The following is a 43400-nucleotide window of genomic DNA, read 5'->3' as shown; positions in this document are numbered from 1 at the left end:
ACTCGCCGGCAGATGGCTACCATCGACAATGCGCAGCCGATAACCCGGCACCATGGGCGGTTCGTTCTTCATCATCGGCGCCAGTACATCGCTTAGGCGCGCTGCACTACCGCTCACCAATGCACGCGCCAGGCCCGGTTCGGTGTGCTTGACCTTGTCATAGAGTGCCTGGACCGATACTGACAACTCCGGGCATGCCCGCGCAGCAGCATGAAGCGATGGACTTGATCCAACCGCCACCAATGACATCAGCTCTACTGTCGTCGAAAACAACAGTTCCCTTTGATACTGGGTACCGCGCTCGCGCTCGAATAACTCATCGATCCAGGCCGGTTCCAATGCATGCTGTAGCGCTAGCCGCGCCATTACCGTCAAAGGACTATTCCGCGCGCAATGCGCTATCAATGCATTCATCACCATGGCACATTCCTCCTGTACCACTTGGATGTCGTCCAGGGACGATAGTGCCGCTCAGCTGTAATTGCTCTACAGAGACACCTTTAAAGAACTGGCTCGAGAGCCCACCCTACGTTGTTAGTGCGGCCATAAAAAAAGGCAGCCGCCCGGCTGCCCAAAACCCGCCCCCCGCACCGCCCGGTGCGGGACTCAGGGAGACACTGTCCCGTTGAAGAGCTTCCCGCCGATTTTCACGTTCTTCAGCACCAGCCCCTTCACGTTGTACAGGTAGACCGGCTGCGCCGCGTTGACGGGCGTGCCGAAGTCGCAGTCGCTGATCGTGACATTGCTGACCGGGAGTACCCGCGGCTTGTCTTCGCCGTTGTAGTTGGCGGCGACCGGCCCCATGATGACAATCGGCTGGTAGCACGAGAAGCGGCCGTTCGGCGTCTGCACATCGCCGACGGTGACGCGCGAGATGTGGACGTTGCTGACCTCCGGAGGGCGCGTACGCACCGCGTCGTTGGCCGCGTCGTAATCGCAGTCGAAGGTGATGATGCCGCCGGCGCCGGTGGCGATCGAACCGGCCGGCATGCCCGGACCCGGCTGGGCCTTGTAGAAGGCCGGGGTGGTGCGGATCCCGTTAGGGATATGGATGTCGCGCACGTAGAAATTACGCAGGAAGCCGCCGCGGTTCATGTTCGTCTTGAGCCGGATCGCGATGTTCAGCGGGTCGGTCTTCCAGTTGGCGTTCTCGAACACCAGCTTCTGGGCGTACACGTTCTGGATCCCGCCCGACATGATGCTGCCCAGGGTCAGGGCGCCGTGGCCGCTCTGCATGCGGCAGTTCTGGATCACGACGTTCTGGCAGGGCCCGAACTGGGTGTCGGTGCCCTTGCCGGAGTCGATCGCGATGCAGTCGTCGCCGGTGTTGAACTGGCAGCCCTCGACCAGCACCCCGTCGCAGGATTCGGGATCGAAGCCGTCGTTGTTCGGCCCCATGCTGTTCGCATAAATGCCCCTGGCATGCAGGTTGTGGCAGTTGACGGGGTTATGCTGCCAGAACGGCGTATTGGTGGTCTGGTAGCCCGCCACCAGCACGTTGGTGCAGCTGATGAACTGCACCATGTTCGGGCGCAGGAAGTGGCCGATCCCGAAGATGCGTTTGGTCGCCGGCACCCGCGCCTCGGACAGCGAGCGCAGGAAGTGCGGGTCGCGCTGCAGCCAGCCCTCCGGCCCCTGCAGCTTCTTCGCCTCGGCGGCCGACAGGTGGGGCGCGATGGCGGCCAGCGTGGGCGGGTTGAAAGGATTGACGGCGCGCTCGCTTTGCCCGAGGGCCGGGTCGTGCGGCACGCCGTCCGCATTCGCCGGCGCGCGGCCCTTCCAGGACCACCAGCAGTCGGTGCTGCCCTCGAAAGGCACGCCGGCCTGGCCGTCGAGGATGGAGGTCCAGTCTTCGCCGGTCAGGGCGATGTTGTCCTGGCCGTAGGCGTAGACCATCGACGAATAGTTCAGGCAGTCGTTGCCCTCCCAGCGGGTCAGGGACAGCTTGCCGTTCCTGCCGCAGTCGTAGTCGCCGTATTTCGCATAGTCGAGCGGGTTGTTGCTGAAGTAGAGATGGGCGCCCGCCGCCAGGTGCACGTTCACGTTCGAGCGCAGCACGATCGGGCCGGCGCACAGCCAGTTCCCGGCCGGGATCAGCACCCGCCCGCCGCCGGCCCGGTGGCAGGCCGCGATGGCGGCGGCGATCGCCGGGTAGCAGTCGGGCGCGCCCTGGACCGGGGTCCGGTAGTGTGCCCTGGCCTTCAGCGAGACCCAGCCGTGGACCGGCCTCAGTTCGCATCGCCTGGCGCCGAAGGCCGTGACGACGAAGTCTTCCTTGCGAAACCGCAGCGGCCGGGCGAAGCGGTCGACGATGGCCCGGGCCTGGTCCCATGGATCGGCCGGCGCCGCCAGCAGCTGCGCCGGATGGGCCGCGGCCAGCGCCAGGCTGCCTCCTCCGACGGTCTTCATGAAGCGGCGCCGGTCGTGGGTGTCTCGTGTGGTGTTCGTGTGCCTGACAGGCATGTCGTCTCCTTGTGGTGTGTTGGTCGCTGCCGCGCCGGGCGCGCTATCCGGCCAGCGTCGCCGTGACGGTTTTCCCGCCGGCCCGCACCCGCGTCAGGGTGACGCGCCGGGCGTTGTGGACGGACCAGGGCGTGGCGCTGCGCGGCGTGCCGAAGTCGCAGTCGGTGAGCGTGATATCGGCCAGGGGCAGGACAGGCGTGCCGGGCTTGCCGTTGAAGCTCGACGCCACCGGCCCCAGCAAGGCCAGCGCCTGGTAGCAGGAGAATTCCCCGTCCGCCGTCTTCACGTTCCCCACGCGCAGGCGCGAGATGTGCACGTCCGACACCGCGGGCGGCCGCGTGCGCACGCTGTCGTACCTGGCCGCGTAGTCGCAGTCGAAGGTGATGACGGCGCCGCCGCCGACCGAGAGCGTGTCCGGCGCCACCGGGGAACCCGGCAAGGGCTTGTAGAAGCCGGGACGGGTCTGCACCCCGTTCGGGATCGTGACGTCGCGCACATGGAAATGGCGGAGAAAACCGCCGCGGTTCATGTTGGTCTTCAGGCGGATCGCGGTGCTCAGCGGATCGGTGGCCCAGTGGCTGTTGCGGAACTCGATGTGCTCGGCATAGACATGCTCGATGCCGGCCGACATTTCGCTGCCCAGGGTGATCCCGCCATGGCCGCTGTTCATGATGCAGTTCCGGATCAGCACGTCGCGCGTCGGCCCCCCGTCGGTGTCGCGCGCCTTGCCGGCCTTGATCGCGATGCAGTCGTCGCCGGTGTTGAAGACGCAGTCCTCGACCAGCACGGTGTCGCAGCATTCCGGGTCGAAGCCGTCGCTGTTCGGGCCGAGGCTGTCCATGTTGACCCTGCTGATGCGGACCTTGCGACAGTTGTAGGGGTTGTGCTGCCAGAACGGCGAATCGTTCAGCTGGTAGCCCTGCATCAGCACATCGGTGCAGCCGATGAACTGGATCATGCAGGGCCGCAGGTAATGGCCGATGCCGAACACGCGGCGCGCCACCGGCACGCCCGCTTCCGACAGGGTCGGCGGATAGCGGTGGTCGGCGCGCCAGCCGGCGTCCTCGCCTTCGACCAGCGCACGTTCGGCGTTCGACAGGTGGGGCGCGACCGCTGCCAGCGAGGACGGGTTGGCGGGATTGATCATGCCCGCGGTCGGGCCGGGCCGCTTGCTCTTGCCGGCCCAGTCGTGCCAGCACTGGCCGCCCGGCTCGAAGGGGATGCTGCCCTGGCCATTGAGGATGCTGGTCCAGTCGGCGCCGGTGAGGGCGATGTGGGTCTGGTTGCGGGCATACACCATGGGCGAGTAGTTCAGGACGTCGTTGCCCTGCCAGCGCGACAGCACCAGCTTGCCGTGCCTGCCGCAATCGACGTCGCCATACTGCGCGAAGTGGGCCGGGTTGGGGCTGAAGAAGAGCTGGGCGCCCGCGGCCAGGTGGACGTGGACGTTCGACAGCAGCACCATCGGCCCGGCGCAGTACCAGTGGCCGGCCGGGATCAGCACGCGCCCGCCGCCCGCCTTGTTGCAGGCGGCGATGGCGGCGGCGATGGCCGGGTAGCAGTCGGCCGACCCGGGCGCGGGCGTCATGCGCGCCTGCGGCCCTGCGCCGTGGGCGCCCGCCACGGTCAGCGCGACCAGCCGGCAGGGGCGGGCCCCGAATGCCGTGATGGGGAAGTCTTCGTCGCGGAACGCCAGAGGCGTGGCGAAGCGTTCGCCGATCTTGCGTGCGCGTTCCCAGGGATCGCCTGGCGTGCGGGCGGCAGGGAGGGTGCATGCGCTGCCCGCCAGCAGGGCGGCGGTGGCGGAGGCGCCGCGCAGCAGGGTACGGCGTTGGTGGTCGATCGTGGTCATGCGGTCTCGGCGTGTCGGCGTGGGGCTGGAATGCTGGGATTGTGTCCGCCTTGCGATCACGCGGCAATTGCGAAATTCACCAAGCGGGCATGCGTTTTCGCGTAGGGCCGGCCGCCGCGCGCCGTTCAGAGAATCACCACCCTGGTTTATGAAATTGCCGAACGGCGGAGAATCGCTTTACTTCGGCGAAGCGGCTCGCTTAGCATCGGCGGCACACAACGAGGAGGCGGCATGTCGAAGAAGATGGCGGCGGTATTCATAGCGGCATTGGCAGTGGAATGCGCAGTGGTAGTCGGCGGCGGCCAGCCGGCGGCGGCGTTCGCGGCCGCGGCCGTCGGCGCGGCGCCCATGCTGGCGCAGGACGGCAACCCGGTCAACGGCGAACTGGCGGGCTACAAGCGCTGGCTCGCCAGGGACGCCGACCCGGCCGCGGCACTCGCCGCCGACCGCCGGCTGGCCGACAACATCGTGAGCTGGCAAATGCCGCACGGCGGCTTCTACAAGACCCCAGCCTGGTACGCGTCCCCCTGGAACGGCAGTGCGCCCCGCAGCGGCTGGTTCGGCGCCAATGGCGTCGAACTCGGCACCATCGACAACGGCGGCACGGTGTCCGAGATCCTGGTATTGGCCGACGTCTACGGGCGCAGCGGGAACCCGGCCTACCGCGACAGCGCGCGCAAGGCCATGGATTTTCTGCTGAACATGCAGTATCCCTCTGGCGGCTTCCCCCAGGTGTATCCGTCGCGCGGCCCGGCGAGCTATTCGAACCACGTCACCTTCAACGACAACGCCATGGTGCGCGTGCTCCTGCTGCTCGACCAGGCGCTGCGCGGGCAGGCGCCGCTCGCGGGCGACCTGTTCACGCCGCAGCAGCGCGCGCGCATGGAGCCGGCGCTGGCCGGCGCGGTCGGGTTCATCCTGAAGGCGCAGATCGAGCAGGACGGCGTCAAGACCGTGTGGTGCGCCCAGCACGACCCGGTCAGCCACGCGCCCGTCACCGGCCGCTCCTACGAGCTGCCGTCAAAGAGCGGCGCCGAATCGGCCATGGTCGCCGGCTTCCTGATGACCCGCCCGCAAACCCCGGAGGTGGCGGTGGCGGTGAAGGCGGCGCTCGCCTGGTACCGGCGCAGCGCGGTGCAGCTGAAGGACACGGCCTTCGACGTCTCCGAAGCCCGGAAGACGAAAACCTCGCCCTTCGTGCACAGGCCCGGGGTCACGACCTGGTACCGCTTCTACGACCTCGCGACCGACACCGGCTTCTTCAGCGGCCGCCTGCCGACCGACAACCCGCCCGGCGTGGGCAAGCAGTACGACATCATGAAGATCGGCGCTGAAAGCCGTTATACCTACCAGTGGGGAGGCTCGTACGGGACGCCGTTGCTGGCGTATGCGCAGAAGGTCGGCTATTGAGGCCCACCGGGATGACACGCGCGGACTTGGGCCGACCGTGAAAATAGTCCCACCGCGACCCGGCAATGCAGTGACCAACCGGGATTGCCGCTTTCTCGATGCGTGAGCGCTGGACGGGCGCACGGAGCGTGTAATGTAGATGCCTGGACAAACTCGGAGCAGAACACCGGAAGATGATCAGCTTATACCACTGCGTTGCCGCCCGTTCCTTCCGCCCCTTGTGGGCGCTGGAGGAACTGGGTCTGCCCTACGAACTGAAGATGCTGCCTTTCCCGCCGCGGGCCCTGGACCGCGCCTATCTGGAAGTGAACCCGCTCGGCACGGTGCCGGCCTTCTTCGATGGCGAACTCAGGATGACGGAATCGGCCGCCATCTGCCATTACCTCGGAGAGAAGTACGGCCGGGGCGAGTTCACGGTCGCGCCGGGCGAGGCGGACTTCGGCGCCTTCCTGAACTGGCTGCATTTCGGTGAAGCGACCCTGACCTTCCCGCAGACGCTGGTGCTGCGCTACGAGCGCTTCGAGCCGCCCGGGCGCCGCCAGCCCGAGGTGGCGGCGGCCTACCGGCGCTGGTTCCTGGGCAGGCTGCGCACGCTGGCGCCGGTGCTCGAAGGCAGGGCCAGCCTCTGCGCTGGACGCTTCACCATGGCCGACATCTCGGTCGGGTATGCCTTGCTGCTGGCCGAGTACCTCGGCATGGCGCCCGATTTTCCGCCGCCGGTCGCGCGCTATCTCGCCGGGCTGAAGGAGCGTCCCGCGTTCCGCAAAGCGCAGGAGGCGGAGACGGCCGCCGCGCTGGCGAAGGGCGTCAGCCCGGTCCCCGCGCCGCTGACGGTGCAGGAATAGCCCGCCGTGTCAAGCGCCCGCCGCTGCCTGGGACAGCACATCGGCCCAGATCTGCCGGGCCCACGCATCGGCATCCTGGCCCTCCCGCGCCGACGGGTGATCCGACAGGATGCCGCTGCCGTCGGCTTCCATGCTCCTTTTCGCCGGATCGTAGCGATACAGGGTCGAGATGTGCATGGCCTGACTGTCGTCGACAAAGCTGTAGCAGGTATTGGCAAAGGCCGGTTCCGGGTCGGGCGCCTGCCCCTGCATCAGCGCTACGACGGCGCGCGCACAGACCTTCGCCTGGGCATTGGCCATGTGGGCCGACTTGGGCAGGCTTGAATCGATCGCATCGCCGATGACGTGCACCCGGGGCAGGACGCTTGACGCATACGTGGTGAAATCGACTTCGCACCAGCGCCGCTCCACATTGGCGAGACCCGCGTCCTGGGCGATGCGCCCGGCCCGCTGGGGCGGGATGATGTTCAGCACATCGGACCTGACCGTGTCGAAGCTGGTCCTGACGGTCTTCCTCCCCGCGTCGACCTGCTGCAACTCGCTGCCCGGCACGTACTCGATCATGCCCGGGTAGAGCTCGCGCCATGCCCGTTCGAACAGGACGCGCTTCGAGGTGATCACGGGATTGGCGTCAAGGACGATGACTTTCGAGCGGGGCTTGTGCGTTTTCAGGTAGAACGCGGCCTGGCAGGCGCGTTCGTAGGGCGCGGGCGGGCAGCGATAGGGCTGGGGCGGCACCGCGATCGTGAAGACGCCGCCATCGCGCATCGCCAGCAGCTGCCGGTGCAGGGTGCGCGTCTGCGGGCCCGCTTTCCAGGCATGCGGAATCTGCTGCTGGGCGCCGGTCAGCATCGGCAAGTCGTCGTAGATGAAGTCGATGCCGGGGGCGACGATCAGGCGGTCGTAGGACAGCCTTTGACCGCTCAGCACGAGCTGCGACCTGTCGGCATCGATGGCCGTCACGCTGCCCTGCATGAAGCGGACGCCATGCCGGCGCTGCAGCGCGTCGTAGGCGAAGGTGAGTTGCGCCAGCGTTTTCTGGCCGGCCAGCACGCGGTTGCTGACCGGGCAGGAAATGAAATGCGGCTGCTGGTCGACGAGGACGACCTCGATGCGCCCGCCGCTCAGCATGCGCACGTGCCTGGCCGCGGTTGCGCCGCCATAGCCGGCGCCCACGACGATCACACGTCCCGGGGACGTCTTGCTTTTTCGCCCAGCCGCCAGGGCCGGCCAGGTCGCGCCGGCCAGGGACAGGCCGAGGAAGTCGCGCCTGCGCATGTTCACTCCCATTCCAGGGCCGGATACAGCAGGTTAACGTTGCGCCGGTTGACGACCTCGAACAGTTGCCAGCGCGCCCGCTCGGAGGCGGCCGCCGTGTCCATCGCCTCCGTCATGCCGCTGCCTTGCCGGATGGCGGTGCGCACGTCCCGCAGCAGGGTCGTCAGGTAGGCGCGCTGCCGGGCCAGCGCTGCCTTCTTGTCGCGCGTGACGGGGCCGTGGCCGGGGACGGTCGCGCTGGCCGGCATCCTGTCGAGGGCATCCATGGCGGCGAGCCAGCCCTGGAGATGGCCATCGAGGCTGGGCGTGCGCTCGATGAAGAGCAGGTCGCCCGTCCACAGCGTGCCGCTGGCGTCGTCGAACACGGTGACATCGTTGTCCGTATGCGCCTTCGGCCAGGCCCGCAATGCCAGCTTTCGCCCGCCGAGGTCGAGGATCAGGCGATCCTGCACGGCCTTGTCGGGCGCGATGATCGTGCTTTTTCCGGCTGCCGGCCCCAACTGCTTTTGCAAGTTGCGCAGGTAGGCGTCGCCGCGCAGGGCCAGCGCTTGGGGCAGCAGGGCATGGCCGACGATCTGCGGCGGCGTCCCGGGCTGATTGGCATCGAGGAAGGCGGCGTTGCCGAAGACATGGTCCGGATGCCCATGCGTATTGATCACGTAGCGTATGGGCAGCTGCGTGCGTGCGCGGACCGCTTCCTTCAGGGCCATGCCGACGGCATACGAGCCGCCGGTATCGATGACGGCCACCGCCTCGCTCCCGACCACGAAACCGGTATTGCAGATATCGCCGTCGTAGCCTTCCTCGAAATCCTTGTGCTGACCGATGTGCACGTACACGCCCGGCGCGACCTGGTCCACATGCAGCGGCGCCGCGACAGCCTGCGCCGTCGCGCTTGCCAGGAGAAGCATCCCCTGCAGCAGGCGACGCACCTAGCCTCCGACGTCCAGAGCCTGGCGGAATGTCGCCCCCTTGTTATCGTGCAGGACGACCTGCAGGGCGCCCGGCTTGTCGGCGAAGAAGCCGAACTGGAGGGACGGATTTTCGCTGATCCCGATCGATGTATCCGCCGTCATCACGGGCTTGCCGTTGTAGCTAACGTCGACCTTGCTGATGAAAAAGGCCGGCCGGAATCCGTGCGTGGAGAGGTCGCGCTGCAACCCCGTGTACATCGGATGCCGGATCAGGAGCCTGGCCTGGTTGACGTCGCCGCGTTTGAAGGGCCCGGCCAGCGCCATCTTCATTTTCCCTGCGTCGGCCAGCGCGGCGGTTTCCCCCGTGGCTGCCGGGCCGCTGCAGCCGCCCGAGGCCTTCACGGTCACCGCGTTCACGTACAGCTTGCCGTCGTTCGATTCTGCGACCACGTGCACCGGCGAATCGGATTCGAGCCGGATCCTGGTGGAGATCTCGGCCTTTCCGTGGTCCGGCTGGAAGTGGAAGACGGCCGTCAGGGGCACCGGATTGTCGTCGACGAAGACGGTGACCGACTTGATGTACTGCCTGGCCGTCATCGGGTGGTCGATGCTGAACGCGAAGGGCACCTGGTCGCCGCTTGCCGCGCGGCTGGGCGCGCTCAGGCGGATGAAGGGGGCTTCTTCCAGGGTCTTGCCGGCGTAGTAAGACTGTTGCAGTGTCGCCCAGGGCGTATCGGCGGCCTGGGCCGCCAGCGGGAAAGCGAGGGCGGCCAGAGCCATCAGGCACTGCGCACACTGGGAACGATGTTTCATCGAATCACCTCCATCCATGCAAAGCGACGAACCGATTTTGAGCAGCTTAGATGTCGATATCACTATAACTCACGATATCTCTCAGGTGGGCGGATTGCAGGACCGCCGAGCGAAGGATCTGCTCGGGAAATGCTTGCCCTGGTGGATACTTTAGGCTTAAAGTATGTTCGCTGCAAACGACGGGCATCGAGCCCTCCCTGGACTGGCCGGAGACACCATGAGCGGAACCGCGTACCTGGACACCTTTGCGATGGACAACCTGCCGCCGCGCGAGCAGTGGCCTGAACTGGTGTTCGAACTGGACGAGCTCCGCTATCCCGAGCGCATCAACTGCGCGGCCGAGCTGCTCGACCGCATGGTGGCGCAGGGCCATGGCGCGTCGAAGGCGATCCGCGGCGCCGGCCTCAGCTGGACCTATGCCGAGCTGCTGGAAAAGGTCGACCGCATCGCCGGCGTGCTGCGCGACGACCTGAAGCTGGTCACCGGCAACCGGGTGCTGCTGCGGGGCGCCAACCATCCGATGATGGCGGCCTGCATCCTGGCGGTGTGGAAGGCCGGGATGGTCGCGGTGCCGACCATGCCGCTGCTGCGCGCCAGGGAGATCGGCACGATCATGGACTTGGCGCGGGTGGACGCGGTGCTGTGCGCCGCCAGCCTGCGCGCGGAGCTGGATCTGGCCTGCCGCGAACTCACGAACCTGCCGCCGATAGTCGACTTCAACGATGGCGGTCCCGCGTCCCTCGAGCAGCGCATGGCCGCGATGCCGCCGCGCTTCGACAGCGTCGACACCTGGGCGCAGGACGTCTGCCTGCTCAGCTTCACCTCCGGCACCACCGGCCGGCCGAAGGGCACGATGCACTTCCACCGCGACGTGCTGGCGATCTGCGACTGTTTCCCGCGCTCGATGCTGGCGACCACCGCGGACGATGTCTTCATCGGCACGCCGCCGCTGGCCTTTACCTTCGGCCTGGGCGGGCTGCTGCTCTTCCCGCTGCGCTATGGGGCGTCCACCGTGCTGCTCGAAAAGCCCACGCCCGAGCTGCTGCTGGCCGCCATCGCCGAACACCGCGCCACCGTGTGCTTCACCGCGCCGACCTTCTACCGCCAGATGGCGCAGCTCGCCGGCCAGCACGACCTGTCCAGCCTGACCCGGTCCGTCTCCGCCGGCGAGGCGCTGCCGCGGCAGACGCGCCAGGCCTGGCAGGACGCAACAGGCCTGGCCATGATCGACGGCATCGGCGCCACCGAAATGCTGCACATCTTTATTTCCGCGGCCGGCGACGACATCCGGCCCGGTGCCACCGGCCGCCCGATTCCCGGCTACCATGCCTGCATCCTGGACGACGACGGGCATCCGGTCGGCCCGGGCGTCACCGGGCGGCTGGCGGTGAAAGGCCCGACCGGCTGCCGCTACCTGGCCGACCCGCGCCAGCTCGATTATGTCTGCAATGGCTGGAACCTCACGGGCGACGCCTACCAGGTCGACGCCGACGGCTATTACTGGTACCAGGCGCGCACCGACGACATGATCATCTCGGCCGGCTACAACATCGCCGGGCCGGAGGTCGAGGACGTGCTGCTGCAGCACCCGGCGGTGGCCGAATGCGGGGTGGTGGGGGCGCCCGACCCGGAACGGGGGCAGGTGGTGCTGGCCTATGTCGTGCTGCGCCCCGGCGAGCAGTGCGGGCTGGAGATGGCGAAAGCGCTGCAGGACCATGTGAAGGCGGCGATCGCGCCCTACAAATACCCGCGCCGGATCGAGTTCCGCACCGCCTTGCCGCGCACCGAGACCGGCAAGCTGCAGCGCTTCAAGCTGCGCCAGGAAGCCAGGCAAAACATGGAACAGGCATGAACATCGTTTGCATAGGGGGCGGCCCGGCCGGCCTGTACTTCGCCCTCCTGATGAAGAAGCAGAACCCGGCCCACGAGATCACCGTGGTCGAGCGCAACCGGCCCTACGACACCTTCGGCTGGGGCGTGGTGTTCTCCGACCAGACCCTGGGCAACCTGGTCGCGGCCGACGATGAGACGGCGCGCACCATCCTGCAATCCTTCAACCACTGGGACGACATCGACGTCCACTTCAAGGGACGCACGGTGACATCGGGCGGGCACGGCTTCTGCGGCATCGGCCGCAAGCGCCTGCTGAACATCCTGCAGGCGCGCTGCGAGGCATTGAACGTGCGGCTGGTGTTCGAGCAGGACGTGGCCGACGACCAGGCGCTGGCACGCCGCTACGGCGCCGACCTCGTGATCGCCGCCGATGGCCTCAACAGCCGCGTGCGCACCCGTTACGCGGCCACCTACCAGCCCGACATCGACACCCGCCGCTGCCGCTTCGTCTGGCTCGGCACGAAGAAGAAATTCGACGCCTTCACCTTCGCCTTCGAAGAGACCGAGCACGGCTGGTTCCAGGCCCACTGCTACCAGTACGACGGCGATACCTCGACCTTCATCGTCGAAACGCCGGAAGAGGTGTGGAGGAAGTCCGGCCTGGCCGACATGAGCCAGGAAGAGGGCATCGCCTTCTGCGAAAAGCTGTTCGCCAACTACCTCGACGGCCACGCGCTGATGAGCAATGCCTCGCACCTGCGCGGATCAAGCATGTGGATCACCTTCCCGCGCATCGTCTGCCGCCAGTGGGTGCACTGGAACGACATTGACGGGCGGCGCGTGCCGGTGGTGCTGATGGGCGACGCCGCGCATACGGCCCACTTCTCGATCGGCTCCGGCACCAAGCTCGCGCTGGAGGATGCGATCGAACTGGCGCGCTGCTTCCGCGAGCATGGAAGCGAGGGCATCGAACAGGTGCTGGGAGCCTACCAGGAGCTGCGGGCGGTGGAAGTGCTCAAGATCCAGAGCGCCGCGCGCAATTCGATGGAATGGTTCGAGAACGTCGAACGCTACACGAGCATGGAGGCCGAGCAGTTCGCCTATTCGATGCTGACGCGCAGCCAGCGCCTGTCGCACGAAAACCTGCGGGTGCGGGACGCCGATTACGTGGGCCGCTTCGAGGAGTGGATCGCCAGCCGCGCCTTCGAGCAGGCGGGTGTGCCGGTGCCGCCGGGCGCGGCAAGCATTCCGCCGATGTTCACGCCGTTCCGCCTGCGCGGCACCCTGCTGAAGAACCGCATCGTGGTGTCGCCGATGGCCCAGTATTCTGCCGTCGACGGCGTGGCGGGCGACTTCCACCTGGTGCACCTGGGCAGCCGCGCACTGGGCGGCGCCGGCCTGGTGTTCGCGGAGATGACGTGCGTCTCGAGCGACGCCCGCATCACGCCCGGCTGTCCCGGCCTGTACGCGCCGGAGCACACGGCGGCCTGGAAGCGCATCGTCGACTTCGTCCACGCCAACAGCGACGCGAAAATCGCCATCCAGCTCGGCCACGCCGGCGCCAAGGGTTCCACCCGGCGCGCCTGGGACGGCACCGACCTGCCGCTCGACGAGGGCAACTGGCCGCTGGTGTCGGCCTCCAGCCAGCAGTACCTGGAAGGGGTGTCGCAGGTGGCGCGCGCGGCCAGCCTCGAGGACCTGGAACGGATCAAGGGCGACTTCGTGCGCGCCGCCGTGCAGGCCGCCGAGGCCGGCTTCGACTGGCTGGAGCTGCACTGCGCCCACGGCTACTTCCTGTCGAGTTTTATTTCGCCGCTCACCAACCGCCGCGAGGACGCCTACGGCGGCAGCCTGGAAAACCGCTGCCGCTATCCGCTCGAGGTATTTGCCGCGATTCGCGCGGTCTGGCCCCGCGACCTGCCGATCAGCGTGCGCCTGTCGGCCCACGACTGGGTCGAGGGCGGGCTGACCCCGGATGACGCGGTGGGGGTGGCGCGCCTGTTCAAGGCGGCGGGCGCGGACATGATCGACGTCTCCTCGGGCCAGGTCAGCAAGCGCGAAAAGCCGGTGTACGGGCGCATGTTCCAGACCCCGTTCTCGGACCGCATCCGCAACGAGGTCGGGATCCCGACCATCGCGGTCGGCGCCATCTTCGAAGCCGACCACGCGAACAGCATCATCGCCTCCGGCCGCGCCGACCTGTGCGCCATCGCGCGCCCGCACCTGGCCGACCCGGCCTGGACCCTGCACGAAGCGGCGAAGCTCGGCTACACGGGAGTCGCCTGGCCGAAGCAGTACTACGCCGGCAAGCTGCAGCTCGAGCGCAACCTGGAACGCGAACGCCAGATGGCGGCGGCCAGCAGCGGCCTCACGCCGCAGCAGGTGGCGGCCAGATTGCTCGAGGGCTGAGATGGCGGGCCATATCGCCAAAGCGGAACGCGGCCTGGATGGCGTCGATGAAGCCGTCGACCTCGAGAGCCGCCTCACCGGGGACAACCACCAGTCGCTCAAGCTGTGGCTGCGCATGCTCTCGTGCACCACGCTGATCGAAGCCGAGATCCGCACCCGCCTGCGGGTCGAATTCGGCATCACGCTGCCGCGCTTCGACCTGATGGCGCAGCTCGACCGCCATCCGGAAGGCCTGCGCATGGGCGAACTGTCGAAGCGCATGATGGTCACCAATGCCAACGTCACCGGCATCGTCAACCTGCTCGAGCAGGAGGGGCTGGTGGCGCGCGACGCCGTGCCGGGCGACGGCCGCGCCTACCGCGTGCGGCTGACCCCCGCCGGGCGGCGCGCCTTCAAGGGCATGGCGTCGAAGCACGAAAGCTGGATCATCGAGCTGATGCGCGGCCTGGGCGAACAGGAACGCGCAACGCTGATGGCGCTGCTCTCGAACATGAAGCGGGGCCTCGGCGCCCCCGAATAATCAACACGTAAGCGAAACACCAGGAGAACCCATGCGTTACCTTGCAGGCGAACCGCAGCAGCTGGCGGGCAACCGCAACGACCTGTCCGGCTATCAGCCGCAGCACTTCTTGTTCCGCGTGGACGGCGGCGTGGCCACGATCACGCTCGACCGGCCCGAGCGCAAGAACCCGCTCACCTTCGATTCCTACGCCGAGCTGCGCGACCTGTTCCGGGCGCTAAGCTATGCCGGCGACGTCAAGGCGGTGGTCCTCACCGGGTCCGGCGAGAACTTCTGCTCGGGCGGCGACGTGCACGACATTATCGGCCCGCTGACGAAACTCGACATGCCGGGCTTGCTCACCTTCACCCGCATGACGGGCGACCTGGTGAAGGCGATGCGCGCCTGCCCGCAGCCGGTCGTGGCGGCCATCGACGGCATCTGCGCCGGCGCCGGCGCGATCCTGGCGCTGGCTTCCGACATCCGCTACGGTACCGCGCGCAGCAAGACCGCCTTCCTGTTCACCCGCGTCGGCCTGGCCGGCTGCGACATGGGCGCCTGCGCGCTGCTGCCGCGCGTGATCGGCCAGGGCCGGGCGGCCGAGCTGCTCTACACCGGGCGCAGCATGGACGGCGAGACCGCGGAACGCTGGGGCTTCTTCAACCGCCTGTGCGCGCCCGAAAACGTGCTGCTTGAGGCCCAGGCCTTTGCCGCCGCGCTGGCCGCCGGCCCGACCTTCGCCCACGGGATGACCAAGAAGATGCTGCAGCAGGAGTGGAATATGGGCGTGGACGAAGCCATCGAGGCCGAAGCCCAGGCCCAGGCGATCTGCATGGCCACCAACGACTTCCACCGCGCCTACCACGCCTTCGTCGCGAAGGAAAAACCGCATTTTGAAGGCAACTGAACCATGGCCGATACCGATTACCTGGCCTGGCCCTTCCTCGAGGGCCGCCACCGCGAGCTGGCGCAGGCGCTCGACGCCTGGGCCGCTACGCACATCCCCCGGCAGCACGAACACGACGTCGACGCCGCCTGCCGCGCCCTGGTGAAGCAGCTGGGCGAAGCCGGCTGGCTGAAGCATGCGATCGGCGGCACGGCTTACGGAGGCGCTTCCGACGCAATCGACACCCGCGCCGTCTGCCTGATCCGCGAAACCCTGGCCCGCCATTCGGGCCTGGCCGACTTCGCCTTTGCCATGCAGGGGCTCGGCAGCGGAGCGATCACGCTGTTCGGCAGCGAGGACAACAAGCGGGACTATCTGACGCGGGTCGGCCGCGGCGAGGCGATCGCCGCCTTCGCCCTGTCCGAGCCCGATGCCGGCTCCGACGTCGCCGCGATGGCGTGTTCGGCGACGCTCGAGGGCGACCACTACGTGCTCGACGGCGAAAAGACCTGGATCTCGAACGGCGGCATCGCCGACGTGTACGTCGTGTTCGCCCGTACCGGCGAGGCGCCGGGCGCGCGCGGCATCTCCGCCTTCATCGTCGACGCCGGCCTGCCCGGTTTCGAGATCGCCGAGCGGATCGACGTGATTGCGCCGCACCCGCTGGCGCGCCTGCGCTTTGCCGGGTGCCGGGTGCCGGCGTCGAAGCGCCTGGGCGAAGCGGGGCAGGGCTTCAAGGTGGCGATGGCGACCCTCGACATCTTCCGCACCTCGGTGGCCGCGGCGGCGCTCGGCTTCGCCCGCCGCGCCCTCGACGAGGCGCTGGCGCGCGCCACCGCGCGCAAGATGTTCGGCAAGACCCTGGCCGACTTCCAGCTGACCCAGGCCAAGCTGGCGCAGATGGCGACCGGCATCGACGCCGCCGCGCTCCTGACCTACCGCGCCGCCTGGCAGCGCGACCAGGGGCGGCGCGTGACGAAGGAAGCGGCGATGGCCAAGATGACGGCTACCGAGACCGCCCAGCAGGTCATCGACGCCGCCGTGCAGATGTTCGGCGGGCTGGGCGTGGTCAGCGAGCAGCCGGTCGAGCGCCTGTACCGCGAAATCCGCGCGCTGCGCATCTACGAGGGCGCGACCGAAGTGCAGCAGCTGATCATCGCGCGCGAACTGCTGGCCGGGGCCGCGGCAGCCTCCGCAGCGACACCAGGCGAACGAGGACAAACATGATGGAATTCCTGCAACCTGAAGGCTGGCCGCGGCCGCGCGGCTACGCCAACGGCATCGCCTGCTCGGGCCGGATGGTGTTCGTGAGCGGCATGGTCGGCTGGGACCGCGACGGCGTCTTCCACACCGACGATTTCGCCGGCCAGGTGCGCCAGGCGCTGGAGAACATCGTCGCGGTGCTGGCCGAAGGCGGCGCCAAGCCGGAGCACATCGTGCGCATGACCTGGTATGTGCTCGACAAGAAGGAGTACGTTGCAGCCTATCCGGCGATTGGCGCGGCCTACCGCGACCTGATCGGCCGCCACTACCCGACCATGAGCGCGGTGCAGGTGGCCGGGCTGGTCGAGGACAGGGCCAGGGTCGAGATCGAAGTGACGGCGGTCGTGCCGTAGTCTCGCAAGGTGGGGTCCCGGCCCCGCGCGTCTTGCGGAGCGGCACAACGAGGTTTCTCACCCTCAACAAGTCCTGTTGCTCGGCCGCGTCCAGACTGTAAATCCGTGTAAAAGTTCGCCGGCGAGGGTATGCCGTCTGGCTAATCTCAAATTTCGTCCTGCGTGCTCGGTGAAGATGGCAGTGAGGAGACTGCCATGACTATCCACGACGCCCAAACCGAACAGGAACGGCTTGCACAGGTGTACCGGCAATGGCACGGCGGCGGTGCGCTGCCGCGCTATGCCTGGCACCGGCCCGAGGTACTGCAGCAGAGCGCCGCGCGCGCACGCACTTTCGCCGCCATGTTCGGCCGCACGGTCGGGCACGACCTGGCGCCGCTGCGCGTGCTGGACGTCGGCTGCGGCAGCGGCAATTTCCTGCGCCAGCTCATCGACTAGGGTGCGCGGCCGGCCAACCTGACCGGCACCGAATTGCTGCCAGACCGCCTGGACGCGGCGCGCGCCGTCACCGCCGGCCAGGTGCAATGGCATCTCGGCGAGCTCGAGAGCGTCCCGGGCGGCGGTTTCGACCTGATTACGGCCCACACGGTGTTCTCGTCGGTGCTGGACGACGCGACCCGCGGCGCGCTGGCTGCCGCCATGTGGCACAAGCTGCGGCCCGGCGGCTGGTGCCTGATCTTCGATTTCCGCTACAACAATCCGCGCAATCCCCATGTGCGCAAGGTGACGCGGGCCGAACTGGCCCGGTTCTTCCCGGGCCGGGAAGCCTGCTACCGCAGCCTGTTGCTGGCGCCGCCGCTGGCGCGCCTCATGTCGCGCCTGCCTCCTCTCGTCTCCGACACCCTGGCGGCGCTCGCACCGCCGCTGCGCTCCCATTTCGTGTTCATGGCCCGCAAGGGCGACTGAACCGCCCTCCGGGCCGCGCCGCCGGCCTGTGCTGCCATGCCGCTCGCATGCCGGTGGCCCAAATCTTATCGATCGGATACGCAAATCCGGCCGCTGGTATATCCTTCCCCTTTGAGCCGCGTTCGCCTGAAGGGCGCCGCCTGCCTGCCGGTCCCGCATCCGGCGGGTCCAGGCCCGGCTGCCGGCGCCGCCGCATCCCGATCACCACAACACGCGATGGAAACCATGAGTACCGAAACCAATCTCAGCGAAGCCAAAGACACCCAGTTGCGCGCCGACGCGCTCGAATACCACCGCAGCCCGACCCGCGGCAAGATCGAAGTCGTCGCCACCAAGCCGCTGTCGAACCAGCGCGACCTGTCGCTGGCGTATTCGCCGGGCGTCGCCTATGCCTGCGAGGAGATCGCGGCCGACCCGGCGATGGCGGCCGAGTACACCTCGCGCGCCAACCTGGTCGCGGTGATCTCGAACGGCACCGCTGTTCTCGGCCTGGGCAACATCGGCCCGCTGGCCTCGAAGCCTGTCATGGAAGGCAAGGGCTGCCTGTTCAAAAAATTCGCCGGGGTCGACGTGTTCGACCTCGAACTCGACGAACTCGATCCGGACAAGCTGGTCGACGCGATCGCGATGCTGGAACCGACGGTCGGCGGCATCAACCTCGAGGACATCAAGGCGCCCGAATGCTTCTACATCGAGAAGAAGCTGCGCGAGCGCATGAACATCCCGGTCTTCCACGACGACCAGCACGGCACGGCCATCATCTCCACCGCGGCGCTGCTCAACGCCCTGAAAGTCGTGGGCAAGGACATCGGTTCCATCAAGCTGGTCGCCTCGGGCGCCGGCGCGGCGGCGATCGCCTGCCTGGACATGATGGTGCTGCTCGGCGTGAAGCGCGAGAACATCTACGTGACCGACTCCAAGGGCGTGATCTGGGCCGGCCGCGAAGCCAACATGGAAGCGAACAAGGCGCGCTATGCGCAGGACACCGACGCCCGCACGCTGGGCGACATCGTGAACGGCGCCGACGTCTTCCTGGGCTGCTCGACCGCGGGCGTGCTCACCGGCGAGATGGTCAAGACCATGGCCGACAAGCCGGTGATCCTGGCGCTGGCCAACCCGGAACCGGAGATCCGCCCGGAAGTGGCCAAGGCCGCGCGCCCGGACTGCATCGTCGCCACCGGCCGCTCGGACTATCCGAACCAGGTCAACAACGTCCTGTGCTTCCCCTACATCTTCCGCGGCGCGCTGGACTGCGGCGCGACCCGCATCACCGACGAGATGAAGCTGGCCTGCGTGACCGCGATCGCGGAACTCGCCGAAGCCGAAGCGAGCGACGTGGTGGCCTCGGCCTATGAAGGCGAGGACCTGGCCTTCGGCCCCGACTACATCATCCCGAAGCCTTTCGATCCGCGCCTGCTGGCGGCGATCGCCCCGCGCGTCGCCGAGGCGGCCGCGGCATCGGGCGTCGCGGCGCGCCCGATCACCGACATGGCGGCCTACCGCGAAAAGCTGGCCCAGCTGATCTACCACACCGGTTTCTTCATGAAGCCGGTGTTTGCCAAGGCCAAGGCCAATCCGCGCCGCGTCGCCTTCGCCGAGAGCGACGACAAGCGCGTGCTGCGCGCGGTCCAGACCGTGGTCGACGAAGGCATCGCCAAGCCGGTCCTGATCGGCGAGAAGGGCGCCATCGAACGCGCGATCCGCGACGCCGGGCTGCGCCTGCAGGCGGGCAGCGACTACACGCTGGTCGAAGGCGAGGGCAAGGGTGACGGAGATGCGACCTTGCAGGGCACGCGCCTGCTCGCAAGCGGCGAGGTCGACGCCCTCATCTGTGGCATGAAGGGCAGCTACGACAGCCACCTGCAGCACGTGAAGAACGAGATCGGCATGGCGCCGGGCGCGCCGGTGCTGGCGGCCATGAACGCGCTCGTGCTCGACAAGTACACGCTGTTCATCACCGACACCTACGTCAACGACGAGCCGAGCGCGGCGGAACTGGCCGGCATCGCCCAGCTGGCCGCGACCACCCTGCGCGAGTTCGGCCTCGAGCCGAAGGTGGCCATGCTCTCGCATTCCTCGCAGGGATCCTCGGAGCGGCCGTCGGCACGGCGCATGCGCGAAGCGCGCGCCCTGTTGAAGGAGAGCGCGCCCGAGCTGCTGGCGATCGGCGAGGTCCACGGCGACGCCGCGCTGTCGGAAGAAATCCGCGCGGTCTACGACATCGAGTCCGGCTTCAGCGGCAGCGCCAACCTGCTGGTGATGCCTTCGCTCGATGCCGCGAACATCCTGTTCAACGTGCTCAAGGTCGCAGCGGGCAAGGGCGTCACGGTCGGCCCGATCCTTTTGGGTAGCGCCAAGCCGGTGCACATCCTGAGCCCGAGCGCGACGGTGCGCCGCATCGTCAACATGACGGCGCTGGCGGTGGCCGCGGTGCGCTGATGCCCGGCTAACAGAGCGCGGCGAACAACCCCGCCTGCTTCGGCAGCCGGGGTTTTTTTTGTCCATGCGGGGAAGCGGCTTTCGGCCCTTGCCGCTCGTGGATCGGCCCGATCGGGTAAAATGGCGTTGTCGTTCCCTCAATCCCGCTGCATGCCGCGTTCCGTCGTCCTTGTCCTGCTGTCGCTGTTCCTGCTCTTTTCGCAGCAGGTGTCGGCCCTGCACGGCCTGTCGCACGTGGAAGAAGCACGCATGGCTGCGCAGGAGGGCACCGGCGCAGGCGGCAAGTCGTCCAAGGCGGCCCTGCACGACCTCTGCGCGGGCTGCGCCGCCAGCGCCCAGCTGGCGTTCGCACTGCCGGCCACGGCGTCCCGATTCGTGCCGCTCGCGCCCGGCGCCACGGCAAACCCCGCATCGACTACCCCCGACCCCTGCCGGCCTGCGGCCTGCGCCTTCCAGCCGCGCGGCCCGCCCCGGGCCTGAACACCCACAGCTCCCTGTTTTCCTGACCTGCCATGGCCCGCGAGGCCATGGCGGCGCTGTTCGTCACGTGTTCGCCCGAGGTTCGTCGTTTGACCAATTCACCTGCGCCGCCCGCCGGCGCATTCCCGGCAGCCGCCGTGCTGCCCGTCCGCCGTCGCACCATGCTGTGGCTGCTGGCGATCGTGCTTGTGCTGCAACTGCTTGGGGCAGCGCGGCACGACCACGAGCTCGCCTCGAAAGCCCAGCACTGCGTCTCCTGCATGGCGCATGCCCAGCCGCACGCGCCGCCGCCCGGCGCCGTGCTGCGCCCCGTGCCGTCCACGCCACCCGTACTGCATGCGGTGCCCGCGGCCCCTGCGCCGCTCGCCGCCGCATCCACTCCCGACTACCTGCTGCCGCCGCCGCACGCGCCGCCCGGCTTTCTGCTCGCGGCCTGAATCGCCGCTGATCGAACGCTACGGCCACGGCACAGTCCTGGCCGTGCCGACCCACATCCAACAGCAGGAAACCTGACATGCACACCCATTCCATGCGGTGCGCGGCGTTCATCGCCGGCACCATTCCTTTGACCGCGCTGGCCCAGCCCGTGCCGGACACCGTCGTCGTCACCGCCAAGCGCGCCACCTACCGCACCCTGTCGGTGGCCGGCGCCACCAAGACCGAAACCCCGCCGAAAGACCTGCCGCAAAGCGTACGCACCCTGGGCGCCGACCTGTTGCAGGACGTCGGCGTCAGCAGCCTCTCCGGCGCCCTGGAGCTGGCCAGCGGCATCGCGCGCCAGAGCGACCTGGGCGGCCTGTGGGACAGCTATGCCATGCGCGGCTTCACCGGCGACCCGAATTTCGGCTCCGACTACATGGTCAACGGCTTCAGCTCCAGCCGCGGCTACAACGGCATGCGCGACATCGCCGGCACCCAGGCCATCGAGATCCTGAAGGGACCCGCGTCCGCCCTCTACGGACGGGGAGAGCCCGGCGGCACCGTCAACATCCTCACCAGGAAGCCGCGCTTCACGCCGCATGCCGGCATCGACCTGTCGCTGGGCAGCCACCGCACGCGCCGCGTCGCCGTCGACCTCGGCGGCCCCATGACGGACAGCCTCGCCTGGCGCCTCAACGCGGCCCACGGCAGCGGCGACAGCTTCCGCGACACCGTCCACAGCGAGCGCGAATTCCTCGCGCCGTCCTTCGTTTGGCTGGCCGGCAGCGCCACCACGGTCTCGTACGAGATCGAGGCCGCGCGCCAGCGCGCCCCTTTCGATCGCGGCATCCCCGCCATCGACGGCCGGCTGGGCGAGGTGCCGCGCGGGCGCTTCCTCGGCGAGCCGGGCGACGGCCCGACCACGGTGCGCTCGCTCGGCCACCAGCTGTTCGTCCAGCACGCTCCCGGCGGCAGCTGGTCGCTGCAGGGCGGGGCGTCCTGGCGCGACAGTTCGCTGGCCGGCTACTCGAGCGACGCCAACGACCTGCTGTCCGACGGCCGCACGCTGCGCCGCCAGCGCCGCCACCGCGACTGGTCGGCCCTCGACCGATCGGCGCGCATCGAGGCCCTGGGCAAGGTCACCGCACTGGGGATGCAGCATGCGCTGCTGGCGGGCGTCGAGGCCTACCGTTTCGACGACCGGCGCGTGCAGATGCGGCGCAATCCCTCGGCCGCCACGCCCTACGCGATCGACGTCTTCGCACCCGTGTATGGCGCCACTGCCGCGCCGCTCGCGCTGTCGATCGACACCGAGGAGCACCAGCGCGCCAGCGCCGTGTACGCGCAGGACCAGGTGACGCTGGGGCCGCGCTGGAAGGCCTTGGCCGGGGTGAGGGCGGACCGCTATCGCCAGACGGTGGGCAACCGCCGCACCGGCGCCGTCAACCACCAGGAGCTGAGCGCAACCAGTCCGCGCGCCGGCCTGGTCTACCAGCCGAGCGACACCGTCTCGCTCTACGCCAGCACCGCGCGCGGCTTCCGTCCGAACAGCGGCATCGGCATCGACAACCAGGCCTTCCCGGCCGAGGAAAGCCGCTCCCACGAGATCGGCATCAAGCACGAGGCGCCGCGGGGGCTGGCGGGCACCCTGGCCCTCTACCGCATCGAGAAAAAGAACGTGCTGACGCCGAACCCGGCCAACACGGATTTCTCCCTCCCGGCGGGCGAGGTGGCCAGCCGCGGCGTCGAGCTCGACGTCTCCGGCGAGCTGCGCCGCGGCCTGCGGCTGTCCGGCGCCTATGCCTGGACCGACGCGCGCGTGACCCGCGGCGACAACACCATCCGTACCGGCAGCCGCTTCCCGAACGTGCCGCGCCACGGCGCCAGCCTGCTGCTGGTGGCCGGCGACGCGCGCGCCTCGGCCGGCGCAGGTGTCGCCTACGTGGGCGAGCGTTTCGGCGACGTCGCCGCCTCGAGCGGCTTCCGCCTGCCGGGCTACACGACGGTGCGCCTGCTCGCCTCATACCGGGCGAACCGCCACTGGCGCCTGGCGCTGAACGTGGAGAACCTGTTCGACCGCAGCTATTACGCCAGTTCCTACAGCCAGCTGTGGGTTGCGCCCGGCAGCGGGCGGACCATCACCGCGACCCTGTCGTACCAGTTGTAAGAGAGGACCAGCATGACCCATACCATGTCAAGCACCAGCAAGCGCATCGCATCCATCGACGTGGCCCGCGGCCTGGTGATGCTGCTGATGACGGTCGACCATGTGCGCGAGACCTTCTTCCTGCAGCACCAGGTGAGCGACCCGATGGACGTGGCCAGCGTCGACCCGGCGCTGTTCTTCACCCGCCTGTCGGCCCACTTCTGCGCGCCGCTGTTCGTGTTCCTGACCGGGCTGTCGGCCTGGCTGTACGCGCACCCGCCCGGCGGCACGCGCGACGCGACCGGATTCCTCGTCAAGCGCGGGCTGCTGCTGATCGGCCTCGAAATCGTCGTCATCAACTTCGCCTGGACCGGCAGCTTCACGCCGGCGACCCTTTACCTGCAGGTGATGTGGGCCATCGGTCTCGCCATGCTGGCGCTGGCGCTGCTGCACCGCCTGCCGCTAGCGGTGCTGGCGCTGCTCGGCGGGCTGATCGTCGGCGGGCACAACGCGCTCGCCGGCCTGTCCTTCGAACCGGGGACCCTGGCGGCGCACGCGTGGACGGTGCTCGAGCAGCGCGGCTACCTGCTGCAGGAGCCGCTGCAAGTGAAGATCAGCTACCCGGTGCTGGCCTGGATCGGCGTGATCCTGCTGGGCTATGCCTGCGGGCCGCTGTTCGCGCGCAGCGTCGCTCCGGAATTCCGCCGGCGCCGGCTGGTGCTGGGAGGCGTCGCCTGCCTGGTGCTGCTGGTGCTGCTGCGGGCGGCGAACGTGTACGGCGAACCGGTGCCGTGGGCGCCCCAGGCCGACCTGCTGCGCACCACGATGTCCTTCCTGAACTTCACCAAGTATCCGCCTTCGCTCGATTTCCTCCTGCTGACGCTGGGCTGCGGTTTGCTGGCGCTGGCCTGGTTCGAGACACGCGAGTCGAGAGTCACTCGCGTCGTCGCCGTGTTCGGCGGAGCGCCGCTGTTCTTCTACCTGCTGCACCTGTACGCGCTGCTGGCGCTGCAGCGGCTGGCGGCGTGGCTGTTCGACGTGCAGCGCGCCGATGTCGCGGAGGTGTGGCAGGTGTGGGCGATCGCGGCGCTGCTGTCAGTCGCGCTGTACTGGCCGACGCGGCGTTTCGGGCAGTACAAGCGCCAGAGCGGGAAGGGGTGGGTAAAGTATTTCTGACAAGGATTAAGAGATATTCCGATTGTGAATGGCCTTCATCATGTAAATCAATTTGATTTCTATCTCGCAGGCCTCATACTGATCACATCAGACCACGAGCGAGGACATCATGACGACCAAGACCACAGCATCCCTTTCCACTTCCAGCGCACTGGGCACCGCCATCGCGCGCGTGAAAGCCTGGTTCCATGGTGACTCCGGCAACAGCGACGTCTGGCAGCTGTACCGCATGTCGCGCGGTTCGGACTCGATCCGTCCCGCCGTGATCCGCAAGCTGGCTGCGCACGCCGCCCGCTAAGCGGTTCGCAGCGAAAGCAAGAAGCCCCGCCCCGAGCGGGGCTTTTTTTCGCCTGCACCCTACTGAGGGCGTCGTCCGTAGGGTGTGTTCCCGACTCCACGCGTGCACGCATACCTCAGGCCGCCGCCCCTGTCTACTATCGGTCAACAAAAAACTGTTAACGCGGCAGTAACGCAACATGACACAAATGCAAACGTGCTGTGGATTTTCAGAGGAGAATGCAAACAATCTATGCTACTTTGAGCGCATAACCATATAAAATGTTCTACCAAGCTGTGCAATTTTTTTGCCGTCGAGGATATAGTTGGTCACACCCGCCACCCAAGAGCGGCAAGAAAAGACGTATCGATCACTATTATTCCGAGAGACAACCCAACATGCACAAGCCAGTATTTGCACTGCGCAGCGTGGTCGCCCTGACGGCGCTGGCGCTCGCCGGTTCGGCCTTCGCTGCCGGACAGGAAGGCCAGACCGCCTCCAAGGACCCGCGCACCGGCAAGCTCCGCAACGCCACCGCCGCCGAAGCCCGACAGCTGAACGAACTGCGCGCCGCCGACCGCGCCGCCCAGAAAGCCGCCCGCCAGGCCGCCGGCCTGCCGGAAGCGGGCGTCGTGCGCCTGCAGCAGAACGGCGTCGTGGCTGCCCACGTCGACGAAGAGTCCGTGATGTATTCGGTGATGCGCCGCAACGCCGACGGCACGCTGGAACACGATTGCGTCCACGGCAAGACCGCCGCCGATTCTTCCTTGACCCACAGCCACCCGGTTTCCACGCAAGCGAAGGAGCACCAGAATGAAGTCCAATAAGCTCCCGCGCCTGACCCAGGCAGCTGCCGTCCTGGCACTCGCACTCGGCGCCATGGGCACCGCCCAGGCGGCTGCGACCATCGTCATCAACAACCTGAACGGGCCCGGCGTCGGCTTCAACGACCCGACCCCGGCCACGCCGGTCGGCGGAAACACCGGCACCACGCTCGGCCAGCAGCGCCTGATCGCCTTCACCCACGCGGCCAACATCTGGGGCGCGACCCTGACCTCGTCGGTACCAATCGTCATCAACGCGCAGTTCACCCCGCTTTCCTGCACCGCCACCAGCGCCGTGCTCGGCAGCGCCGGCGCGACCCAGGTCTTCGCCAATTTCCCTGGCGCGCAAAAGACCAACACCTGGTACTCCTACGCCCTGGCCAACAAGCTGAACGGCAAGGAAATCTCGGACACCCCGGGCGGCCAGATCAATGCCCGCTTCAACTCCGAACTGGGCAAGCCGAACTGCCTGGCAGGCAGCGGCTTCTATTTCGGCCTGGACGCCAACGAAGGCAGCGGCATCGACTTCGTCGCCACCCTGCTGCACGAAATGGGCCACGGCCTGGGCTTCCAGACCTTCACCAACGGCCTCACCGGCGCCCGCCTCGGCGGCGCGACCGGCTACCCGTCGGTATGGGATCATAACCTGCTCGACAACACCACGGGCAAGCTGTGGGTCGACATGACCGCCGCCGAACGCGCCGCTTCCGCGCTCAAGCCGGCCGGCCTGTCCTGGACCGGCGCCCGCGTGACCGCGGCCGTGCCGTCGGTGCTGACCGCGACCGGCCAGCTGCGCATCATCGGCGCCGGCGCCGGTTCGCCGGCCGGCGACATGTATGCGATCGGCGAAGCCGATTTCGGTCCGAAGCTGGACAAGTCGCCGCTGACCGGCCAGGTCGGCGTGGTCGCCCTGCAGGCGGACAGCCCGGGTTCGGCGTGCACGCCGTTCGATGCCGCGAACGCGGCGGCGGTGCGCCGCAAGATCGCCCTGGTCAGCCGCGGCACCTGCGGCTTCACCGTCAAGGTCAAGAACGCACAGGACGCGGGCGCCATCGGCGTGATCGTGGCCGACAACGCACCGGGCGCCGTGACCGGCCTGGGCGGTGCCGACCCGAGCATCCTGATTCCGGCAGTGCGCGTGACGCAGGCCGACGGCGCCCTGATCGCCGCCAGCGTGGCCAAGGCCAACGGCAACGTGGCCGGCACCGTCGCCAAGTTCGAACGCTCCAAGACTTCGTACTCGGGCGCCGACGCGCAGGGCCGCATCACGATGTTCACGCCGAACCCTTACCAGTCGGGCTCGTCGGTGTCGCACTACAACACGACCGCGACCCGCAACCAGCTGATGGAACCGTCGATCTCGTCCGACCTGAGCCACTCGGTCACGGCGCCGGTCGACCTGACCATGGAACTGTTCAAGGACATCGGCTGGTAATACCTGCCGCAGTCCCACACGAAACCGCCTGTTCGCAGGCGGTTTTTTTATGGCGCTGTTCGCGTTAAGTGTGGAATAGCGCCTGACGCCCTATGCCGAGGGCTGCGCGCAGCAGAGCGTCCGGCGTAGCCAGGCGTTTGCCGTCGAGCGCCCATCGCCAGCCGAGGTAGTTCTGCAGGTAGCGGCTGGCGACGCCCCGGAAGGGCTGCAGCCAGCTGCGGAGTCGGCTGTGATAGGCGTTGACGTTTTGCACGTGCACGGCGCCGCGCATCCGGATTCCCGCGCGGACATTGACCGCCTCGTGGCTGATGCCGGCTTCCATCGCGAAGGCGCGGTAGGCCTTATGGGCGTCGGTTACCAGCAGCACATCGGGTTCGAGCCGGGTTTTGAGGTGTTCGTGCAATTGTGCGCACGTCACCGCTCCCTTGCCAGGCACCCAGTCGAGCGTCTGGCCGCTGCGGTCGCGTGCGACCAGGATGCACATCTGCTCGCTGGAAACGCCGCGCTTTATTGCTTTACCGCCGCGTTTGCGTGGCGCGCGCGTTAGCGTGCGCGATCCCTTGTGCGATTCGAGCAAATACATTTCGTCGGCCTCGGCGATGCCGGACAGGCGCTTTGCCCGGTCGTTCTTGCTGAGCGCCAAAAAACGGTGGCGCCAACGAAAGGTGGTGGCGCTGGCCACGCCAAGCTCGGCGGCGGACCGGCGAACGCTGTGCGAATCAAGCATGCCGTCCAGATAGTCGAGCCAGCACCTCTTGTACCGCAGGCGCGCCAAGGGCGTGCCGCTGAGGCAATTGCACGTGCGCGCGCAAGCGCGGCAGCGATAGCGCTGCAAGCCGTTGGCGCGGCCATGCTTGTAGAGGCGGTCCGAGCCGCAGCCCGGGCAAGTCAACTGCTGGGCGGCTTGGTCTTCGATGAGGTCGACGACCCGGTCGAGGGCCGCCGCCGGCATCAGCAGGCCGAGCAGGCGTTCGCGCTGGCGCCGAGTCAACGCCGGGACATGTTTTAAGAAGTGCTCGAACGTGCGTGCTTGCATGCGGCCTCCGGCTGAGTAGGGTCCGGTTTGACCTCAGCAGTGCCAGAAGATTCCACACTTAATGCGAACAGCGCCTTTTTTATTTAGGATGACGCCATCCCGAACCAACAGACAGCGAATATGCGCGACACCCCGACCTACCATTCCTGCCTCGACGAGCACGGGCGCAAGCACCTGATCGTGTCGCCTTCCCGCGAGCGTAACCTGGACCGGCTGGCCGATCCGCAAGCCGACGTCACCTTCATCCCGGGCAGCGTATGTGCCAATGTGCTCAACGGCGTGGTGCTGGCCGACTGTCCGCCCTCCGAACTCGAGCACGCGCTGTGGCGGGCCGATGCGGAGCCGCTCGACGAGCCTCCCTACCTGCTGCCGCCCGGCAGGCAGGCAGCAGGCGGGGCCGTCGTGATCGAGCCGGACGGCCGGCTCTGGCTGGTCGCGCCCTCGAACGCCTACGGCGGCTACCAGGCGACTTTCCCCAAGGGACGCGTGAGCCACGGCGTGTCGCTTCAGGCTACCGCGATCAGGGAGGTGTGGGAAGAATCCGGCCTGCGGGTGCGCCTGACGGGCTTTCTCGGCGACTTCAGCCGCACCCAGACCTGGACCCGCTTTTACCTGGCGCAACGGACCGGCGGCCATCCGGGCGCCATGGGCTGGGAATCGCAGGCGGTGCACCTGGCCACCCTGGACGAGGCGCGCCGGCTGTTGAACCGCAGCACTGACCAGGCCGTACTGGACGCACTCGCCGCACTTGCCGGACGCCGGACCTGAGCCGCCGCAGCCTGCCCGGCGCGGGTTGCCGAAATTGACATGCTATACTGGGCCCGTTCCGTTTCCCGGCATACGTATGCGACGATTACTCGTCATTTTCCTGATCCTGCTGTTCCCCCTGAATGTCCTCGCGCTGTCCCTGTCCGCATCCTCGGTGCAGCAGGAGTGCCCGGCGCAACACGCCTTGTCCCTGGAAGCCGGCGCCGCCGATGCCCAGGGCGGCGGCGACATCGACCCCGACGAGCCGCCGGCCAGCGGCGACTTCCACGAGACCGTCGAAGCCCACAGCCGCCTGCATTTCGCCGTCCAGCCCGGCTGGTCGGCGGCGCCGTATGCGCCGCCCATCCACGGCCATCCTTCGTTCGCACCCATCAAGCCACCGCCCAGGGGCTGAGCATTTTCCGGCAACGGATTAACCCCCTGTGCGTCCTGCACCCCATACCGGCCACGCGCCTGCGTGCAGGAACTGAAGCTGCAACAATTAAATGAGGTAATACGATGGAATGGCTGTTCGACCCGACGATCTGGGTGGGTTTATTGACATTGGTGGTGCTGGAAATCGTGCTGGGGATCGACAACCTGATCTTCATCGCGATCCTGGCCGACAAGCTGCCGCCGCACCAGCGCGACAAGGCCCGCCTGCTCGGCCTGTCGCTGGCGATGGCGATGCGCCTCGGCCTGCTGACGATCGTGTCCTGGCTCGTGACGCTCACGACTCCGCTGTTTTCGCTCGGCGCGCTGGACTTTTCCGGGCGCGACCTGATCCTGCTCGTGGGCGGCCTGTTCCTGCTGTTCAAGGCGACCATGGAATTGCACGAACGCCTGGAAGGGGTGGTGCACACCCAGTCGGCGTCGAAGGGCTACGCTTCATTCGGCGCCGTGGTGGCCCAGATCGTGGTGCTCGACGCCGTGTTCTCGCTCGACGCCGTGATCACCGCGGTCGGCATGGTCGACGAGCTGGGCGTCATGATGGCGGCCGTGGTCATCTCGATCGGCGTGATGATCCTGGCCTCCAAGCCGCTGACCCGTTTCGTCAATGCCCATCCGACCGTCGTCGTGCTGTGCCTGAGCTTCCTGCTGATGATCGGCCTCTCCCTGGTGGCCGAAGGCCTGGGCTTCCACATCCCGAAAGGTTACCTGTACGCGGCGATCGGTTTCTCGATCCTGATCGAGACCCTGAACCAGTTTGCGCGCCGCAATTTCCTGAAGAACGAGGCGCGCCTGCCTTTCCGGGACCGGACGGCGGACACGGTGCTGCGCCTGCTCGGCAGCAAAACGCGCGACGAGGCGTCGGACGAGGGGCGGGGCGAACAAGCGGATGACGAGGCCTTTGCCGTCGAGGAACGCAACATGGTGAGCGGCGTGCTGGCCCTGGCCGACCGCTCGATCCGCTCGGTCATGACACCACGCTCGGAAATGTCCTGGGTCAATCTGGAAGACGATGCCGGCCAGATACTGGGGCAGCTGCAGGCGACGCCGCACAGCCTGATGCCGGTCTGCCGCGGCGAGATCGACAACGTCGTCGGCATTGCCCGTACCAAGGACATGATCGGCGACCTGCTGCTGCGCGGCCGCATCGACGAGTCGCTTGATTCCGGCACGCTGCGTGCGCCGATTGTCTTCCCGGAAACGGCAGGCGTGCTGAAGGCGATGGAAACGCTCAAGCGCGCGCGCGGGCAACTGGTGCTGGTGGCCGACGAATTCGGCAGCGTGCGGGGCTTGTTGACGCCGGTCGATATACTCGAGGCGATCGCCGGCGAATTCCCGGACGAGGACGAGCAGCCGGCGGTGCAGGCGCTGGCGCCGGGGCTGTGGCAGGTGGACGGCACGGCCGACCTGCACCAGCTCGAGCAGGTGCTCGACACGAGCGGGCTGGTGGGCGAGGACGACGACTACACCTCGCTGGCCGGCTTCCTGCTGGCGCACTTCGAGACCCTGCCGGCCGCCGGCCAGGCCTTCGAGCGCGATGGCTTGCGCTACGAGATCCTCGCGGTCGAGGACAGGCGCATCGCCAAGGTGGCGATCCGCCGGGTCGACCCGGCCGGGGCGATGCAGGCCTCGTGATGCGCTGCTGCGGCGAAAGCCGCCATGTCGACAAGGATGGAGTGTATGAACTATGAGTTGAAGGAGATGCCGGAGGCCCCCGAGGGACTGTCGCTGTCGGACATGCTCCAGCGCCTGGCCGACGAAGGCGACAGCGAGCGCATTTCGATCGGCGACCTGGTGGCGGCCCTGGGCGACCGGGCGCTGGGGGCGCTGCTGTTCATTTTCGCCTTCCCGAACGCGCTGCCGGCCCTGCCGGGCACCTCGGCCATCCTCGGCGCGCCGCTGGTCTTCCTGGCGGCGCAACTGGCGCTGGGCCTGAATCCCTGGCTGCCGGGCTTCATCGCCCGCCGTTCGGTCGCGCGCAAGGATTTCCAGTCGCTCATTGGGCGCATGCGCCCCTGGCTGCAGCGCGCCGAACGCATGCTGCGCCCACGCGCCAGCGCCCTGGCCCTGCCGCCGATGGAGTACGTGGTGGGCCTGATCTGCTTCCTGCTGGCCATCGTCGTCCTGTTGCCCATCCCGCTGGGCAATATGCTGCCGGCACTGTCGATCAGCCTGCTGGCCCTGGGCATCCTCGAGCGCGACGGCTACTGGATCGTCGCCGGCCTGGCGGCCGCGGCCGGGGCCACGGTGCTCGTCTCGGGCGTGATCCTGGGCCTGGTCAAGGGCGCGCTCTTCATGGGTGCGCGCTATTTTTCATAAATTCTTTCGCCTGGCCGAGGGGGCAGCCGGCTGGCGCGTCCCGGCGGCCGCGCGTCGTTCACATCGCAAGGCTGTACAAGCATGAACACGTCTATCGGATGGCTGGAAGCGGCCGTGCTGGGCCTGGTCCAGGGCCTGACCGAATTCCTCCCCATCTCCTCCAGCGCCCACCTGCGCATCATCGGGCCGCTGCTGCCCTCGGGCATGGACCCGGGCGCCGCCTTTACCGCGATCACCCAGATCGGCACCGAACTGGCCGTCCTGCTTTACTTCCGCCACGACATCGCCCGCATCGCGCTGGCCTGGCTGCGCGCGCCCCTCAACCCGGCGGACGGGCAGCGCGCCGACGTGCGCCTGGGCTGGCTGGTGATCGTCGGCTCGCTGCCGATCGCGGTGCTGGGCCTGCTGTTCCAGGACGCCATCGAAACGCACCTGCGCAACCTCTACCTGACCGCCGCCATGCTGGTCGTGTTCGGCTTGCTGCTTGGCCTGGCCGAGCATGTGGGCAAGCACGAGCGCAAGCTGGACCAGATGTCCTGGGGCCATGGCATCCTGTTCGGGCTGGCCCAGGCGATGGCGCTGATCCCGGGCGTGTCGCGCTCGGGCGGCACCATCACCGCCGGCCTGCTGATGGGTTATACGCGCGAGGCGGCGGCCCGCTACTCCTTCCTGCTGGCGATTCCCGCGGTGATGGCCTCCGGCCTCTACCAGCTGTGGAAGAGCTGGGGCGTCGCCGGCCCGGTGGGCGCGGGGCCGACGGCGCTGGCCACCGTGGTTGCCTTCGGGGTCGGCTACGGCGTGATCGTGGTGTTCCTGCGCATCGTCAGCAGCCGCGGCTTCTGGCCCTTCGTCGGCTACCGGATCGTGCTGGGGCTGGCCTTGCTGGGCATGCTGGCCGCGGGCCGCCTCGCTCCTTACTGAGGCGTTGGCGGCGGCAGCCGCGCCAGCACGCTTGCGACGATCCGGTCGCAGCGCGTGCCGTCGAAGGAGAAGGCCGAGGCGACCGCGAGGTCGAAGTCGCGCGCCAGCGCTTCGCGCAGGGCGCCGCGGGCGCGGAAATACTGGCTGCGCACGGTCGCTTCGGGGATGCCGAGGGCGGCCGCCGTTTCCTGCACCGACAGGTCTTCGATGGCGCGCAGGACGAACACGGTGCGCAGCTGGCCGGGCAGGGCGTCGATGCGCGCTTCGATCAGGCGCCGCGCCTGGCTGCGCAGGGCGGCGCTTTCGGGTGACTCCTGCGGCTCGGCCGTATTGGCCGGATCATTGTCGTCCCTATCGCTGTCGACGCCCGGCACCAGGGCGACGATGTCGGCGCGGCGGCGCGCGGTGCGCAGGCGGCCGCTGGCTTCGTTGACGACGATGCGCGTCAGCCAGGTCGCCAGGCTGGCGTCGCCGCGGAAGTCGGCGATCTTGCGGTAGGCCAGCAGGTAGGATTCCTGGACGACGTCCTCGGCCTCGGCATCGTCGCGCACGATGCTGCGCGCGGTCCGGTACAGCGCCTGGTTGTGGCGCCGCATCAGCACTTCGAACGCGCCTGCGTCGCCGGCCGCCACCATGGCGGCCAGTTCGGGATCGCTTGCGTGTCGCGGGTCCGGCTTGCTGCGCGCCTCCATCGGCCTCTCCTTTATTTGACGACCAGCGTTCCCGTCATCGTGCGGTGCAGCGTGCACAAATACGGGTAGCGGCCGGGCTTCGACGCCTTGTAGGTCCAGGTGGCGCCGGCGGCGATGGCCGGCGAATCCGGGCCGCCGGCGCTGCCGGTGGCCGTATGCGGAAACGGATCCCTGTTGCGCCAGATGACGGTATCGCCGGCCTTCACCTCCAGATTCTGGGGGATAAAGCGCATGCCATCAATCAGGACCGTGTGCACGGCGGCCGCCGCCTGCGCGCTTGGCAGTAGAAGCGCCGAGACCAGTACGGCCTGCATCACCCTGGCCATCGTCGCCTCCTCACTTCAGCGCAGCCTGCAACTGCTTCGCGTGCTCGAGGTGGGCCACGAAGGCGGGGCGCGTGTTGACCAGGGTTTCCTTCAGCTCGGCGTTCTTCGCGTTCGGGATCAGGGTCTGGTCGAGGGCGTCGATCACGGCCTGGTGGTAGGTGACCTCGTGGTCGACATAGGCCTGGTCGAAGGCCTTGCCCTTGAGGGCTTTCAGCTTGGCGATGTTGGCGGCGCCGCCTTGCTTCAGGCTTTTGCTCAGTTCGCTGTCCCTCGGCGTGACCTTCAGCTTTTTCACGAGGGCCCCGGCTTGCTTGTTGACCCCGGTGTGGTCGGTCACCATTTGGCGGGCGAAGGCTTTCACCTCGGCGTGCTGCGTCGTTTTTTCGGCCAGCTTGCCGGCGTCGATGTCGACGGTATTGGCGGCGACGACTATGCCGGCGATCTGGGCGTCGTCCGGCGCGGACTGGGCGAAGGCGGCGTTGCCGGCCAGCGCGAACAGGCCGGCCAGGGCCAGGCGCAGGAAGGGATGGCGAAGGTGGTCGATGCGGCGGTTCATGGCGGTCTCCTTTGAGCTTGTCGTATGGCTTGCATGACATTAGATGTCACGAAGCGCCTCCGCGTTGCACCGGCCAGGAGAACCGCCGCTAGAGCTTTTCGATCTGGCGGTCGATCGCCTTCATCGCCCGCTCGTTGCGCTCGCTGTAGCGGTCGACCAGGTAGTCGCTGCGCCCGCGCGCGAGCAGGGTGAACTTGACCAGCTCTTCCATGACGTCGACCACGCGGTCGTAGTACGCGGAGGGCCGCATGCGGCCGGCCTCGTCGAACTCCTTGTAGGCCATCGGCACCGAGGACTGGTTCGGGATGGTGAACATGCGCATCCAGCGGCCCAGCAGGCGCAGGGTGTTGACCACGTTGAAGGACTGCGAGCCGCCGCAGACCTGCATCACCGCCAGCGTGCGTCCCTGGCTCGGGCGCACCGCGCCCTGTTCGAGCGGGATCCAGTCGATCTGGTTCTTCATCACCCCGGTGACAGCGCCGTGGCGCTCCGGGCTGCACCAGACCTGGCCTTCCGACCACAGGCAGAGCTCGCGCAGCTCGACCACCTTCGGATGGGTCTCGGGCACGCTGCCGACCATGGGCAGCTCCATTGGGTCATAGACGCGCACCTCGGCGCCGAAGGCTTCGAGGATGCGCGCCGCCTCGAAGGTCAGGAAGCGCGAGAACGAGCGTTCGCGCAGCGAGCCGTAAAGCATCAGGATGCGCGGCGGGTGGTCCATGTCGCCCCGGGGCGCCAGCTTCGCTTCGCTGGGCCGCTCGAACAGCTCGGGGCGGATGTTGGGCAGGTCGGGGAGCGGGTTCATGGCAGGCGCTTGCCCTGTTCGTCGACCACGCGCTCGCCGTCTTCCTTGGTGAAGGCGCCGCGTTGCTCAAGCGGCAGGATGTCGAGCACGGTCTCGGACGGGCGGCACAGGCGCACGCCGAGCGGCGTCACCACGAAGGGACGGTTGATCAGGACCGGGTTGGCCAGCATGGCGTCGAGCAGCTGCTCGTCGGTGGTGCCGGGCTGGTCGAGGCCGAGCTCCTGGAAGCGTGCTTCCTTGGCGCGCACCGCCTCGCGCACGGACAGGCCGGCGCGTTCGATCATGCCGGCCAGGGTGGCGCGGTCGGGCGGGTTCGAGAGGTACTCGACCACGGCCGGCTCGATCCCGGCATTGCGGATCATGGCCAGCGTGTTGCGCGAGGTGCCGCACTTCGGGTTGTGGTAGATGGTGACGTCCATGGTTGGTCCTTTCAGTTGAAGCTGAGCCGCAATGCCAGCGCGCACAGGGTAAGGAAGAGGATGGGCAGCGTCAGCACGATGCCGACCCGGAAATAATAGCCCCAGGAGACCTGGATGTTTTTTGAGGCCAGCACGTGCAGCCAGAGCAGGGTGGCGAGGCTGCCGATCGGCGTGATCTTCGGTCCGAGGTCGGCGCCGATGACGTTGGCGTAGACCATGGCCTCGCGCACCGCGCCTGTCGTGGCGGTGGCGTCGATCGCGAGGGCGCCCACCAGCACGGTCGGCATGTTGTTCATGATCGAGGACAGGATGGCGGTGACGAAGCCGGTGCCGAGCGCCGCGCCCCAGACCCCGTAGCCGGCGCACCAGTCCAGGAGGCGGGTCAGCCCATCCGTCAGCCCCGCATTGCGCAGCCCGTAGACGACCAGGTACATGCCGAGCGAGAAGACGACCACCTGCCAGGGCGCGCCGCGCAGCACCGCGCGCGTCGAGATCCGGTGCCCGCGCGCGGCCACGGCCAGCAGCAGGGCCGCGCCGGCGGCGGCGACCGCGCTGATCGGGATGCCCATGTCGTCCAGCCAGAAGAAGCCTGCCAGCAGCATGCCCAGCACCCACCAGCCGGTGACAAACGTCGCGCGGTCGTGGATCGCTTCCTCGGGGCGCTTGAGCTGGGCCAGGTCGTAGCGCGCCGGGATGTCCTTGCGGAAGAACCAGACCAAGGCCGCCAGCGTCGCCGCCACCGACACCAGGTTGACAGGCACCATCACGGCGGCGTAGCGCGCGAAGCCGATGTCGAAGTAGTCGGCCGAGACGATGTTGACCAGGTTCGACACCACCAGCGGCAGGCTGGCGGTATCGGCGATGAAACCGGCCGCCATCACGAAGGCGAGCGTGGCCCGGGGCGAAAAGCGCAGGGCCGAGAGCATGGCGATCACGATCGGGGTGAGGATCAGCGCCGCGCCGTCGTTGGCGAACAGCGCCGCCACCGCCGCGCCCAGCAGCACCAGCAGCACGAACAGGCGCCGCCCGTGGCCGCGCCCCCAGCGCGCCACGTGCAGGGCCGCCCATTCGAAGAAGCCGGCCTTGTCGAGCAGCAGGCTGATGATGATCACGGCGACGAAGGCCCCGGTCGCGTTCCAGACGATGTTCCAGACCACGGGGATGTCGGCAACCTGGATGACGCCGGTCAGCAGGGCGACCAGGGCCCCGGCGGCGGCGCTCCAGCCGATGCCGAGGCCGCGCGGCTGCCAGATGACGAGGACGAGGGTGGCGAGGAAGATCAGGGAGGCGAGGAGCATGAGAAGCTTGGGTCGGAGGGGCGGTTATTGCGGCTTGCAGGCGGCGCCGGGTGCGACGCCGCAGGGGAGGCCGCCGCAGCAATTCTCGGTGAGGAAGCCGATCAGCCCGTTCATGGTGTCGAGATTGGCCGCATAGATCACGAAGCGGCCGTCCTGGCGCGCGCTCAGCAGGCCGGCATGGACCAGATCCTTCAGGTGGAAGGAGAGCGAGGAGGCCGGGATGTCGAGGTGCACGGCGATGCGGCTCGCGGCCAGGCCCTCGGGGCCGACCTGCACCAGCAGGCGGAAAATCGCAAGCCGGCTTTCCTGGGCCAGGGCGGCGAGGGCGGCGATCGTTGCTTTGGTGTCCATGGCGTTTGATCGTTATGAGTAAAAGGGGTACGTCGGCAATTCTAGCGGAAGTCTACGACATTTCCAAGATTGTCGAAATGTCTTGACACTCCGCTTGAAAGTGTTTTATGCTTCGTTCGTCGATTGACGAATAACGAAAGAGAAGACATGAGCAGCTGCTGCGAACCGAAGGACGCCACGAACGTGCCTACCATCGATGCCGATGAACTGGCCTTGATGTGCAAGGCGCTCGGCCACCCGGCGCGCGTCCAGTTGCTGAACTACCTGTCGGCCTACGGCGCCTGCTACTTCGGCAGCCTGGCTGATGTGCTGCCGCTGGCCGCGTCGACGATTTCGCAGCATGTCAGCGTGCTCAAGCAGGCTGGCCTGATCATCGGTTCCGCCGACGAGCAGCGCGTGTGCTACTGCGTGAATACCGAGCGGCTGGCGCAGTTCAAGCAGATGGTCGCCGGCCTCTAAAAATTTTGCCGTCTTATTCGTCATTCGCCGAACAACTAAACGATTCCTTGACCGAAGCAAGCAACCTTGATGACATGGGAGACAACATGAACACGAACCTGGACCACACCCTGCCCGTCGCCGTCCTTGGCGCCGGCCCCGTCGGCCTGGCCGCCTCCGCCCACCTGATCGCGCGCGGCTTTACGCCGCTGATCCTGGAAGCCGGCGAGCAGCCCGGCGCCAACCTGCAGGGCTATCGCCACGTGCGCCTGTTCTCGCCCTGGCAGTACAACGTCGACAAGGCGGCGCGCGCCCTGCTGGCCGCAAGCGGCTGGCAAGTGCCGGCGCTTGACGCGCTCCCCACGGCGGGCGAGCTGGTCGACGGCTACCTGGCGCGGCTGGCGGCGCTGCCGGCGATCGCTCCCCATCTGAAGCTCGGGCACCGCGTGCTCGCGATCACCCGCGCCGGCTTCGACAAGGTCAAGACGCGCGGCCGCGAGGCGGCGCCTTTCGTGATCCGCACGGCGACGAAAGAGGGCGAACGCGACTACCTGGCCAGCGCCGTGATCGACGCCACCGGCACCTGGTCGCAGCCGAATCCCCTCGGCGCCGACGGCCTGCCGGCTGCGGGCGAGACCGCGCTGCACGCACGCATCGCCTATGGCATGCCGGACATCCTCGGCGCCGAGCGCAGCCGCTACGCCGGACGGCGCGTACTGGTGGCGGGCGCCGGCCACTCGGCGGCGGGCAGCTTGCTGGCCCTCGCCGCCCTGGCCGAGCAGGAACCGGGCACGCGCCTGGTGTGGGTCATCCGCGGGCGACAGAGCGCGAAGCTGTTCGGCGGCGGCGCGGCCGACGGGCTGGCGGCGCGCGGCCTGCTGGGCATGCGCCTGAAGGCGCTGCGCGACGCCGGCCGGCTCGAACTGCACGAGGACTTCCGCATTCGCGCGCTGACCGAGAACGCCGATGGCATCACCGTGCACAGCGACGCCGGCGACGCCATCGAAGGGATAGACGAGATCGTCGCCGCCACCGGCGCCCGCCCGAACCTGGAGATGACGCGCGAACTGCGGGTGCGCCACGATCCCTGGCTGGAGAGCACCGACCTGCTGGCGCCGCTCATCGACCCGAACGAACACAGCTGCGGCACGGTGCGCCCGCACGGCCACCGCGAGCTGGCCCACCCGGAGCAGGGCTATTATGCGGTCGGCGCGAAGAGCTACGGCCGGGCGCCGAACTTCCTGATGGCGACCGGCTACGAGCAGGTGCGCTCGGTCGTGGCCGCGCTGGCGGGCGACCTGGCGGCGGCCGACGACGTGCAGCTGGAACTGCCGGAGACCGGCGTCTGCAGCACGCGCCAGGCCTACGAGAGCGTGCCGGCGGCCTGCTGCCCGGCCGACGCCGGTGCGAAGGCGGAGGGCAAGGCGGGCTGCGGCTGCGCCCCGGCCTGCTGCGCCTGAATGCGGCCATGCAGCCGACCATGACGTCCCAATGGCGCACCATCGGCATCCTGGCCTGCACCCAGATCGTCTCCTGGGGCTCGCTCTACTACGCCTTCAGCATCCTGGCGCCCAGCGTCCAGCGCGAGCTGGGCTGGAGCACGACCCTGGTGTTCGGGGCCTATTCGTGGAGCCTGCTGGTGGCCGGCCTGGTGGCGACCCCGATCGGCATCCTGCTCGACCGCCACGGCGGCCAGCTGGTGATGGGGGCGGGGTCGGCGGTGTGCGGCCTCGGCTTCTTCGTGCTGGCCGCGAGCGCCACGCCGGCCGCCTGGATCGCGGCCTGGACCATCCTCGGCCTGGGCATGGGCCTGTGCCTCTACGAAGCGGCCTTTGCCACGCTCAACCGCCGCTATGCGGGCGCCGCGCGCGGGGCGATCTCGACCCTGACCCTGTTCGCGGGCTTCGCCAGCACGGTCTTCTGGCCGCTGACCCAGGCCCTCGACAGCGCGCTCGGCTGGCGCGACACCTACTGCCTGTACGGCGTGCTGCAGCTGGCGCTCTGCCTGCCGCTGCACCTGCTGCTGGGCCGCGAGGGTGCGCGGCCGGTCTCGGGCGCCTGGACCGCAGCGCGCGGCCATACGCTGGCCGAGGCGCTGCGCCATCCGGCCTTCTGGAAGCTGGCGCTCGCCTTTTCCGCGAACATCTTCGTGTTCTCCGCGCTGTCGGCCCACCTGATCCCGCTGCTGCGGGAACTCGGCCACGGCGCGCGGGCGGCGATCCTGGCGGCGATGCTGATCGGCCCGATGCAGGTCCTCGGCCGGGTGCTGGAACGGACCGTGGCGCAGGGCACGCCGCCGCAGGTCGTCGGCAAGTTCTGCTTCGGCGCGCTGCCGGCGGCGCTGGCGGCCATGCTGCTGTTCGGCAGCCAGGCCTGGGCGATTGCCTGCTTCTGCATCCTGTATGGGCTGAGCAACGGGGTCGTCACCATCGTGCGCGGCACGCTGCCGCAGGCGCTGTTCGGCAGCGCCCACTACGGGGCGATTTCGGGTGCGCTGGCCGGGCCGGCCCTGCTGGCCAAGGCGAGCGGGCCGATCGTGGCGGCCTGGCTGCTGGCCGGCGGGGGGACGCCGGCCGTGCTGCTGGCAGCCCTGTTCGGCGTGGCCGCCGCGTCGGTGGCGCTATATGTCGCGGCGGTCGGCGGGGCCGCGGCGCAGCGAGTAGGCTGATTCGTTTTCGAGGGGAAGGGGCTGGGCTTGCGGCTCGCCAGCCAGCCCGGCGCCGGCATCGAGCGTGCGCTCCTCGCGCAGCCAGACGAACAGCACCGCCATCAGGAAGGGGCCGACGAAGAGGCCGATCACGCCCAGCGTCGACACGCCGCCCAGCAGGCCGAACAGCACGGCGAGGAAGGGCAGGTTGACGCGGTGGCCGATCAGTTTCGGCCGCACGAACTTGTCCACCATGAACAGCTCGATCGTGCCCCAGGCGAACAGGCCCAGGGCCGCCGCCGAGTGTCCCTGGCCGAGCAGCAGCAGCGAGACCATCGTGAACGAGAGCGGGGCGCCGCCCGGGATCAGGGCCAGGTAGCCGGTGATCACCCCCAGCAGCGCCGGGGCCGGGGCGCCGGCGATCGCGTAGGCGATGCCCAGCACCACGCCCTCGAGCACCGCGATCGAGCACAGGCCGAGCGCAGTGCCGCGCACCGACAGCGGCAGCACGTGGCGCAGCATCGGATAGTGGGCGGGCGCCAGGCGCACGCCGGTGCGGTCGACGTAGCGCACCACGGTCGGGCCGTGCAGGTAGACGATGAACAGGGTCAGCAGGGTCAGGAACAGGTAGAGCGCGTTGGCCAGGATGGTCGAGCCCCAGATGCGGGCGGCGCCCGTCAGGTGCGGCATGAAGTCGCCGACGCTGGTCTGGATCAGGGTATTCAGGCCGCCAGGGACGGCCAGGTGCTGCTGCCACCATTCGCGCGCCGACTCGGCGATGACGGGCAGGCTGCCGATCCAGTCCGGGACCGGCACGCCGGTCGCATTCAGTTCGGCGACGAGCCGGCGCACGCCCGCCAGCTCGTCGGTCAGGGCGTCGATCAGCAGCAGGGCAGGACCGACGAAGCTGACCAGCAGCGCGGCCAGCAGCACGGTGGCGGAGAGGGCGCGCGGCCAGCCGCGTACCAGCAGCCGGGTGTGCAGGGGCCAGGTGATGACCGCCAGCAGGCCGGCCCAGGCCAGCGAACCGAGGAAGTGGCGCAGCAGGAAGGCCAGCACGAGGGTGAACAGGGCCGGCACGATCAGGTGGGAATACCGCATGCCGCTCATCGGGCTGCCCTTTTCAATAGCCGGGTGGACGGGGTGCGGGGCTCGATGGCGAAGTCGGGAGAAGGCACGGGCGTTGTCTGGATCACGGGTCGGGTCTGTTGCGGCGCGGGGGCGCCGCGGACGGATGGATGTCCCCGGTAGTATAGATCAGCCGACTACAGGAAATCTCGAAATTTACGAATACTCGCTTCGGAAAAGCCGAAGGTTTGCGCTATTCGGGCCGGCGCGGGGCGCTGCCGGTTTCGCCACCGCGCTGCATCGCCGCCAGCAGCTCGATCGGCAATGGGAAGACGATGGTGGAGGACTTGTCGCCCGCGATCGCGCTCAGCGTCTGCATGTAGCGCAACTGCATGGCGCCGGCCTGCTGGGACAGCACCTGCGCCGCCTGCTGCAGCTTCTCGGAGGCCTGCAGCTCGCCCTCGGCGTGGATCACCTTGGCGCGCCGCTCGCGCTCGGCCTCGGCCTGGCGCGCGATCGCCCGCACCATCGATTCGTCGAGGTCGACGTGCTTGATCTCGACGTTGGCGACCTTGATGCCCCAGGCGTCGGTCTGGGCGTCGAGTACCTGCTGGATGTCGACGTTGAGGCGCTCGCGCTCGGCCAGCATCTCGTCGAGCTCGTGCTTGCCGAGCACGGCGCGCAGGGTAGTCTGCGCGAGCTGGCTGGTCGCTTCCATGAAGTTGGCGACCTGGATGATGGCCCGCTCCGGATCGACCACGCGGAAGTAGATCACGGCGTTCACCTTGACCGACACGTTGTCGCGCGAGATCACGTCCTGGGTCGGTACGTCGAGCACGATGGTGCGCAGGTCGACCCGCACCATCTGCTGCAGCACCGGGATGACGATCACCAAACCCGGCCCCTTGACGCCCCAGAAGCGCCCGAGCTGGAAGACCACGCCGCGCTCGTACTCGCGCAGGATGCGGATCGCCGAGACCAGCAGCGGAATCAGGAGGACGAGCAGGGCGCCGAGGCCGAAACCGATATCGAGGATCATGGTGAGGCTCCTTCTGGTTGGTCGAGGGGAAGCACATGCAGGAGCAGGCCCTGCCGGCTGGCGACCCGCACCGCCTGGCCAGGCCGCAGCGGCGTCGGGGCTTGCGCCTTCCAGAGCTCGCCCTCCAGCCGCACCCAGGCGTCCAGGCCGCCGGGCGCCACGTCTTCGACCCGGGCCAGCGCACCGATCAGCGAGGCCGCGCCGCTGGTCACCGGGCGCCGGCGCGTCTTCACGGCCAGGCGCACGGTGCCGGTCACCAGCAGCGCACTGGCCAGCCCGAGTCCGGCGACCAGGCCGGCCGGGATGCCGTAGCCGGGCAGCTCGGTATCGATCAGCATCAGCGCGCCGGCGATGAAGGCGACCACCCCGCCCAGGCCCAGCACGCCGAAGCTGGGCAGGAAGGCCTCGCCGACCATGAACAGCAGGCCGAGCGCGATCAGGGCCAGGCCCGCATAGTTCACCGGCAGCAGCTGCAGGGCGTACAGGCCCAGCAGCAGGCAGATCGCGCCGATCACGCCGGGTGCGACGAACCCGGGGTTCATGAATTCGAAGAGCAGGCCATAGATGCCGATGGTCATCAGGAGCAGGGCGACGCCGGGATTGGTAATCGCGCCCAGCACGTTGGTGCGCCAGTCGGGTGCGAAGGGGATGGCCGCGGCGCCGCGCGTGGCCAGGCGCCTCTCCTGGCCCAGCACCGTCGTGACGCGCCCGTCGAGCTGGGCCAGCAGGCCAGGCACGTCGACGGCCACGACGTCGATGACCTTCTGCTGCAGGGCCTCGTTCGCGCTCAGGCTGACGGCCTCGCGCACGGCGCGCTCGGCCCACTCGGCATTGCGCCCGCGCAGCTGGGCCAGGCTGCGCAGGTAGGCGGCAGCGTCGTGCACCTGCTTGCGGGTCATGGGAGAACCGCCCGCGGAGTCACCCGGCGCGCCCGGCTTGTCCGCCTTGTCCTTCTTCCCGTCGGGCTGCTGCGGCCCGATCCCGACCTCGACCGGCGTGGCCGCGCCGAGGTTGGTGCCGGGCGCCATGGCCGCGATGTGGCTGGCGTACAGGATGTAGGTGCCGGCGCTGGCCGCGCGCGCGCCGCCCGGGGCCACGAAGGTGGCGACCGGCAGCGGGGCGGTCAGGATGGCCTTGATCACGCTGCGCATCGAGGTGTCGAGCCCGCCCGGCGTGTCCAGCTGCAGGATCATGAGCTGGTGGCCCTCCTGCGCGGACCGGGCGATGCCGCGCACGATGTAGTCGGCGCTGGCGGGGCCGATGGCGCCGTCGACCGTGAGCAGGCCGACGCCGGGCGCGCCGTGGGCCGGGCGCGGCACGAGAAAGATCAGCACCGCCACCAGCAGCGCCAGCAGCAGCGAGCATCG

General features: G+C 68.4%; 42 protein-coding genes and 1 pseudogene (1 of these 43 only partly in view). 26 read left to right on the top strand and 17 right to left on the bottom strand.

Annotated elements, in window-relative coordinates; genetic code table 11:
- The 3 genes and pseudogenes from ACWCIA_RS16145 to ACWCIA_RS16135 form a co-directional block, all read right to left on the bottom strand.
- A pseudogene (locus ACWCIA_RS16145) lies at positions 1-420 on the bottom strand (IS4 family transposase); the annotation flags it as partial.
- Between the two features lie 186 nt (positions 421-606).
- Positions 607-2463: a glycoside hydrolase family 28 protein gene (locus tag ACWCIA_RS16140; RefSeq protein WP_454164868.1), complete on the bottom strand. Its 1857-nt coding sequence runs from the start codon at positions 2461-2463 to the stop codon at positions 607-609.
- 43 nt (positions 2464-2506) lie between these two features.
- The gene (locus tag ACWCIA_RS16135) at positions 2507-4315 is read right to left on the bottom strand and encodes a glycoside hydrolase family 28 protein (protein ID WP_454164867.1); all 1809 of its coding nucleotides are present in this window, start codon (positions 4313-4315) and stop codon (positions 2507-2509) included.
- 231 nt (positions 4316-4546) lie between these two features.
- Between ACWCIA_RS16135 and pelA the strand changes: the two genes are divergently transcribed.
- Both pelA and ACWCIA_RS16125 read left to right on the top strand, forming a co-directional pair.
- On the top strand, positions 4547-5725 hold the full coding sequence (gene pelA, locus ACWCIA_RS16130; RefSeq protein WP_454164865.1) for a pectate lyase: 1179 nt from the start codon (positions 4547-4549) through the stop codon (positions 5723-5725).
- 173 nt (positions 5726-5898) lie between these two features.
- The gene (locus ACWCIA_RS16125) at positions 5899-6570 is read left to right on the top strand and encodes a glutathione S-transferase family protein (protein ID WP_454164863.1); all 672 of its coding nucleotides are present in this window, start codon (positions 5899-5901) and stop codon (positions 6568-6570) included.
- A gap of 9 nt (positions 6571-6579) precedes the next feature.
- Here the strand turns inward: ACWCIA_RS16125 and ACWCIA_RS16120 are convergent, their stop codons facing one another.
- Genes ACWCIA_RS16120 through ACWCIA_RS16110 form a run of 3 tightly spaced genes read right to left on the bottom strand, consistent with a single transcriptional unit; the run spans position 6580 to position 9575 of the window.
- Positions 6580-7848 (bottom strand): FCSD flavin-binding domain-containing protein, encoded by a 1269-nt coding sequence (locus ACWCIA_RS16120; protein WP_454164876.1) that lies wholly within the window; start codon positions 7846-7848, stop codon positions 6580-6582.
- A 2-nt stretch (positions 7849-7850) separates the two neighbouring features.
- Positions 7851-8780 carry a quinoprotein relay system zinc metallohydrolase 2 gene (locus ACWCIA_RS16115; RefSeq protein WP_454164861.1) on the bottom strand — a complete coding sequence of 310 codons (930 nt, stop codon included), beginning with the start codon at positions 8778-8780 and terminating at the stop codon, positions 7851-7853.
- Complete coding sequence (locus ACWCIA_RS16110) at positions 8781-9575, bottom strand: quinoprotein dehydrogenase-associated SoxYZ-like carrier (protein ID WP_454164860.1); 795 nt, start codon at positions 9573-9575, stop codon at positions 8781-8783.
- Positions 9576-9792: 217 nt separating this feature from the next.
- Here ACWCIA_RS16110 and ACWCIA_RS16105 point away from each other — a divergent pair, with 217 nt between their 5' ends.
- The 16 genes from ACWCIA_RS16105 (at position 9793) to ACWCIA_RS16030 (ending at position 26921) form a co-directional block, all read left to right on the top strand.
- Positions 9793-11427: an AMP-binding protein gene (locus ACWCIA_RS16105; protein ID WP_454164859.1), complete on the top strand. Its 1635-nt coding sequence runs from the start codon at positions 9793-9795 to the stop codon at positions 11425-11427.
- Positions 11424-13817, top strand: a complete 2394-nt coding sequence (locus ACWCIA_RS16100) for a bifunctional salicylyl-CoA 5-hydroxylase/oxidoreductase (RefSeq protein WP_454164857.1) — start codon at positions 11424-11426, stop codon at positions 13815-13817. The genes ACWCIA_RS16105 and ACWCIA_RS16100 overlap by 4 nt, the downstream gene beginning before the upstream one ends.
- Before the next feature lies 1 nt (position 13818).
- Positions 13819-14337, top strand: coding sequence for a MarR family winged helix-turn-helix transcriptional regulator (locus ACWCIA_RS16095; protein WP_454164854.1), 519 nt, complete (start codon positions 13819-13821; stop codon positions 14335-14337).
- 31 nt (positions 14338-14368) lie between these two features.
- Entirely contained in the window at positions 14369-15223 is an 855-nt protein-coding gene (locus ACWCIA_RS16090) for an enoyl-CoA hydratase family protein (RefSeq protein ID WP_454164852.1), read from the top strand.
- A gap of 3 nt (positions 15224-15226) precedes the next feature.
- Positions 15227-16429: an acyl-CoA dehydrogenase family protein gene (locus ACWCIA_RS16085; protein ID WP_454164850.1), complete on the top strand. Its 1203-nt coding sequence runs from the start codon at positions 15227-15229 to the stop codon at positions 16427-16429.
- Positions 16429-16818, top strand: coding sequence for a RidA family protein (locus ACWCIA_RS16080; RefSeq protein WP_454164875.1), 390 nt, complete (start codon positions 16429-16431; stop codon positions 16816-16818). Before ACWCIA_RS16085 ends, ACWCIA_RS16080 begins: the two co-directional genes overlap by 1 nt.
- A 195-nt stretch (positions 16819-17013) precedes the next feature.
- The gene (locus ACWCIA_RS16075; RefSeq protein ID WP_454164848.1) at positions 17014-17256 is read left to right on the top strand and encodes a hypothetical protein; all 243 of its coding nucleotides are present in this window, start codon (positions 17014-17016) and stop codon (positions 17254-17256) included.
- A gap of 18 nt (positions 17257-17274) precedes the next feature.
- Positions 17275-17724 (top strand): hypothetical protein, encoded by a 450-nt coding sequence (locus ACWCIA_RS16070; protein ID WP_454164874.1) that lies wholly within the window; start codon positions 17275-17277, stop codon positions 17722-17724.
- Positions 17725-17949: 225 nt separating this feature from the next.
- Entirely contained in the window at positions 17950-20163 is a 2214-nt protein-coding gene (locus tag ACWCIA_RS16065) for an NADP-dependent malic enzyme (protein WP_454164847.1), read from the top strand.
- Positions 20164-20313: 150 nt separating this feature from the next.
- On the top strand, positions 20314-20643 hold the full coding sequence (locus ACWCIA_RS16060; protein WP_454164845.1) for a hypothetical protein: 330 nt from the start codon (positions 20314-20316) through the stop codon (positions 20641-20643).
- Between the two features lie 89 nt (positions 20644-20732).
- Positions 20733-21080, top strand: a complete 348-nt coding sequence (locus ACWCIA_RS16055; protein ID WP_454164844.1) for a hypothetical protein — start codon at positions 20733-20735, stop codon at positions 21078-21080.
- Between the two features lie 77 nt (positions 21081-21157).
- Positions 21158-23230 carry a TonB-dependent siderophore receptor gene (locus tag ACWCIA_RS16050; protein ID WP_454164842.1) on the top strand — a complete coding sequence of 691 codons (2073 nt, stop codon included), beginning with the start codon at positions 21158-21160 and terminating at the stop codon, positions 23228-23230.
- Between the two features lie 12 nt (positions 23231-23242).
- Positions 23243-24385 carry a DUF1624 domain-containing protein gene (locus ACWCIA_RS16045; RefSeq protein WP_454164840.1) on the top strand — a complete coding sequence of 381 codons (1143 nt, stop codon included), beginning with the start codon at positions 23243-23245 and terminating at the stop codon, positions 24383-24385.
- A 109-nt stretch (positions 24386-24494) separates the two neighbouring features.
- The gene (locus ACWCIA_RS16040) at positions 24495-24683 is read left to right on the top strand and encodes a hypothetical protein (RefSeq protein WP_454164838.1); all 189 of its coding nucleotides are present in this window, start codon (positions 24495-24497) and stop codon (positions 24681-24683) included.
- 377 nt (positions 24684-25060) lie between these two features.
- Positions 25061-25489 carry a post-PEP-CTERM-1 domain-containing protein gene (locus ACWCIA_RS16035; protein ID WP_454164836.1) on the top strand — a complete coding sequence of 143 codons (429 nt, stop codon included), beginning with the start codon at positions 25061-25063 and terminating at the stop codon, positions 25487-25489.
- Entirely contained in the window at positions 25476-26921 is a 1446-nt protein-coding gene (locus tag ACWCIA_RS16030; RefSeq protein ID WP_454164834.1) for a PA domain-containing protein, read from the top strand. Before ACWCIA_RS16035 ends, ACWCIA_RS16030 begins: the two co-directional genes overlap by 14 nt.
- A gap of 64 nt (positions 26922-26985) precedes the next feature.
- Here the strand turns inward: ACWCIA_RS16030 and ACWCIA_RS16025 are convergent, their stop codons facing one another.
- Complete coding sequence (locus tag ACWCIA_RS16025) at positions 26986-27957, bottom strand: IS1595 family transposase (RefSeq protein WP_454164832.1); 972 nt, start codon at positions 27955-27957, stop codon at positions 26986-26988.
- Between the two features lie 120 nt (positions 27958-28077).
- On the opposite strand from ACWCIA_RS16025, the gene ACWCIA_RS16020 reads away from it, so the two are divergent.
- From ACWCIA_RS16020 to ACWCIA_RS16000, 5 genes are all read left to right on the top strand, one after another.
- Positions 28078-28725, top strand: a complete 648-nt coding sequence (locus ACWCIA_RS16020; RefSeq protein ID WP_454164830.1) for an NUDIX hydrolase — start codon at positions 28078-28080, stop codon at positions 28723-28725.
- 76 nt (positions 28726-28801) lie between these two features.
- Entirely contained in the window at positions 28802-29119 is a 318-nt protein-coding gene (locus tag ACWCIA_RS16015; RefSeq protein ID WP_454164829.1) for a hypothetical protein, read from the top strand.
- A 104-nt stretch (positions 29120-29223) separates the two neighbouring features.
- Positions 29224-30789 (top strand): TerC family protein, encoded by a 1566-nt coding sequence (locus ACWCIA_RS16010; RefSeq protein WP_454164827.1) that lies wholly within the window; start codon positions 29224-29226, stop codon positions 30787-30789.
- Positions 30790-30834: 45 nt separating this feature from the next.
- Complete coding sequence (locus ACWCIA_RS16005) at positions 30835-31473, top strand: exopolysaccharide biosynthesis protein (protein WP_454164825.1); 639 nt, start codon at positions 30835-30837, stop codon at positions 31471-31473.
- Between the two features lie 81 nt (positions 31474-31554).
- Positions 31555-32394: an undecaprenyl-diphosphate phosphatase gene (locus tag ACWCIA_RS16000; RefSeq protein WP_454164824.1), complete on the top strand. Its 840-nt coding sequence runs from the start codon at positions 31555-31557 to the stop codon at positions 32392-32394.
- On the opposite strand, the gene ACWCIA_RS15995 is transcribed toward ACWCIA_RS16000, so the two are convergent.
- From ACWCIA_RS15995 to ACWCIA_RS15965, 7 genes are all read right to left on the bottom strand, one after another.
- Entirely contained in the window at positions 32388-33086 is a 699-nt protein-coding gene (locus ACWCIA_RS15995) for an RNA polymerase sigma factor (RefSeq protein WP_454164822.1), read from the bottom strand. The genes ACWCIA_RS16000 and ACWCIA_RS15995 overlap by 7 nt on opposite strands.
- A gap of 11 nt (positions 33087-33097) precedes the next feature.
- Positions 33098-33412 carry a cupredoxin domain-containing protein gene (locus ACWCIA_RS15990; protein ID WP_454164820.1) on the bottom strand — a complete coding sequence of 105 codons (315 nt, stop codon included), beginning with the start codon at positions 33410-33412 and terminating at the stop codon, positions 33098-33100.
- A 10-nt stretch (positions 33413-33422) separates the two neighbouring features.
- The gene (locus ACWCIA_RS15985; RefSeq protein ID WP_454164818.1) at positions 33423-33968 is read right to left on the bottom strand and encodes a DUF4142 domain-containing protein; all 546 of its coding nucleotides are present in this window, start codon (positions 33966-33968) and stop codon (positions 33423-33425) included.
- Positions 33969-34056: 88 nt separating this feature from the next.
- Positions 34057-34773 (bottom strand): arsenical resistance protein ArsH, encoded by a 717-nt coding sequence (gene arsH / locus ACWCIA_RS15980; protein WP_454164816.1) that lies wholly within the window; start codon positions 34771-34773, stop codon positions 34057-34059.
- Positions 34770-35192, bottom strand: a complete 423-nt coding sequence (gene arsC, locus ACWCIA_RS15975) for an arsenate reductase (glutaredoxin) (RefSeq protein WP_454164814.1) — start codon at positions 35190-35192, stop codon at positions 34770-34772. The genes arsH and arsC overlap by 4 nt, the downstream gene beginning before the upstream one ends.
- Positions 35193-35203: 11 nt before the next feature.
- Complete coding sequence (locus ACWCIA_RS15970) at positions 35204-36490, bottom strand: arsenic transporter (RefSeq protein WP_454164813.1); 1287 nt, start codon at positions 36488-36490, stop codon at positions 35204-35206.
- 24 nt (positions 36491-36514) lie between these two features.
- Complete coding sequence (locus ACWCIA_RS15965) at positions 36515-36841, bottom strand: ArsR/SmtB family transcription factor (RefSeq protein WP_454164812.1); 327 nt, start codon at positions 36839-36841, stop codon at positions 36515-36517.
- A 147-nt stretch (positions 36842-36988) separates the two neighbouring features.
- On the opposite strand from ACWCIA_RS15965, the gene ACWCIA_RS15960 reads away from it, so the two are divergent.
- The 3 genes from ACWCIA_RS15960 (at position 36989) to ACWCIA_RS15950 (ending at position 39947) form a co-directional block, all read left to right on the top strand.
- The gene (locus tag ACWCIA_RS15960) at positions 36989-37300 is read left to right on the top strand and encodes an ArsR/SmtB family transcription factor (protein WP_454164811.1); all 312 of its coding nucleotides are present in this window, start codon (positions 36989-36991) and stop codon (positions 37298-37300) included.
- Positions 37301-37386: 86 nt separating this feature from the next.
- Entirely contained in the window at positions 37387-38739 is a 1353-nt protein-coding gene (locus ACWCIA_RS15955) for an NAD(P)-binding domain-containing protein (protein WP_454164810.1), read from the top strand.
- A gap of 20 nt (positions 38740-38759) precedes the next feature.
- Positions 38760-39947, top strand: a complete 1188-nt coding sequence (locus ACWCIA_RS15950) for an MFS transporter (protein WP_454164809.1) — start codon at positions 38760-38762, stop codon at positions 39945-39947.
- Here ACWCIA_RS15950 and ACWCIA_RS15945 read toward each other — a convergent pair.
- The 3 genes from ACWCIA_RS15945 to ACWCIA_RS15935 form a co-directional block, all read right to left on the bottom strand.
- Positions 39900-41027, bottom strand: a complete 1128-nt coding sequence (locus tag ACWCIA_RS15945; protein WP_454164808.1) for an AI-2E family transporter — start codon at positions 41025-41027, stop codon at positions 39900-39902. The two genes, ACWCIA_RS15950 and ACWCIA_RS15945, sit on opposite strands and share 48 nt — an antisense overlap.
- A 220-nt stretch (positions 41028-41247) precedes the next feature.
- Complete coding sequence (locus ACWCIA_RS15940; RefSeq protein WP_454164807.1) at positions 41248-42033, bottom strand: slipin family protein; 786 nt, start codon at positions 42031-42033, stop codon at positions 41248-41250.
- A protein-coding gene (locus ACWCIA_RS15935; protein WP_454164806.1) for an NfeD family protein crosses the window boundary here: on the bottom strand, positions 42030-43400 show its 3' portion. 39 nt of this gene lie beyond the right edge of the window; 1371 of the gene's 1410 nt are visible here — the last part of the coding sequence; its start codon lies beyond the right edge, outside the window; its stop codon occupies positions 42030-42032. The genes ACWCIA_RS15940 and ACWCIA_RS15935 overlap by 4 nt, the downstream gene beginning before the upstream one ends.

This window comes from Massilia sp. SYSU DXS3249, assembly GCF_053668055.1.
The sequence above is the reverse complement of the archived record's forward strand: the minus strand, read 5'-3'. Positions and strand labels throughout refer to the sequence as shown.

What these genes read in the sequence shown, in the direction of transcription:
- ACWCIA_RS15965 (WP_454164812.1), bottom strand. Translation starts at nt 36,841, where the DNA reads ATGGACACCAAAGCAACGATCGCCGCCCTCGCCGCCCTGGCCCAGGAA.
- arsC (WP_454164814.1), bottom strand. Translation starts at nt 35,192, where the DNA reads ATGGACGTCACCATCTACCACAACCCGAAGTGCGGCACCTCGCGCAAC.
- ACWCIA_RS16095 (WP_454164854.1), top strand. Translation starts at nt 13,819, where the DNA reads ATGGCGGGCCATATCGCCAAAGCGGAACGCGGCCTGGATGGCGTCGAT.
- ACWCIA_RS16140 (WP_454164868.1), bottom strand. Translation starts at nt 2,463, where the DNA reads ATGCCTGTCAGGCACACGAACACCACACGAGACACCCACGACCGGCGC.
- ACWCIA_RS16080 (WP_454164875.1), top strand. Translation starts at nt 16,429, where the DNA reads ATGGAATTCCTGCAACCTGAAGGCTGGCCGCGGCCGCGCGGCTACGCC.
- ACWCIA_RS15985 (WP_454164818.1), bottom strand. Translation starts at nt 33,968, where the DNA reads ATGAACCGCCGCATCGACCACCTTCGCCATCCCTTCCTGCGCCTGGCC.
- ACWCIA_RS16060 (WP_454164845.1), top strand. Translation starts at nt 20,314, where the DNA reads ATGCCGCGTTCCGTCGTCCTTGTCCTGCTGTCGCTGTTCCTGCTCTTT.
- ACWCIA_RS16100 (WP_454164857.1), top strand. Translation starts at nt 11,424, where the DNA reads ATGAACATCGTTTGCATAGGGGGCGGCCCGGCCGGCCTGTACTTCGCC.
- arsH (WP_454164816.1), bottom strand. Translation starts at nt 34,773, where the DNA reads ATGAACCCGCTCCCCGACCTGCCCAACATCCGCCCCGAGCTGTTCGAG.
- ACWCIA_RS16010 (WP_454164827.1), top strand. Translation starts at nt 29,224, where the DNA reads ATGGAATGGCTGTTCGACCCGACGATCTGGGTGGGTTTATTGACATTG.
- ACWCIA_RS16050 (WP_454164842.1), top strand. Translation starts at nt 21,158, where the DNA reads ATGCACACCCATTCCATGCGGTGCGCGGCGTTCATCGCCGGCACCATT.
- ACWCIA_RS16085 (WP_454164850.1), top strand. Translation starts at nt 15,227, where the DNA reads ATGGCCGATACCGATTACCTGGCCTGGCCCTTCCTCGAGGGCCGCCAC.
- ACWCIA_RS16065 (WP_454164847.1), top strand. Translation starts at nt 17,950, where the DNA reads ATGAGTACCGAAACCAATCTCAGCGAAGCCAAAGACACCCAGTTGCGC.
- ACWCIA_RS16135 (WP_454164867.1), bottom strand. Translation starts at nt 4,315, where the DNA reads ATGACCACGATCGACCACCAACGCCGTACCCTGCTGCGCGGCGCCTCC.
- ACWCIA_RS15940 (WP_454164807.1), bottom strand. Translation starts at nt 42,033, where the DNA reads ATGATCCTCGATATCGGTTTCGGCCTCGGCGCCCTGCTCGTCCTCCTG.
- ACWCIA_RS16000 (WP_454164824.1), top strand. Translation starts at nt 31,555, where the DNA reads ATGAACACGTCTATCGGATGGCTGGAAGCGGCCGTGCTGGGCCTGGTC.
- ACWCIA_RS15950 (WP_454164809.1), top strand. Translation starts at nt 38,760, where the DNA reads ATGACGTCCCAATGGCGCACCATCGGCATCCTGGCCTGCACCCAGATC.
- ACWCIA_RS15995 (WP_454164822.1), bottom strand. Translation starts at nt 33,086, where the DNA reads ATGGAGGCGCGCAGCAAGCCGGACCCGCGACACGCAAGCGATCCCGAA.
- ACWCIA_RS16040 (WP_454164838.1), top strand. Translation starts at nt 24,495, where the DNA reads ATGACGACCAAGACCACAGCATCCCTTTCCACTTCCAGCGCACTGGGC.
- ACWCIA_RS15955 (WP_454164810.1), top strand. Translation starts at nt 37,387, where the DNA reads ATGAACACGAACCTGGACCACACCCTGCCCGTCGCCGTCCTTGGCGCC.
- ACWCIA_RS16015 (WP_454164829.1), top strand. Translation starts at nt 28,802, where the DNA reads ATGCGACGATTACTCGTCATTTTCCTGATCCTGCTGTTCCCCCTGAAT.
- ACWCIA_RS16020 (WP_454164830.1), top strand. Translation starts at nt 28,078, where the DNA reads ATGCGCGACACCCCGACCTACCATTCCTGCCTCGACGAGCACGGGCGC.
- ACWCIA_RS16125 (WP_454164863.1), top strand. Translation starts at nt 5,899, where the DNA reads ATGATCAGCTTATACCACTGCGTTGCCGCCCGTTCCTTCCGCCCCTTG.
- ACWCIA_RS16105 (WP_454164859.1), top strand. Translation starts at nt 9,793, where the DNA reads ATGAGCGGAACCGCGTACCTGGACACCTTTGCGATGGACAACCTGCCG.
- ACWCIA_RS16110 (WP_454164860.1), bottom strand. Translation starts at nt 9,575, where the DNA reads ATGAAACATCGTTCCCAGTGTGCGCAGTGCCTGATGGCTCTGGCCGCC.
- ACWCIA_RS15960 (WP_454164811.1), top strand. Translation starts at nt 36,989, where the DNA reads ATGAGCAGCTGCTGCGAACCGAAGGACGCCACGAACGTGCCTACCATC.
- ACWCIA_RS16120 (WP_454164876.1), bottom strand. Translation starts at nt 7,848, where the DNA reads ATGCGCAGGCGCGACTTCCTCGGCCTGTCCCTGGCCGGCGCGACCTGG.
- ACWCIA_RS16025 (WP_454164832.1), bottom strand. Translation starts at nt 27,957, where the DNA reads ATGCAAGCACGCACGTTCGAGCACTTCTTAAAACATGTCCCGGCGTTG.
- ACWCIA_RS16005 (WP_454164825.1), top strand. Translation starts at nt 30,835, where the DNA reads ATGAACTATGAGTTGAAGGAGATGCCGGAGGCCCCCGAGGGACTGTCG.
- pelA (WP_454164865.1), top strand. Translation starts at nt 4,547, where the DNA reads ATGTCGAAGAAGATGGCGGCGGTATTCATAGCGGCATTGGCAGTGGAA.
- ACWCIA_RS16045 (WP_454164840.1), top strand. Translation starts at nt 23,243, where the DNA reads ATGACCCATACCATGTCAAGCACCAGCAAGCGCATCGCATCCATCGAC.
- ACWCIA_RS15945 (WP_454164808.1), bottom strand. Translation starts at nt 41,027, where the DNA reads ATGCGGTATTCCCACCTGATCGTGCCGGCCCTGTTCACCCTCGTGCTG.
- ACWCIA_RS16075 (WP_454164848.1), top strand. Translation starts at nt 17,014, where the DNA reads ATGACTATCCACGACGCCCAAACCGAACAGGAACGGCTTGCACAGGTG.
- ACWCIA_RS16090 (WP_454164852.1), top strand. Translation starts at nt 14,369, where the DNA reads ATGCGTTACCTTGCAGGCGAACCGCAGCAGCTGGCGGGCAACCGCAAC.
- ACWCIA_RS16030 (WP_454164834.1), top strand. Translation starts at nt 25,476, where the DNA reads ATGAAGTCCAATAAGCTCCCGCGCCTGACCCAGGCAGCTGCCGTCCTG.
- ACWCIA_RS15990 (WP_454164820.1), bottom strand. Translation starts at nt 33,412, where the DNA reads ATGGCCAGGGTGATGCAGGCCGTACTGGTCTCGGCGCTTCTACTGCCA.
- ACWCIA_RS15970 (WP_454164813.1), bottom strand. Translation starts at nt 36,490, where the DNA reads ATGCTCCTCGCCTCCCTGATCTTCCTCGCCACCCTCGTCCTCGTCATC.
- ACWCIA_RS16035 (WP_454164836.1), top strand. Translation starts at nt 25,061, where the DNA reads ATGCACAAGCCAGTATTTGCACTGCGCAGCGTGGTCGCCCTGACGGCG.